This is a genomic window from Pseudomonas sp. GW821-FHT04C07 (assembly GCF_059420325.1).
Genome location: NZ_JBWKTM010000016.1, coordinates 1 through 55929, shown reverse-complemented (window position 1 = coordinate 55929; position 55929 = coordinate 1). Strand labels below are relative to the sequence as shown.

Annotated in this window: 60 protein-coding genes, 4 tRNA genes and 1 pseudogene; 10 read left to right on the top strand and 55 right to left on the bottom strand. The window is 56.7% G+C overall.

Going from position 1 to position 55929, the window contains the following annotated elements:
- Positions 1-82 precede the first annotated feature (82 nt).
- The 5 genes from AC07UI_RS24940 to AC07UI_RS24920 all read left to right on the top strand — a co-directional run bounded on the left by AC07UI_RS24940 (position 83) and on the right by AC07UI_RS24920 (position 4221).
- Positions 83-694: a DUF2796 domain-containing protein gene (locus tag AC07UI_RS24940; protein WP_494994986.1), complete on the top strand. Its 612-nt coding sequence runs from the start codon at positions 83-85 to the stop codon at positions 692-694.
- Between the two features lie 132 nt (positions 695-826).
- Positions 827-1537: an ABC transporter ATP-binding protein gene (locus AC07UI_RS24935; protein ID WP_494994985.1), complete on the top strand. Its 711-nt coding sequence runs from the start codon at positions 827-829 to the stop codon at positions 1535-1537.
- Position 1538: 1 nt separating this feature from the next.
- Entirely contained in the window at positions 1539-2804 is a 1266-nt protein-coding gene (locus AC07UI_RS24930; RefSeq protein WP_494994984.1) for an ABC transporter permease, read from the top strand.
- A 41-nt stretch (positions 2805-2845) separates the two neighbouring features.
- The gene (locus AC07UI_RS24925; RefSeq protein ID WP_494994983.1) at positions 2846-3364 is read left to right on the top strand and encodes a DUF3299 domain-containing protein; all 519 of its coding nucleotides are present in this window, start codon (positions 2846-2848) and stop codon (positions 3362-3364) included.
- Positions 3365-3537: 173 nt separating this feature from the next.
- A complete protein-coding gene (locus AC07UI_RS24920) occupies positions 3538-4221 on the top strand; it encodes an OmpW/AlkL family protein (protein ID WP_494994982.1) in 684 nt (227 codons plus the stop codon).
- A gap of 158 nt (positions 4222-4379) precedes the next feature.
- Here the strand turns inward: AC07UI_RS24920 and AC07UI_RS24915 are convergent, their stop codons facing one another.
- Positions 4380-5309: an NAD-dependent epimerase/dehydratase family protein gene (locus AC07UI_RS24915; RefSeq protein WP_494994981.1), complete on the bottom strand. Its 930-nt coding sequence runs from the start codon at positions 5307-5309 to the stop codon at positions 4380-4382.
- Entirely contained in the window at positions 5302-6186 is an 885-nt protein-coding gene (locus AC07UI_RS24910) for a sugar nucleotide-binding protein (protein ID WP_494994980.1), read from the bottom strand. Before AC07UI_RS24910 ends, AC07UI_RS24915 begins: the two co-directional genes overlap by 8 nt.
- Before the next feature lie 211 nt (positions 6187-6397).
- Here AC07UI_RS24910 and AC07UI_RS24905 point away from each other — a divergent pair, with 211 nt between their 5' ends.
- Both AC07UI_RS24905 and AC07UI_RS24900 read left to right on the top strand, forming a co-directional pair.
- Entirely contained in the window at positions 6398-10720 is a 4323-nt protein-coding gene (locus AC07UI_RS24905) for a DEAD/DEAH box helicase (protein WP_494994979.1), read from the top strand.
- Positions 10721-10956: 236 nt separating this feature from the next.
- Positions 10957-12168 (top strand): MFS transporter, encoded by a 1212-nt coding sequence (locus AC07UI_RS24900; RefSeq protein WP_494994978.1) that lies wholly within the window; start codon positions 10957-10959, stop codon positions 12166-12168.
- Positions 12169-12210: 42 nt separating this feature from the next.
- Here the strand turns inward: AC07UI_RS24900 and AC07UI_RS24895 are convergent, their stop codons facing one another.
- Positions 12211-13200 carry a GlxA family transcriptional regulator gene (locus tag AC07UI_RS24895; RefSeq protein ID WP_494994977.1) on the bottom strand — a complete coding sequence of 330 codons (990 nt, stop codon included), beginning with the start codon at positions 13198-13200 and terminating at the stop codon, positions 12211-12213.
- 98 nt (positions 13201-13298) lie between these two features.
- Between AC07UI_RS24895 and AC07UI_RS24890 the strand changes: the two genes are divergently transcribed.
- Positions 13299-13853: a cysteine hydrolase family protein gene (locus AC07UI_RS24890; protein ID WP_494994976.1), complete on the top strand. Its 555-nt coding sequence runs from the start codon at positions 13299-13301 to the stop codon at positions 13851-13853.
- A gap of 71 nt (positions 13854-13924) precedes the next feature.
- A pseudogene (locus tag AC07UI_RS24885) lies at positions 13925-14086 on the top strand (alpha/beta fold hydrolase); the annotation flags it as partial.
- Positions 14087-14163: 77 nt separating this feature from the next.
- Here the strand turns inward: AC07UI_RS24885 and AC07UI_RS24880 are convergent.
- Both AC07UI_RS24880 and AC07UI_RS24875 read right to left on the bottom strand, forming a co-directional pair.
- Positions 14164-14688, bottom strand: coding sequence for a single-stranded DNA-binding protein (locus tag AC07UI_RS24880; RefSeq protein WP_419116578.1), 525 nt, complete (start codon positions 14686-14688; stop codon positions 14164-14166).
- A 9-nt stretch (positions 14689-14697) separates the two neighbouring features.
- Positions 14698-16095: an MFS transporter gene (locus AC07UI_RS24875; RefSeq protein ID WP_494994975.1), complete on the bottom strand. Its 1398-nt coding sequence runs from the start codon at positions 16093-16095 to the stop codon at positions 14698-14700.
- 203 nt (positions 16096-16298) lie between these two features.
- Between AC07UI_RS24875 and uvrA the strand changes: the two genes are divergently transcribed.
- Positions 16299-19133 (top strand): excinuclease ABC subunit UvrA, encoded by a 2835-nt coding sequence (gene uvrA, locus AC07UI_RS24870; protein WP_494994974.1) that lies wholly within the window; start codon positions 16299-16301, stop codon positions 19131-19133.
- Positions 19134-19223: 90 nt separating this feature from the next.
- Here uvrA and bfr read toward each other — a convergent pair whose 3' ends face one another.
- The 50 genes from bfr to birA form a co-directional block, all read right to left on the bottom strand.
- The gene (gene bfr / locus AC07UI_RS24865) at positions 19224-19688 is read right to left on the bottom strand and encodes a bacterioferritin (RefSeq protein WP_494994973.1); all 465 of its coding nucleotides are present in this window, start codon (positions 19686-19688) and stop codon (positions 19224-19226) included.
- A gap of 155 nt (positions 19689-19843) precedes the next feature.
- Entirely contained in the window at positions 19844-21292 is a 1449-nt protein-coding gene (locus AC07UI_RS24860) for a catalase (protein ID WP_494994972.1), read from the bottom strand.
- A gap of 174 nt (positions 21293-21466) precedes the next feature.
- The gene (gene rplQ / locus AC07UI_RS24855; RefSeq protein ID WP_007924175.1) at positions 21467-21853 is read right to left on the bottom strand and encodes a 50S ribosomal protein L17; all 387 of its coding nucleotides are present in this window, start codon (positions 21851-21853) and stop codon (positions 21467-21469) included.
- Positions 21854-21894: 41 nt separating this feature from the next.
- Complete coding sequence (locus tag AC07UI_RS24850; RefSeq protein WP_003176403.1) at positions 21895-22896, bottom strand: DNA-directed RNA polymerase subunit alpha; 1002 nt, start codon at positions 22894-22896, stop codon at positions 21895-21897.
- 22 nt (positions 22897-22918) lie between these two features.
- Complete coding sequence (gene rpsD, locus AC07UI_RS24845; protein WP_003210056.1) at positions 22919-23539, bottom strand: 30S ribosomal protein S4; 621 nt, start codon at positions 23537-23539, stop codon at positions 22919-22921.
- An 18-nt stretch (positions 23540-23557) separates the two neighbouring features.
- Entirely contained in the window at positions 23558-23947 is a 390-nt protein-coding gene (rpsK, locus tag AC07UI_RS24840; RefSeq protein ID WP_002555466.1) for a 30S ribosomal protein S11, read from the bottom strand.
- Between the two features lie 30 nt (positions 23948-23977).
- Complete coding sequence (gene rpsM, locus AC07UI_RS24835; protein WP_003186020.1) at positions 23978-24334, bottom strand: 30S ribosomal protein S13; 357 nt, start codon at positions 24332-24334, stop codon at positions 23978-23980.
- A gap of 129 nt (positions 24335-24463) precedes the next feature.
- On the bottom strand, positions 24464-24580 hold the full coding sequence (gene rpmJ, locus AC07UI_RS24830; RefSeq protein ID WP_002555468.1) for a 50S ribosomal protein L36: 117 nt from the start codon (positions 24578-24580) through the stop codon (positions 24464-24466).
- 27 nt (positions 24581-24607) lie between these two features.
- Positions 24608-25936, bottom strand: coding sequence for a preprotein translocase subunit SecY (gene secY, locus AC07UI_RS24825; protein ID WP_494994971.1), 1329 nt, complete (start codon positions 25934-25936; stop codon positions 24608-24610).
- Positions 25937-26371 carry a 50S ribosomal protein L15 gene (gene rplO / locus AC07UI_RS24820; RefSeq protein ID WP_002555470.1) on the bottom strand — a complete coding sequence of 145 codons (435 nt, stop codon included), beginning with the start codon at positions 26369-26371 and terminating at the stop codon, positions 25937-25939.
- A gap of 3 nt (positions 26372-26374) precedes the next feature.
- A complete protein-coding gene (gene rpmD, locus AC07UI_RS24815) occupies positions 26375-26551 on the bottom strand; it encodes a 50S ribosomal protein L30 (RefSeq protein WP_003186033.1) in 177 nt (58 codons plus the stop codon).
- Between the two features lie 2 nt (positions 26552-26553).
- Entirely contained in the window at positions 26554-27054 is a 501-nt protein-coding gene (gene rpsE / locus AC07UI_RS24810; protein WP_003186035.1) for a 30S ribosomal protein S5, read from the bottom strand.
- 3 nt (positions 27055-27057) lie between these two features.
- Complete coding sequence (gene rplR, locus AC07UI_RS24805; protein ID WP_003186037.1) at positions 27058-27408, bottom strand: 50S ribosomal protein L18; 351 nt, start codon at positions 27406-27408, stop codon at positions 27058-27060.
- Positions 27409-27418: 10 nt separating this feature from the next.
- On the bottom strand, positions 27419-27952 hold the full coding sequence (gene rplF, locus AC07UI_RS24800) for a 50S ribosomal protein L6 (RefSeq protein ID WP_007896774.1): 534 nt from the start codon (positions 27950-27952) through the stop codon (positions 27419-27421).
- A gap of 12 nt (positions 27953-27964) precedes the next feature.
- Positions 27965-28357 (bottom strand): 30S ribosomal protein S8, encoded by a 393-nt coding sequence (rpsH, locus tag AC07UI_RS24795; protein ID WP_017848802.1) that lies wholly within the window; start codon positions 28355-28357, stop codon positions 27965-27967.
- A gap of 209 nt (positions 28358-28566) precedes the next feature.
- Positions 28567-28872, bottom strand: coding sequence for a 30S ribosomal protein S14 (rpsN, locus tag AC07UI_RS24790; RefSeq protein ID WP_003176414.1), 306 nt, complete (start codon positions 28870-28872; stop codon positions 28567-28569).
- 13 nt (positions 28873-28885) lie between these two features.
- Positions 28886-29425: a 50S ribosomal protein L5 gene (rplE, locus tag AC07UI_RS24785; protein ID WP_003210069.1), complete on the bottom strand. Its 540-nt coding sequence runs from the start codon at positions 29423-29425 to the stop codon at positions 28886-28888.
- A 20-nt stretch (positions 29426-29445) separates the two neighbouring features.
- Positions 29446-29760, bottom strand: coding sequence for a 50S ribosomal protein L24 (rplX, locus tag AC07UI_RS24780; protein ID WP_007896770.1), 315 nt, complete (start codon positions 29758-29760; stop codon positions 29446-29448).
- An 11-nt stretch (positions 29761-29771) separates the two neighbouring features.
- Positions 29772-30140 carry a 50S ribosomal protein L14 gene (rplN, locus tag AC07UI_RS24775; RefSeq protein ID WP_002555479.1) on the bottom strand — a complete coding sequence of 123 codons (369 nt, stop codon included), beginning with the start codon at positions 30138-30140 and terminating at the stop codon, positions 29772-29774.
- A gap of 23 nt (positions 30141-30163) precedes the next feature.
- Positions 30164-30430 carry a 30S ribosomal protein S17 gene (rpsQ, locus tag AC07UI_RS24770; protein ID WP_096514759.1) on the bottom strand — a complete coding sequence of 89 codons (267 nt, stop codon included), beginning with the start codon at positions 30428-30430 and terminating at the stop codon, positions 30164-30166.
- Between the two features lie 2 nt (positions 30431-30432).
- Positions 30433-30624, bottom strand: a complete 192-nt coding sequence (rpmC, locus tag AC07UI_RS24765) for a 50S ribosomal protein L29 (protein WP_002555481.1) — start codon at positions 30622-30624, stop codon at positions 30433-30435.
- Positions 30624-31037, bottom strand: a complete 414-nt coding sequence (gene rplP, locus AC07UI_RS24760) for a 50S ribosomal protein L16 (RefSeq protein WP_095080428.1) — start codon at positions 31035-31037, stop codon at positions 30624-30626. Before rplP ends, rpmC begins: the two co-directional genes overlap by 1 nt.
- A 12-nt stretch (positions 31038-31049) precedes the next feature.
- Positions 31050-31736 carry a 30S ribosomal protein S3 gene (gene rpsC / locus AC07UI_RS24755; protein WP_003176422.1) on the bottom strand — a complete coding sequence of 229 codons (687 nt, stop codon included), beginning with the start codon at positions 31734-31736 and terminating at the stop codon, positions 31050-31052.
- A gap of 13 nt (positions 31737-31749) precedes the next feature.
- Positions 31750-32082, bottom strand: a complete 333-nt coding sequence (gene rplV, locus AC07UI_RS24750; RefSeq protein WP_419116571.1) for a 50S ribosomal protein L22 — start codon at positions 32080-32082, stop codon at positions 31750-31752.
- A gap of 13 nt (positions 32083-32095) precedes the next feature.
- Positions 32096-32371, bottom strand: coding sequence for a 30S ribosomal protein S19 (rpsS, locus tag AC07UI_RS24745; protein ID WP_002555486.1), 276 nt, complete (start codon positions 32369-32371; stop codon positions 32096-32098).
- 16 nt (positions 32372-32387) lie between these two features.
- Entirely contained in the window at positions 32388-33212 is an 825-nt protein-coding gene (gene rplB, locus AC07UI_RS24740) for a 50S ribosomal protein L2 (RefSeq protein ID WP_003186055.1), read from the bottom strand.
- A 14-nt stretch (positions 33213-33226) separates the two neighbouring features.
- Positions 33227-33526 carry a 50S ribosomal protein L23 gene (rplW, locus tag AC07UI_RS24735; protein ID WP_002555488.1) on the bottom strand — a complete coding sequence of 100 codons (300 nt, stop codon included), beginning with the start codon at positions 33524-33526 and terminating at the stop codon, positions 33227-33229.
- The gene (gene rplD, locus AC07UI_RS24730; protein ID WP_494994970.1) at positions 33523-34125 is read right to left on the bottom strand and encodes a 50S ribosomal protein L4; all 603 of its coding nucleotides are present in this window, start codon (positions 34123-34125) and stop codon (positions 33523-33525) included. Before rplD ends, rplW begins: the two co-directional genes overlap by 4 nt.
- Before the next feature lie 12 nt (positions 34126-34137).
- Positions 34138-34773 carry a 50S ribosomal protein L3 gene (gene rplC, locus AC07UI_RS24725; protein WP_003186059.1) on the bottom strand — a complete coding sequence of 212 codons (636 nt, stop codon included), beginning with the start codon at positions 34771-34773 and terminating at the stop codon, positions 34138-34140.
- A gap of 80 nt (positions 34774-34853) precedes the next feature.
- Complete coding sequence (gene rpsJ / locus AC07UI_RS24720) at positions 34854-35165, bottom strand: 30S ribosomal protein S10 (RefSeq protein WP_003186070.1); 312 nt, start codon at positions 35163-35165, stop codon at positions 34854-34856.
- Positions 35166-35307: 142 nt separating this feature from the next.
- A complete protein-coding gene (gene tuf, locus AC07UI_RS24715; RefSeq protein ID WP_494994969.1) occupies positions 35308-36501 on the bottom strand; it encodes an elongation factor Tu in 1194 nt (397 codons plus the stop codon).
- Between the two features lie 30 nt (positions 36502-36531).
- Complete coding sequence (gene fusA / locus AC07UI_RS24710) at positions 36532-38634, bottom strand: elongation factor G (RefSeq protein ID WP_494994968.1); 2103 nt, start codon at positions 38632-38634, stop codon at positions 36532-36534.
- A 30-nt stretch (positions 38635-38664) separates the two neighbouring features.
- A complete protein-coding gene (gene rpsG, locus AC07UI_RS24705; RefSeq protein WP_002555493.1) occupies positions 38665-39135 on the bottom strand; it encodes a 30S ribosomal protein S7 in 471 nt (156 codons plus the stop codon).
- Positions 39136-39254: 119 nt separating this feature from the next.
- Positions 39255-39626, bottom strand: a complete 372-nt coding sequence (gene rpsL / locus AC07UI_RS24700; RefSeq protein WP_002555494.1) for a 30S ribosomal protein S12 — start codon at positions 39624-39626, stop codon at positions 39255-39257.
- Positions 39627-39842: 216 nt separating this feature from the next.
- A complete protein-coding gene (rpoC, locus tag AC07UI_RS24695; RefSeq protein WP_494994967.1) occupies positions 39843-44042 on the bottom strand; it encodes a DNA-directed RNA polymerase subunit beta' in 4200 nt (1399 codons plus the stop codon).
- Positions 44043-44106: 64 nt separating this feature from the next.
- Positions 44107-48180, bottom strand: a complete 4074-nt coding sequence (rpoB, locus tag AC07UI_RS24690) for a DNA-directed RNA polymerase subunit beta (protein WP_494994966.1) — start codon at positions 48178-48180, stop codon at positions 44107-44109.
- Between the two features lie 220 nt (positions 48181-48400).
- Entirely contained in the window at positions 48401-48766 is a 366-nt protein-coding gene (gene rplL / locus AC07UI_RS24685; RefSeq protein ID WP_494994965.1) for a 50S ribosomal protein L7/L12, read from the bottom strand.
- Between the two features lie 77 nt (positions 48767-48843).
- Entirely contained in the window at positions 48844-49344 is a 501-nt protein-coding gene (gene rplJ / locus AC07UI_RS24680; protein ID WP_095147408.1) for a 50S ribosomal protein L10, read from the bottom strand.
- A 198-nt stretch (positions 49345-49542) separates the two neighbouring features.
- Positions 49543-50238, bottom strand: a complete 696-nt coding sequence (gene rplA, locus AC07UI_RS24675) for a 50S ribosomal protein L1 (RefSeq protein WP_003232403.1) — start codon at positions 50236-50238, stop codon at positions 49543-49545.
- Positions 50238-50669, bottom strand: a complete 432-nt coding sequence (gene rplK / locus AC07UI_RS24670; RefSeq protein WP_007933726.1) for a 50S ribosomal protein L11 — start codon at positions 50667-50669, stop codon at positions 50238-50240. Before rplK ends, rplA begins: the two co-directional genes overlap by 1 nt.
- Before the next feature lie 119 nt (positions 50670-50788).
- The gene (nusG, locus tag AC07UI_RS24665; RefSeq protein ID WP_123573478.1) at positions 50789-51322 is read right to left on the bottom strand and encodes a transcription termination/antitermination protein NusG; all 534 of its coding nucleotides are present in this window, start codon (positions 51320-51322) and stop codon (positions 50789-50791) included.
- A 9-nt stretch (positions 51323-51331) separates the two neighbouring features.
- Positions 51332-51700 (bottom strand): preprotein translocase subunit SecE, encoded by a 369-nt coding sequence (gene secE, locus AC07UI_RS24660; protein ID WP_494994964.1) that lies wholly within the window; start codon positions 51698-51700, stop codon positions 51332-51334.
- Positions 51701-51745: 45 nt separating this feature from the next.
- Positions 51746-51821: transfer RNA gene (locus AC07UI_RS24655), tRNA-Trp, on the bottom strand.
- A gap of 54 nt (positions 51822-51875) precedes the next feature.
- Positions 51876-53069 carry an elongation factor Tu gene (tuf, locus tag AC07UI_RS24650; protein WP_150804250.1) on the bottom strand — a complete coding sequence of 398 codons (1194 nt, stop codon included), beginning with the start codon at positions 53067-53069 and terminating at the stop codon, positions 51876-51878.
- 84 nt (positions 53070-53153) lie between these two features.
- Positions 53154-53229: transfer RNA gene (locus tag AC07UI_RS24645), tRNA-Thr, on the bottom strand.
- Positions 53230-53255: 26 nt separating this feature from the next.
- Positions 53256-53329, bottom strand: a tRNA-Gly gene (locus AC07UI_RS24640).
- Positions 53330-53355: 26 nt separating this feature from the next.
- A tRNA-Tyr gene (locus tag AC07UI_RS24635) sits at positions 53356-53440 on the bottom strand.
- A 143-nt stretch (positions 53441-53583) separates the two neighbouring features.
- Positions 53584-54030, bottom strand: a complete 447-nt coding sequence (locus AC07UI_RS24630; protein WP_494994963.1) for a hypothetical protein — start codon at positions 54028-54030, stop codon at positions 53584-53586.
- 7 nt (positions 54031-54037) lie between these two features.
- On the bottom strand, positions 54038-54790 hold the full coding sequence (locus AC07UI_RS24625) for a pantothenate kinase (RefSeq protein ID WP_494994962.1): 753 nt from the start codon (positions 54788-54790) through the stop codon (positions 54038-54040).
- Entirely contained in the window at positions 54780-55739 is a 960-nt protein-coding gene (birA, locus tag AC07UI_RS24620) for a bifunctional biotin--[acetyl-CoA-carboxylase] ligase/biotin operon repressor BirA (protein ID WP_494994961.1), read from the bottom strand. The genes AC07UI_RS24625 and birA overlap by 11 nt, the downstream gene beginning before the upstream one ends.
- Between the last annotated feature and the right edge of the window lie 190 nt (positions 55740-55929).

The window sequence follows — 55929 nt, the reverse complement described above, 5'->3', positions numbered from 1 at the left end:
GCCAAGCAGACGGTCAAACTCCCGCCACTATTGTTATAAGATCACATAACAAAACATTCATCTTCTTTCCCGGAGACTTGCTATGCGCCGTCTGCTTCTCGCCTTGCCGTTTACCCTGCTGCCGCTGGCCATCGCTCATGCCGCCGAGGTCCATGATCATGAGCATGAACACGGCAGCCTCGGCGCCCACGAACATGGCGTCGGGCGCTTGAACGCGGCGCTGGACGGTCAGAGTCTGGAGCTGGAACTGGAAAGTCCGGCGATGAACCTGGTGGGTTTCGAACACGTCGCCAGCACTGATGAGGACAAAGCCAAAGTCACCGCTGTGCGTGCCCAGCTTGAGAAACCATTGGTACTGTTCAGCCTGCCAAAAGCCGCCGGCTGCGTGGTTGCCAAGCAGGAACTGGAAAGCCCGCTGTTCGGCGACAAGCCGGATGCCGATGATCACGATGAAGATGAAGACCATGATGCAGACGCCAAAGACGCCGACGGTCATGAGCATCACCATGAACACAGCGAGATCCACGCCCACTACCAATTCACCTGCGCCACGCCGACCGCGCTGAAGAGTCTGGAGCTGACACAAATCTTCAAGACCTTCCCCGCCACCCAGAAAATTCAGGTACAACTCATCAGCCCAAGTGGCCAGCAAGGTGTTGAAGCAACAGCGAAGGCTGCAATCCTGAAGTTTTGAATTCACACCGACCTCGTAGGAGCGAGGCTTGCCCGCGATGAACGATGACGCGGCTTGTCTGATTGACTGCAGCGCCTGAATCGCGGGCAAGCCTCGCTCCTACAAGTACTCAACACACATGAAATCGGCTCAATGACCCAAGCACTTATCGAACTGTCCGACCTGGGCTTCAGTTGGCCCGGTCATCCGCAGTTGCTGGACATCCCGGCGTTCCGCCTCGAGCCCGGCGAAACGCTGTTCCTCAAAGGCCCCAGCGGCAGTGGCAAGACCACCCTGCTGGGCTTGCTCGGCGGGGTGCAGAAGCCCAATCGCGGCAGCATTCGCCTGCTCGGCCAGGAACTGACCGAGCTCTCGGCCGGCGCCCGTGACCGCTTCCGGGTCGACCACACCGGCTACATTTTCCAGCAGTTCAACTTGCTACCGTTTCTCTCGGTGCGGGAGAACGTCGAACTGCCCTGTCACTTTTCCAAATTGCGCGCCAACCGGGCAATCCAGCGTCACGGCAGTGTCGATCAGGCGGCCGCGACGTTGCTGGCCCACTTGGGTTTGAAAGATCCAAGCCTGCTCAGCCGTCGCGCCGACTCACTGTCCATTGGCCAGCAACAACGGGTCGCCGCCGCCCGGGCGTTGATCGGCCAACCCGAACTGGTGATCGCCGACGAGCCGACTTCGGCCCTGGACTATGACGCCCGCGAGGCGTTTATCCGGTTGTTGTTCGCCGAGTGCCGTGAGGCCGGGGCCAGCCTGCTGTTTGTCAGCCATGACCAAAGCCTGGCGCCGCTGTTTGATCGCAACCTGTCGCTGGCCGAACTCAATCGCGCCGCAGTGCCCGCAGAGGTTTGAGATGTATTTGTTTCGTCTAGCCATGGCCAGCCTGGCTAACCGCCGCTTTACCGCGATCCTCACCGCCTTCGCCATCGCGCTGTCGGTTTGCCTGTTGCTGGCCGTTGAGCGCGTGCGCACCGAAGCCCGCGCCAGCTTCGCCAGCACCATCAGCGGCACCGACCTGATCGTCGGCGCCCGTTCCGGCTCGGTCAATCTGCTGCTGTACTCGGTATTTCGTATCGGCAACGCCACCAACAACATTCGTTGGGACAGCTTCGAGCACTTCGCAAACAGCCCGAAAGTGAAGTGGGCGATTCCGATTTCCCTCGGTGATTCCCATCGCGGTTATCGAGTAATGGGCACCACTGACGCCTACTTCCAGCACTACCAATACGGTCGCCAACAAAGCCTGCAACTGGCCAGCGGCCGCGCCTTCGCCACCGATCCGTTTGAAGTGGTACTCGGTGCCGAAGTCGCCGATGCCCTGCATTACAAACTCGGCGACAAACTGGTACTGGCCCACGGTGTGGCGGTAATCAGCCTGGTCAAACACGACGACAAACCGTTCACCGTGGTTGGCATTTTGCAGCGCACCGGCACCCCGGTGGACCGCACGCTGCACATCAGCCTCGGCGGCATGGAAGCGATCCACATCGATTGGCACAACGGTGCTCCGGCCCAGGGCAATGGCCGCATCAGCGCCGATCAGGCACGCAACATGGACCTCACTCCGCAAGCCATCACCGCCTTCATGCTGGGCCTCAACAGCAAGATCGCGACCTTCGCCATGCAACGCGAGATCAACGAGTTTCGTGGCGAGCCGATGCTGGCGATTCTGCCGGGCGTAGCCTTGCAGGAGCTCTGGAGCATGATGGGCACGGCTGAAAAAGCCCTGTTTGTGATTTCGTTATTCGTGGTGCTGACCGGATTGATCGGCATGCTCACCGCCATTCTCACCAGCCTCAACGAACGCCGTCGGGAGATGGCTATCCTGCGGTCGGTCGGCGCGCGGCCCTGGCATATCGCGACCTTACTGGTGCTCGAAGCCTTCGCCCTGGCGTTGTCCGGAGTGATTGCCGGGTTGGGGCTGTTGTACCTGAGCATCGCCCTGGCGCAAGGCTATGTGCAGTCGACTTATGGTTTGTACCTGCCGCTGGCCTGGCCAAGCGAGTATGAGTGGACGCTGCTCGGCGGTATCCTGCTTGCCGCATTGCTGATGGGCAGCGTGCCGGCCTGGCGCGCCTACCGACAATCGTTGGCCGATGGCCTGTCCATTCGTTTATGAAGTATCTGTTTATGACCATCCCGTTTATGAGGAGCCACGTCATGCCCCGCGCCCTGCTTGCGCTGTTGTTGCTGGTCGCCATGCCGTTGTGGGCCGCCCAACCGAAAGACCTGACCTGGTTGGAAATGATCCCGCCGGACGCCGCGCCGCAAGTCCCGAACATGACGCCGCTGCACGATCTGTCGAAGATGGGCGACGCCCTGTCCGCCGAAGCGGCACCGGCGGCCACGCAAGACCTGCCCAACGCACCGGTAGTCAAGAGCCTCGACGGGCAGCGGATCCGCTTGCCGGGTTATATCGTGCCACTGGAAGTCAGCGAAGAAGGCCGCACCACCGAGTTTTTGCTGGTGCCGTATTTCGGCGCCTGCATCCACGTACCGCCACCGCCGTCGAATCAGATCGTCCATGTCAAAAGCGAGGCGGGGGTGAAGCTCGATGAGCTGTATCAGCCGTACTGGATCGAGGGCGCGATGCAGGTCAAAGCGTCCACCAGCGAGCTGGCCGATGCGGGTTACCAAATGGATGCCGAGAAGATCTACGTTTACGAATTGCCGGAGTAGGAACGACTCTCCCTGTAGCTGGTGTAGCCTGCTGCTACAGGGATTGGCACCGCCCCCCTGAAGGCTCTGCGCTTTTATCCCCTGTCACCATTCCATTGAGCTGAGTCAAAGGCTCGTTCTTGACGCTCCTTAACATTGGACATAGCCAACTTGAATCGTCCTTTGGAGCCTCCATGCACAAGTCTTTGCTTCGCGCTTCGCTGTTCGCCCTCGCGCTTGCAGCCCCACTCGCTCACGCCCACCAGGTCGGTGATTTCATCGTCCGTGCCGGTGCTGCCAGCACCGCGCCCAACGAAGACAGCGGCGAGCTGAAACTCGACGGTAGGAAAATCTCCGGTACCAAAGCGACTCTGGACAGCGACACGCAACTGGGTCTGGCGTTCGCCTACATGTTCACCGACCACATCGGCCTCGAACTGCTGGCTGCCACACCGTTCAAGCACCAAGTCGGTGTAAAAGGTCTTGGTCCGGCGCTGGACGGCAAGCTCGCCGACATCAAGCAACTGCCACCGACCCTGTCGCTGCAGTACTACCCGCTGGACGCTTCATCCAGGTTCCAGCCATATGCCGGTGTCGGTATCAACTACACCATGTTCTTTGGCGAAGACCTGACCAGTCAGCGTAAAAGCGAAGGTTTCAGCAACCTGAAACTCAAGGACTCGGTGGGTATCGCCGGGCAACTGGGCTTTGACTACATGATCACCGACCACATGCTGTTCAACGCCTCGGTCTGGTACGTCGATATCGACACCCAAGCCACCGTCGATGGCCCGACTGCACTGGGTGTCGGCCAGACCAAAGTCGACGTGGATGTCTCCCCATGGGTGTACATGGTGGGTGTTGGTTACAAGTTCTGATTCAACCTCTATCGCGGGCAAGCCTCGCTCCTACAAGAGCACCGCGCCATCTGTAGGAACAGGCTTGCCCACGAAGTCGTCGGACCGCCCCCCAGGACCTGAAGTCCGACGACAATAAAAAGGCGCCTCGAAAGGCGCCATTTTCATTCAATAAAACACTATCGCCCCAGCAACCGCGCCAGACCAACGCTCATCGGCGTCTGCTCAGGAAATTTGAAACGCTGCAACAGCCGTTGATTATTCGCCCGGGAATGACGGATATCGCCCGAGCGTGCCGGGCCGTAGCTCACCGGCGGCAACTGCCCCACTACCTCAGCCAATGCCTCGAGCATCTGCTTGAGTGTGGTCGCCTGATTCAGTCCGACGTTGACTGCGCCCTCTTCGACCTGCGGCGCTTCGATGGCCTGAATCAGCACGTCCACCAGGTCTTCAACGTAAACGAAGTCACGGGTTTGCTCACCGTCACCGAACACGGTGATCGGCAGGCCTTTCTGTGCCCGCTCACTGAAAATGCTGATCACCCCGGAGTACGGCGACGACGGATCCTGGCGTGGACCGAAGATGTTGAAGAAGCGGAACACCACCGGCTCCAGAGCGTGCTGGCGACGGTAGAAGTCGAAGTAGTACTCGCTCGCCAGTTTGTCCGACGCGTAAGGCGTCAACGGCGCCTTGGGCGTGTCTTCGTCGATCGACTCACCTTCGCCATTGTTGCCATAGACCGCCGCGCTTGAGGCGAACAGCACGCGCTTGACGCCAGCCTGACGCATGGCTTCACAAACGTTCAGCGTGCCAATGAAGTTGCTCTGGTGGGTGCGCACCGGATCATCCACCGAAGCCTGCACCGAAGCCACAGCCGCGAGATGGGCGACAGCCTGGCAACCCACCATCGCCCGCGCCACTAGCGCAGCATCGGCGACGTCGCCTTCAATCAGTTCGACCCGAGCATTATCCAATGGCAAGTTGCTGCGTTTGCCGCTGGACAAGTCATCGAGAATCCGCACCGCGTAACCCTTGGCGAGCAAGGCATCGACCAGGTGCGAACCAATAAACCCGGCGCCGCCGGTGATTAAAACAGGGCCGTCAGCCATGGCGATAAAACCTATCCAGTAAGCCCGGGAGTGCCGCACGCCAGGCGCGGGGTTTGATCCCGAAGGTATGCAGAATTTTCTTGCAGGCCAGGACCGCATGTTGCGGCTCTTCAGCAGCATCAGGGCGCGCAGCATGGGCTTGCGCAGTCGGCGCCTCGATGGCCAGCGGATGCAACTGCCGGGCCTCGGCGAGAATCGCCTGACCCAATGCCAGCGGCGTGGTCGCTTCATGCCCGGCGTAGTGGTAAGTGCCCCACAGCGGCGCCGAGCAATCGAGCTGTTTGAGTACCGAAATAATCACTCGCGCCGCGTCATCCACCGGGGTCGGATTACCGCGACGGTCGTCGGCCATCAGCAACTCTTCGGGTCGCTCGGCCCGGGCCAGGAAGCGCCCGAGCGTGCCGTCGGCACTGTCATCGAGCAGCCAGCCAAAGCGCAACAAAACATGCTGTGGACAGGTTGCGCGCACACTCTGCTCGATCCGCCACAAGGCCTGGCCACGCAGACCCAGCGGCACCGGTTCGTCTTTTTCGCTGTAGGCAGTCGCTCGCGAGCCATCGAAGACTCGATAGCTGGAGGGCTGCACCAGGATGATATTGTGATGTTGGCACAGCTCGGCAAGCCGCTCGATCGCCCGCTCCTGCCCGGCCAGACGCGTCTCGCCGACCGTCTCCGCCTGAAACCAGTCGAAGTAATAGGCAAGGTTGATCAAGGCATCCGGACGGGTGTCATCGAGCAGTTGCGTCAGGCTCGCGGCATCCCAGCCGTCTTGCGGCGGACGGGGGGCGAGGAAACCAATATCTTCCTCCGCACCGAGGCGAATCAGCGCTTGCCCAAGGGCATTTCCGCCGCCCAGTAACATAAGGCGCATTCGCATAGAGTCAGCAGGCCCAGTCTGTTTAGAACGATGGTTTATATCGGACAAGCCATATAGCCTTGCCGTTGGCATTTGCCAGAATCGTTGCATTTTGCGGGTTTCCAGCGCAGCCGTCACCCGCAAAGTGTAGAACGGCCAGATCAGGGCCCGACAATACGGCCTTTGTGGCGAGGGGTTGCAAGTTCTGCCTGTCAGTCGCATAAATCTGCTCATGAATCTTCCCGAATCAGCGGACAACGCCCTGACCGGCTTCCACCCTGCCGTCAGAGCCTGGTTCAACGCGACGTTCCCCTCGGTCACCGCCGCCCAGGCTCAGGCGTGGCCGTTGATCCGCCAGCGCCGCTCGACGTTGATTGCCGCGCCCACAGGCTCCGGAAAAACCCTCACCGCGTTTCTCGCGGTGATCGATGACCTGGTCCATCAAGGACTGGAGCAAAACGGCGAACTGCCGAACGAGACGCTGGTGGTCTACGTCTCGCCGCTCAAGGCGCTGTCCAACGACATTCAGATCAACCTGCAAAACCCGCTTGCCGGGATTACCGAACAATTGCGCTGCATGGGCTTGCCTCAACTGAAGATCAACACCTCTGTGCGAACCGGCGACACCACCCAAAAAGACCGCACGGCGATGCGCAAAAGCGCACCGCATATTCTGGTGACCACCCCGGAGTCGCTTTACGTATTACTCGGTTCGGACTCCGGCCGACGCATGCTCGCCAGCACCCGCACAGTGATCGTCGACGAGATCCACGCCATTGCCTCCAGCAAGCGCGGCAGTCATTTAACCCTGAGCCTGGAGCGTCTACAGGCGCTGTGCCCGGATCCGTTGATGCGCATCGGCTTATCGGCCACGCAAAAACCCATCGAAGCGGTGTCACGCTTTCTGGTGGGCCGCGACCACGCCTGCGAGATTGTCGACATTGGCCACGCCCGTCCACGGGACTTAAGCATCGAAGTGCCGCCGGTACCGTTGTCAGCGGTGATGGCCAATGACGTCTGGGAACTGGTCTACGACCGGCTCGCCGTGCTCGCCCGCGAGCACAAAACCACGCTGGTTTTCGTCAACACCCGGCGCCTGGCAGAGCGTTTGAGCCGGCATTTGAGCGAACGTCTTGGCAAAGAGGCGGTGGCCGCCCACCACGGCAGCCTGGCCAAAGAGTTCCGACTGGACGCCGAGCAACGGCTCAAGCGTGGCGACCTGCAAGTGCTGATCGCCACCGCGTCACTGGAGCTGGGCATCGATATCGGCGATGTCGATCTGGTCTGCCAGATAGGCTCGCCGCGTTCAATTGCGGCATTTCTACAACGGGTTGGCCGCTCCGGACACCAGGTCGGCGGCACACCCAAGGGGCGTCTGTTCGCCACCACACGGGACGACCTGATCGAATGCGCGGCCCTGCTCGACTGCGTGCGTCGCGGTGAACTCGACACCTTGCTGATTCCCGTGGCGCCGCTTGACGTGCTGGCCCAGCAGATCGTCGCCGAGGTCAGTTGCCAGCAATGGCAGGAGCAAGCGCTACTGGAAATGCTCCGCCGTGCGTCACCCTATAGCGATCTCGATGAAGCACATTTTCAGGCGTTATTGCAGATGCTCGCCGAGGGCTACAACAGCCGTCAGGGAATCCGCAGCGCTTATCTGCATCGCGATGCCGTGACACGAACCCTGCGAGGCCGTCGCGGCAGCAAACTCACCGCTGTAACCAGCGGCGGGACGATCCCGGACAACGCCGACTACAGCGTATTGCTGGAGCCACAGAGCCTGAACATCGGCAGTGTCAACGAGGACTTTGCCGTCGAAAGCATCGCCGGCGACATCTTCCAGTTGGGCAATACCTCGTACCGGATCCTGCGCATCGAAACCGGCAAAGTACGGGTCGAAGATGCTCAAGGCCAACCGCCGACCATTCCGTTCTGGCTCGGTGAAGCGCCCGGTCGCAGCGCAGAACTGTCGTTCGCCGTGGCGCGCCTGCACGCGCAACTCGATGAACTGCTCAGCGCCAGCCCCGGCGACTTGCAACCGAGCCTCGACTGGTTGACCGACACCCTGGGCCTGAGCATCTCCAGCGCCGAGCAGCTGGTGGAGTATCTGGCGCGCGCACGTTTGACGCTGGGTGCATTACCGTCCCGGGACACGCTGATCATGGAGCGTTTTTTCGATGAGTCCGGCGGCACCCAACTGATCATCCATACGCCGTTTGGCAGCCGCATCAATCGCGCTTGGGGCCTGGCGCTGCGCAAGCGTTTTTGCCGTACTTTCAATTTCGAATTGCAGGCCGCTGCCAGCGAAGACGCCATCGTGCTCTCGCTGTCCACCAGTCACAGCTTTGAGCTGGACGACGTCTGGCGTTACCTGCACAGCAACAGCGCTGAGCACATCCTGATCCAGGCTGTATTGGAGGCCCCGTTGTTCGGCGTGCGCTGGCGCTGGAATGCTGGCGTCGCCCTGGCCCTGCCGCGTTATTCCGGCGGGCGCAAAGTCCCGCCGCAGATCCAGCGGATGAAAAGCGAAGACCTGATCGCCAGTGTGTTTCCCGATCAGATCGCTTGCCTGGAAAACCTCGCCGGCGAGCGGGAAATTCCCGAGCATCCGCTGGTGGAGCAAACCCTCGATGACTGCCTTCATGACGCCATGGACAGCGAAGGCTGGCTGGCACTGCTGCGGCGTATGGAGAACGGCGAAGTGCGGTTGATCAGCCGCGATCTGCCGGCGCCGTCGCCCTTGGCCGCCGAAATTCTGAGCGCCCGGCCCTACACCTTTCTCGATGACGCACCACTGGAAGAACGTCGCACCCAAGCCGTGCTCAACCGCCGCTGGAGCGACCCGCAATCGACCGATGATCTGGGCGCGCTGGATAGCGAGGCGATTCAGGCCGTGCGCGACGAAGCCTGGCCCGCGCCCACGGGCGTCGACGAAATGCACGAAGCGCTGATGAGTCTGGCGTGCATCAGCGATGCTGAGGCGCAGACCAATGAGCACTGGCTGACCTGGCTGCACGCCTTGGCCGACAGTGGTCGGGCCTGCCGTCTGCAGCTCAATGCCGAGCAGTCGTTATGGTTGGCACTGGAGCGGCTGACGTGTTTGCGGGCGCTGTATCCCGACGCTGCGTTGCAGCCTGGGTTGCAGGCTTTGCCCGGATTCGATGAACCCTGGGATGTCGATGAGGCGCTGGTGGAAGTGATCCGCGCCCGTCTCAGTGGTTTCGGGCCTCTGCCTTTGAACCAGATCGCCGAACCACTGGCGCTGCCGATGGCCAGCGTCACTCAGGCCTTGGCGCAACTGGAACGTGAAGGTTACGTGCTGCGCGGACGCTTCAGCCCGGGCGCCAGCGACGATCAATGGTGCGAACGGCATTTGCTGGCGCGTATTCATCGCTACACGGTCAGACGACTGCGCCGGGAAATCGAGCCGGTAGCGTTGCAGGACTTCATGCGATTCCTGTTTGACTGGCAGCATCTGTCTACGACAACTCAAGGCCAGGGCAGCGCCGTTTTGCCAGAGATCGTCAACCAGTTTGAAGGCTACCCAGCCGCCGCCGCGGCCTGGGACAGCGATATTTTGCCGGCGCGGCTCAAGGGTTATTCAGTCAGTTGGCTGGATGACCTGTGCCGCAGCGGCAAACTGGTCTGGACCCGGTTGACCGCGCGCAACAAGCCCGCGAGTGCCGCGCTTCGCAGTACCCCAATCGTGTTGTTGCCACGCAACCAGGTTGCGCTCTGGAGCGGCTTGACCGAGCAGACCGACAGCAGCGAGTTATCGCCAAAAACCCGGAAAGTCCACCAGGCCCTGACCCAACATGGCGCCTTGTTCTTCGACGAACTGCTGCATGAAGCGCATCTGCTGCGCAGCGAACTGGAAAGCGCATTGCAGGAGCTGGTTGGTGCGGGACTGGTGAATGCCGACAGTTTTGCCGGGCTGCGGGCGCTGATCACCCCCGCCAGCAAACGCCAGGCCCGCAGCAGTCGCCGTGGCCGCGGGGCGTTTATCGGCGGGATGGACGATGCCGGACGTTGGGCCTTGTTGCGACGCCCCGCTGCAGCAGTGGCAAGCGAAATCACTCGTCCCGGGCAAACCCCGACGGCGACACTGGAGCATGTCGCGAAGACTCTGCTTCGGCGTTATGGCGTGGTCTTCTGGCGTTTGCTTGAGCGCGAGGCTGATTGGCTGCCAGTCTGGCGCGAACTGCTGCGCACGTTCCATCGCCTCGAGGCCCGAGGCGAAATTCGCGGTGGGCGATTTGTCAGCGGCCTGGCGGGCGAGCAGTTCGCGTTGCCGGAGGCGATTCCTCTACTGCGGGAAGTACGTCGACGCCCCCATGACGGCAGCCTGATTGGTGTCTGCGGCGTCGACCCGTTGAACCTGGCCGGTACGCTGCTGCCGGGCAGCAAAGTCCCTGCGCTGGCCAGCAATCGGTTGGTGTACCGCGACGGCTTGCCTGCCGCCGCCGAAATCGCCGGCAAGCAGCATTTCTGGCTGGAACTGGATCAGCAGGCCAGTGCCGAGGTGCGCAACAAACTGGTGCAACACCGCTCTTGAGTAAGTGATCGTTCCCACGCTCTGCGTGGTAACGCCTCACTGGACGCTCCGCGTCCGCTCTTACTGTGACGCGGAGCGTCACCGGCTGCATTCCCACGCGCGAGCGTGGGAACGGTCAACACACAAGACCGTATATTTGACTTGCGATCAAATATCTTGTGCCGATACCGCTATTTTTCCACACGAGTCAAACACCGACACTGCGCTCCTGATTTAAACCCACCGGAGTTGCAGCCATGCCCATTGCCTTGCTCGCGCTAACCCTAAGCGCATTTGCCATCGGGACGACCGAGTTCGTCATCGTTGGCCTGTTACCCACTATCGGTGCCGACCTTGGCGTCAGCCTGCCGTCCGCCGGTCTTTTGGTCAGCCTTTACGCGCTGGGCGTGGCCATTGGCGCACCGGTACTCACCGCATTGACCGGCAAAGTGCCGCGTAAACTCTTGCTGTTGTCGTTGATGGTGCTGTTCACCCTCGGCAACCTGTTGGCCTGGAAAGCACCCAGCTACGAATCGCTGGTCATTGCACGGATCGTTACCGGGCTCGCCCACGGGGTGTTCTTCTCCATCGGCTCGACCATTGCCACCAGCCTGGTGCCCAAGGAAAAGGCCGCCAGCGCGATTGCGATCATGTTTACCGGTCTGACCGTAGCCTTGGTCACTGGCGTGCCACTGGGCACCTTCATTGGCCAGCACTTCGGTTGGCGCGAAACCTTCCTCGCCGTTTCGGCCCTGGGGGTGATCGCCTTTATTGGCAGCCTGATTTACGTGCCGAAAAACATTGCCCACAGCAAACCTGCTTCGCTGCTACAGCAACTTCAAGTTCTGAAACAGCCACGGTTGTTGCTGGTGTTCGCCATGACTGCGGTCGGCTACGGCGGATCGTTCATTGCGTTCACCTTCCTGGCGCCAATTCTTCAGGACATCTCCGGCTTCAGCGCCAGCACCGTTAGCCTGGTGCTGCTGGTCTACGGCATCTCGGTGGCCATCGGTAACATCTGGGGCGGCAAACTGGCCGATAAACGCGGCCCGATCAGCGCCTTGAAGCTCATCTTCGCCCTGCTCGCCGCTGTGCTCTTTGTGCTGACCTTGACCGCTGGTAATCCTTGGCTGGCATTGGCCACCGTACTGGTCTGGGGCGCGGTCGCTTTCGGCAACGTACCGGGCCTGCAAGTGTATGTAGTGCGCCAGGCCGAACATCACACCCCGAATGCGGTGGACGTGGCTTCGGGTCTGAACATCGCTGCTTTCAACCTTGGCATCGCCGGCGGCGCTTGGGGTGGCGGTCTGATCGTCGCCCACATGGGCCTGATTCATACCGCATGGATCGGCGGTCTGGTGGTGCTGGTCGCCCTTGCATTGACCGCCTGGAGTGGTCGTCTCGATCGTCTCGGCCCGGTGTATCCAGAGCCGGCGCAGGGTTCGGCGCAGATTGTCGCCGGGCATTAAAAGATCGCAGCCTTCGGGCTGCGTTTTTTTGTACGCCCCCACTTATACCCGCGCGGGTGCCGTCACTCCAAACCGTGCGCGGTAATCACTTGGGGCAAGGCCGGTGATTTTTTTGAACGTGGCGCGAAAAGCACTTGGGTCCTGATAGCCGACGGTCCAGGCAATGTGGTCGATGGTCCCGTTGGTGAATTCGAGCATCTCCCGGGCCTTGCCGACCCGCAGATGCTGACAGTATTCGGTGGGTTTCAGACCGGTTGCCGAGCGAAAGCGCCGCAGGAAGGTGCGTTCCTCCAGACCGGCCTGCTGGGCCATCGCCGTCAGCGAGACCTCCACCGCACCGTTACCTTGCAGCCAATGCTGGACCTTGAGGATCGCCGGGTCGCCATGGCCGAGTAGTGGCGCAAAGTTACTGCCGCACCGGCTCGCGCTGTCGCTGTGCTCGATCACCAGAAACCGCGCAGTGCCGGTCGCGATGCTCGGCCCGAGCAGACGGTCCACCAGACGCAATCCCAACTCGGACCAGGCCATTAGCCCGGCGGTGGTGATCAGGTCGCCGTCGTCGACAATAGGTTTGTCGGCATTGAGTTTGACCCCCGGGTAACGCTCGGCGAACTGTTTCGCCGAGGTCCAGTGAGTGGTCGCGCTGCGGCCATCCAGCAAACCGCTTTGCGCCATCAGAATAGAACCCACGCACACGCCGCCGAGAGTCGCACCGCTGGCGTGTTGCTGGCGAAGCCAATGGGTCAACGCTGACGGAGCCTGAGCGTCAGAAAACCCGGCGATCGAAGGCGGGATCAACACCGCCATCAACGCCTGGTCGGGCCCCGGATGACTGTCGAAGACCCGCACCGGCGCCTCAAAGGCATCGGTACGCCAGTGGCTGACCCGCAGCAGCGGCAGCTGCGTAGCCTGATATTCGGCCGCAATGCGGTTTGCTACACCAAACAGATCGGTCAAGCCATGTACCGCCGCCATCTGCGCGCCGGGATAGATCAGCACGCCCAATTCGGCGACTGCGCTTTCTACGCCCATTGTCAGTTTTCCCCCTTCTATTGTCGGTGCAGCCAATCCTCGAACGGCCGGCTAACCCCAATACTTCACGCCACACAAACACATCCGAGGAAACACCCATGGCCAAGCAAGCACTCATCGTAGTCGATATCCAGAACGACTACTTCCCCCACGGCAAATGGCCGTTGGTGGGCGTCGAAGCCGCCGCCGACAACGCCGCACGGCTGATTCAGGCATTTCGCGATACCGGTGACACGGTGGTGCACATCCGCCACGAATTCACCTCCGACACGGCGCCGTTCTTCACCCCTGGCTCTGAAGGCGCACGCCTGCACCCTAAAGTCATCAACCGCGCCAACGAGCCGGTGGTGCTCAAGCACTTCGTCAACTCGTTCCGCGAAACCGAACTACAGTCAATCCTCGACCAGCAGGGCATCGAGAGCCTGGTGATCGTCGGCAGCATGAGCCACATGTGCATCGACGGCGTCACTCGAGCCGCAGCCGACCTTGGCTACACCGTCACGGTAATCCATGACGCCTGCGCCACCCGCGATCTTGAGTTCAACGGCCTGACTGTTCCGGCCGCCCACGTGCATGCCGCCTTCATGTCGGCATTGGGCTTTGCCTATGCAACTGTGGTGTCCACCGACGATTTCCTGGCTGCCGGCCGCTAGCCACACAGGCCACTAGGCCTCCCCATCGCAAACTCATTGGAGACTATCGACCCCCCCGCCCCTGATCATCCGGCGACGATGACCAGATCGTGCCCATCCAGGCCGCCGGACTGGAAAGCGCCAGGCTGATCGAATACGCCAAACTGATCGTCTATCCCGGCGCGCCCCATGGCCCGACTGACACCCACAAGGAAAAGGTCAACGCTGACATGCTGGCGTTTGCCAGGAGCTGATCAACGCGCCAAAAAACAAAAGGCCCGTAGCGGTTGAAAGCTACGGGCCTTTTGTCTGCCGTTAGAGAAATTTATCTCTAGAACGGAATATCGTCATCAAAGCTGTCGAAATCCGGAGCCGGTTGCGGTGCGGCCTGTTGTGGCGCTGGACGCGACTCACGTTGTGGCTGCTGCGATGGCTGAGATTGCTGCGGACGCGACTGCTGAGGACGCGGCGCCGAGTTGGACATGCCACCCTGGCCTTGTTGGTCGCCCTGTGGACGGCCGCCCAGCAGTTGCATGGTGCCTTGCATGTCGACCACGATTTCGGTGGTGTAACGCTTGATACCGTCTTTTTCCCACTCGCGGGTTTGCAGTTTGCCTTCGATGTAGACCTGCGAACCTTTACGCAGGTACTCGCCAGCGATTTCCGCAACCTTGCCGAACATCGACACACGGTGCCATTCGGTCTTCTCGACCTTCTGACCGGTTTGCTTGTCGGTCCACTGTTCGCTGGTCGCCAGACTCAGGTTGGTCACGGCGTTACCGTTAGGCAAGTAGCGAACTTCGGGATCCTGGCCGCAAGTGCCGACCAATATGACTTTGTTAACCCCACGGGCCATAACGTTCTCCTAGGCTTCGCACATCGTCGGCGCCGGGTTGTTGACCAGGCGCTCAAGGGTCGTGCGATCCAATAGTTCGGTGTCCAATTTGATGTAAATGGCCGCTTCATCAGCAACCACCACTGCATCTGTTACCCCAACGACGGCCAGCAGGCGCTCGACCAGACCAGCTTCGCGGATCGCTTCAGGCGATAACGGCAAGCGCAGGCTCGTCACATATGGGGGTTCACGCATGGTAACAGCAAAGGCCAACCAAAGTGCAGCCAGGCCCGCGCATCCAAGGAACACAACCGACAGACCGCCATGCTGGAACAGCCAGCCGCCGAGAATCCCGCCCGCCGCCGACCCAAGAAACTGGCTGGTGGAATAAACCCCCATCGCCGTGCCTTTGCCACCCGCCGGTGAAACCTTGCTGATCAATGACGGCAGCGAGGCTTCCAGCAGATTGAACGCAGTGAAAAACACCACAGTACCAATCACCAGGGCCCGCAAGCTATCGCCAAACTGCCAGAAGAATAGCTCAGTGAGCATCAGCGTACTGACCGCACCGAGTAAAACTCGTTTCATTTTGCGTTTCTTCTCGCCGTAGATAATGAACGGGATCATGGCGAAGAATGAAATCAACAAGGCTGTCAGATAGACCCACCAATGCTGCTCTTTAGGCAATCCGGCTCTTTCCACCAGTGCCAGAGGCAAGGCAACGAAGCTGGACATCAGCATCGCATGTAACACAAAAATCCCGAGATCCAGGCGCAGCAAATCGGGATGCCGCAAGGTCGGCCCCAAGGCCTGACGCGCCACGCCCGATTCGCGATGCTGCAACGGTCCGGTGGAACGCGGCACCATGAACATCACGATCACGATGCCGAACAGCGCCATGCCACCAGTGGCGAGGAACAGCCCGGACAATCCGAACGCACGGGTCAGCAATGGGCCGACAACCATGGCGACCGCGAAGGACAGGCCAATGGTCATGCCGATCATGGCCATGGCCTTGGTGCGGTGCTGTTCGCGGGTCAGGTCTGACAACAAGGCCATGACCGCAGCGGAAATCGCCCCGGCGCCTTGCAGGATTCGTCCGGCGATCACACCCCAGATCGAATCGGCATTGGCCGCCAGCACACTGCCAAGCGCAAACACGATCAGCCCCAGGTAAATCACCGGACGCCGACCAATGCGGTCGGAAATGAACCCGAACGGGATCTGGAAGATTGCCTGGGTCAAGCCGTAAGCGCCTATCGCCAGCCCGATAAGGGCCGGGGTCGCTCCTGCGAGATCCATTCCATAGGTCGCCAGGACCGGCAATACCATAAACATGCCAAGCATACGGAATGCGAACACCAGGGCCAGACCGCTTGCTGCGCGGGTCTCGCTGCCACTCATGCGTTCGCTGTGGGGATCGTGCATGGATAAACCTCATGTGAACCGGCGGAGATTCTACCAGTCCCATCGATTGAGGGGGTATAGGGCGACGCTTTGTCGCGAGCTTGCTCTGCGCACTTGTGCCGCGCCCTGTCATGGGTAGCTCAAATACTCTAATTTGATAGTGTGCATCCATCCAGTATTTGGCCTTATACTCCTACGTTTACGCCCGCCGAGCGAGGCCACTTTTGGACAAGATCCTGATTCGTGGGGCCCGAACCCACAACCTGAAGAACATCGACCTGACCCTTCCACGGGACAAACTGATCGTCATCACCGGACTGTCCGGATCGGGCAAATCATCCCTGGCTTTCGACACGCTGTACGCCGAAGGACAACGCCGCTATGTCGAGTCGCTGTCGGCTTATGCCCGGCAGTTTCTGTCGATGATGGAAAAGCCTGACGTCGACACCATCGAAGGCCTGTCGCCGGCGATCTCCATCGAACAAAAGTCGACCTCGCACAACCCGCGTTCGACCGTCGGTACCATCACCGAAATCTACGACTACCTGCGTCTGCTTTACGCTCGCGTCGGTATTCCACGCTGCCCGGACCACGACATCCCGCTGGAGGCGCAGACCGTCAGCCAGATGGTCGATCTGGTCCTGGCACAGCCCGAAGGCAGCAAGCTGATGCTGCTGGCTCCGGTAATTCGCGAACGCAAAGGCGAACACCTTTCGGTGTTCGAAGAGTTGCGTGCCCAAGGCTTCGTACGCGCCCGGGTCAATGGCAAGCTCCATGAACTGGATGAGCTGCCCAAGCTCGACAAACAGAAGAAGCACTCGATCGACGTAGTGGTCGACCGCTTCAAGGTTCGCGCTGATCTGCAGCAACGACTGGCCGAGTCATTCGAAACCGCCTTGAAGCTCGCCGACGGTATTGCGCTGGTCGCACCGATGGACGAAGAGCCCGGCGAAGAAATCATCTTTTCTGCGCGCTTCGCCTGCCCGATCTGTGGCCACGCCATCAGCGAGCTGGAGCCCAAGCTGTTCTCCTTCAACAATCCAGCGGGCGCTTGCCCGACCTGTGATGGTCTGGGGGTCAAACAGTTCTTCGACATCAAGCGTTTAGTCAATGGTGAGCTGACACTGGCCGAGGGAGCGATTCGCGGCTGGGACCGGCGCAACGTTTATTACTTCCAGATGCTCGGCTCCCTGGCCTCCCATTACGGTTTCAGCCTGGAGGTGCCGTTCAATGAACTACCGGCGGATCAACAAAAAGTCATCCTGCATGGCAGCGGTTCGCAGAACGTCGACTTCAAATACCTGAACGATCGTGGCGATATCGTCAAACGCTCGCACCCGTTCGAAGGCATCGTGCCGAACCTGGAGCGTCGCTACCGCGAAACCGAGTCGGCCTCCGTACGTGAAGAGCTGGCCAAGTTCCTCAGCACCCAACCCTGCCCGGATTGCCGCGGCACCCGTCTGCGTCGGGAGGCACGTCACGTGTGGGTTGGTGAGAAGACGCTACCGGCGGTCACCAACCTGCCCATTGGCGACGCGTGTGAGTATTTCGGCGTCCTGAAACTGACCGGCCGACGTGGCGAAATTGCCGACAAGATTCTCAAGGAAATCCGCGAGCGCTTGCAGTTTCTGGTCAACGTCGGCCTCGACTACCTGTCCCTTGATCGAAGTGCCGATACCTTGTCCGGTGGCGAGGCTCAGCGTATTCGTCTGGCCAGTCAGATCGGTGCAGGCCTGGTCGGAGTTCTGTACATCCTCGATGAACCGTCGATTGGTTTGCATCAGCGCGATAACGATCGACTGCTCGGTACGCTGAAGCATCTGCGGGATATCGGTAATACCGTGATCGTGGTCGAACACGACGAAGACGCGATTCGTCTGGCCGACTATGTAGTGGATATCGGTCCAGGCGCTGGCGTGCATGGCGGCCATATCGTCGCCGAAGGTACGCCGGCTGAAGTCATGGCTCACCCTGACTCACTGACCGGCAAGTACCTGTCCGGCCGGGTGAAGATTGAAGTGCCAGCCAAACGTACGCCCCGTAACAAAAAGCTCTCGCTGTCGCTCAAGGGCGCCCGTGGCAACAACCTGCGCGAAGTCGACCTGGATATCCCGATCGGCCTTCTGACGTGTGTCACCGGCGTGTCCGGCTCGGGCAAGTCGACGTTGATCAACAACACCCTGTTCCCCCTCAGCGCTACGGCACTGAACGGGGCGACCACCCTTGAGGCGTCGGGTCACGACAGCATCAACGGCTTGCAGCATCTGGACAAAGTGGTGGATATCGACCAGAGCCCGATCGGTCGTACGCCGCGTTCCAACCCGGCGACTTACACCGGGCTCTTCACGCCGATTCGCGAGCTGTTCGCCGGCGTACCGGAATCGCGCTCCCGTGGCTACGGTCCGGGACGTTTCTCGTTCAACGTGAAGGGCGGGCGCTGCGAGGCGTGTCAGGGCGACGGTCTGATCAAGGTGGAGATGCACTTTCTGCCGGACATTTACGTGCCGTGCGACGTCTGCAAGAGCAAGCGCTACAACCGCGAAACTCTGGAGATCAAGTACAAGGGCAAGAGCATCCACGAGACGCTGGAAATGACCATCGAAGAAGCACGAGTGTTCTTCGACGCGGTTCCGGCCCTGGCGCGCAAACTGCAAACGCTGATGGACGTTGGTCTGTCGTACATCAAGCTGGGGCAGTCGGCAACTACCCTGTCCGGTGGTGAGGCGCAGCGGGTCAAGCTATCCCGCGAACTGTCCAAGCGCGATACCGGCAAGACCCTGTACATCCTCGACGAGCCGACCACCGGCCTGCACTTCGCCGATATCCAGCAACTGCTCGATGTACTCCATCGCCTGCGCGATCACGGCAACACTGTGGTCGTGATTGAACACAACCTGGACGTGATCAAGACCGCCGACTGGCTGGTGGACCTGGGGCCTGAAGGTGGCTCAAAGGGCGGACAGATCATTGCTGTCGGCACACCTGAAGAAGTGGCAGAGATGCCACAGTCCTACACCGGCTACTACTTGAAGCCGCTGCTGGAACGCGACAGGGCCTGAAGCCAATGAAAAAGCCCCTGTCACTTCGTCAGTGACAGGGGCTTTTTTGTATCTGTTAGACCGCTATCGCGAGCAAAGCACCGGCGGGATTCAGAACTGCGATTGCAGATAGTTCTCCAGGCCGACCAATTTGATCAGACCCAGCTGCTTCTCAAGCCAATAGGTGTGATCTTCTTCGGTGTCGGCCAACTGGACACGCAGGATCTCGCGGCTGACATAGTCCTTGTGCAACTCACAAAGCTCAATGCCCTTGCAGAGTGCGGCACGGACCTTGTATTCCAGGCGCAGGTCACTGGCGAGCATCTCAGGCACCGTGGTACCGGTGTCCAGGTCATCCGGACGCATACGCGGCGTACCCTCAAGCATCAGGATCCGACGCATCAAGGCGTCAGCGTGTTGCGCTTCTTCTTCCATCTCGTGATTGATGCGCTCGTAGAGCTCGCTGAAGCCCCAGTCCTCATACATCCGCGAATGGATGAAATATTGATCACGTGCCGCCAGTTCGCCCGTCAGCAACGTGTTGAGGTAATCAATTACATCCGGGTGGCCTTGCATCGCTCTGCATCTCCCTGCTTGAAAGTTTGTAGTTTGAACCAAGCTGACTTACAGGTCACTTCAAAAAAGCCTGAAAGGTACGAAATTGTCGAGAAAAAACGGCGAACTGAAACGAAAACCACCCAAATGAGGGCGGTTTCGTTTATCACTTAGACTTAGTTAAGCTGTACACCCAACGCCTTGGCGATACCTTCCCCGTAAGCGGCATCGGCCTTGGAGAAGTGCTGCAGTTGACGCTGAACGACATCGGCCGAAACTCCGCTCATGGTCCCCGCGATGTTGTTGATCAGCAGCGCCTTCTGCTCATCGTTCATCAAGCGGAACAGCGCACCGGCGTGACTGTAATAGTCGGTATCTTCGCGATGATCGTACCGATCTGCGGCACCACTCAAAGCCAGCGCTGGCTCTGCGTACTGCGGCGCTTGTTTCGGTGCGTCAGCGTAGCTGTTCGGCTCGTAGTTCGGAGTAGCACCTGCGTTGCTGCCAAACGCCATGGAGCCATCACGCTGGTAGCTGTTGACCGGACTCTTCGGCGCATTCACCGGCAAATGCTGGTGATTGGTGCCAATACGATAGCGGTGCGCATCGGCATAGGCGAACACGCGGCCTTGCAGCATGCGATCTGGCGACAGCCCAACACCTGGCACCATGTTGCTTGGAGCAAAAGCCGCCTGCTCGACTTCAGCGAAGTAATTCTGCGGATTACGGTTGAGCTCAAGTTCACCCACTTCGATCAGCGGGAACTCCTTCTGCGACCAGGTCTTGGTCACATCAAACGGGTTCTCGTAGTGCACCGCGGCTTGGGCCTCGGTCATGATCTGAATGCACACGCGCCATTTCGGGAAGTCACCACGCTCGATTGCCCCAAACAGGTCACGCTGGGCATAGTCTGGATCAGTACCGGCCAGCCGTGCGGCTTCCGCCGGATCCAGATTCTTGATTCCCTGCCTGGTTTTGTAATGCCATTTCACCCAGTGCCGCTCGCCCTTGGCATTGATCAGGCTGTAGGTGTGACTACCAAAGCCGTGCATGTGGCGATAGCCGTCAGGGATCCCGCGATCCGAGAACAGGATGGTGATCTGATGCAACGCTTCAGGCGAATGCGACCAGAAGTCCCACATCATCTGCGCGCTCTTCAGGTTGCTTTGCGGCAGGCGTTTTTGGGTGTGGATAAAGTCCGGGAATTTCAGTGGATCACGGATAAAGAACACTGGAGTGTTGTTGCCAACAATGTCCCAGTTGCCTTCTTCGGTATAGAACTTCAAAGCGAAGCCACGTGGATCACGCTCGGTATCAGCCGAGCCGCGCTCACCACCTACAGTAGAGAAGCGTAAGAAGGTTGGGGTTTGCTTGCCGACGAACTCGAACAGCTTGGCACTCGTGTATTGGGTGATATCACGGGAAACGGTGAATGTACCGTAAGCACCCGAACCTTTGGCGTGGACACGGCGCTCGGGGATGTTTTCACGGTTGAAGTGGGCAAGCTTCTCGATCAGGTGAAAGTCGTCGAGCAGCAGCGGGCCACGTGGGCCGGCGGAACGAGAATTCTGGTTATCAGCTACAGGGGCACCACTGGCGGTAGTAAGCGTTTTTTTCTGGCTCATGCTCAAACTTCCTCTGTCAGTCTTTGAACTGCCGGCTAATCGGCTGAGCGGGAGTATTGACCGTCGAGATGACACCATCAAATTCATTAAGTCATTGCTATCGATAGAAATTTACTAATATGGCGAACACAAAAAACCGGGCACTAGGCCCGGTTCTTTGTTCAGTCTGACGTCTTACTCAGCGGATACAGCTTCACCGCCGACAGCACGATCAACCAACTCGACGTACGCCATAGGCGCGTTGTCGCCAGCGCGGAAACCGCACTTGAGGATGCGCAGGTAGCCACCCTCACGGGTAGCGTAACGCTTGCCCAGGTCGTTGAAGAGCTTACCAACGATGGCTTTCGAACGAGTACGGTCGAAGGCCAGACGGCGGTTAGCCAGGCTGTCTGTCTTGGCCAAAGTGATCAGCGGCTCAGCAACGCGACGCAGTTCTTTGGCTTTCGGCAGTGTAGTTTTGATCAGCTCGTGCTCGAACAGCGACACCGCCATGTTTTGAAACATGGCCTTGCGGTGCGAGCTGGTACGGCTCAGGTGACGACCACTTTTACGATGACGCATGGTTCATTCCTTACCAAACTCACGTTCGGTGATTACGACGATCAGGCAGTCGCCTTGTCGTCCTTCTTAAGACTTGCAGGCGGCCAGTTGTCGAGGCGCATGCCGAGGGACAGACCGCGGGAGGCCAGAACGTCCTTGATTTCAGTCAAGGATTTCTTGCCCAGGTTCGGAGTCTTCAACAGTTCTACTTCGGTACGCTGAATCAGGTCGCCGATGTAGTAAATGTTTTCCGCCTTAAGGCAGTTAGCCGAACGTACAGTCAGTTCCAGATCGTCAACCGGGCGAAGCAGGATCGGATCGATCTCGTCTTCCTGCTCGATTACCACTGGCTCACTGTCACCTTTGAGGTCGACGAACGCAGCCAACTGCTGTTGCAGAATGGTTGCAGCACGACGGATAGCCTCTTCAGGATCCAGAGTACCGTTGGTTTCCAGATCAATAACCAGCTTGTCCAGGTTAGTACGCTGCTCGACACGGGCGTTTTCCACCACGTATGCGATACGGCGAACCGGGCTGAACGAAGAGTCAAGCTGCAAGCGACCGATGCTGCGGCTTTCGTCTTCATCGCTCTGACGCGAGTCGGCCGGTTCATAACCACGACCACGAGCTACAGTGAGCTTCATGTTCAGGGCGCCGTTAGACGCCAGGTTAGCGATTACGTGATCGGGATTAACGATCTCGACATCATGATCCAGCTGAATATCGGCAGCGGTAACCACCCCCGAACCCTTCTTCGACAAGGTCAGCGTAACTTCGTCACGGCCATGCAGCTTGATAGCCAGACCTTTAAGGTTCAACAGGATTTCAATTACGTCTTCCTGTACACCTTCGATGGCGCTGTACTCGTGGAGCACACCGTCAATCTCGGCCTCGACTACTGCACAGCCGGGCATTGAGGACAACAGGATGCGGCGCAGCGCGTTGCCCAGGGTGTGGCCGAAACCACGCTCGAGAGGCTCGAGAGTGATCTTGGCGCGGGTTGGACTGACAACCTGCACATCAATATGGCGGGGTGTCAGGAACTCATTTACCGAAATCTGCATGGATGCACCTATTTTCTAGCCCTTACTTGGAGTAGAGCTCGACAATCAGGCTTTCGTTGATGTCGGCGGACAGATCACTGCGAGCAGGAACGTTCTTGAAAACGCCCGACTTCTTCTCAGTGTCTACTTCTACCCATTCTACGCGGCCACGTTGGGCACACAGATCGAGAGCTTGGACAATGCGAAGTTGGTTCTTTGCTTTCTCGCGAATCGCGACCACGTCACCAGCACGAACCTGGTAAGACGGCACGTTTACGGTCTGACCGTTAACGCTGACGGATTTGTGCGATACCAGCTGACGGGATTCGGCACGAGTAGAGCCAAAACCCATACGGTATACAACGTTGTCCAGACGGCATTCGAGCAGTTGCAACAGGTTCTCACCAGTAGCGCCTTTCTTGCCGGCAGCTTCTTTGTAGTAACCGCTGAACTGACGCTCGAGAACGCCATAAATACGACGGACCTTCTGCTTTTCACGCAGTTGGGTGCCGTAATCGGACTGGCGACCGCGGCGTTGGCCGTGGATACCAGGTGCTGCTTCAATGTTGCACTTCGATTCGATCGCGCGCACGCCGCTCTTCAGGAAGAGATCGGTGCCTTCGCGACGAGCGAGTTTGCATTTTGGACCAATGTAACGAGCCATTCTTTACAATCTCCTGGATTACACGCGGCGCTTCTTCGGCGGACGGCACCCGTTGTGCGGGATTGGCGTCACGTCGGTGATGCTGGCGATCTTATAGCCACAGCCGTTCAATGCACGGACAGCGGACTCACGACCTGGACCTGGACCTTTGACGTTAACGTCGAGGTTTTTCAGGCCATATTCCAGCGCAGCTTGACCAGCACGTTCAGCAGCTACTTGAGCAGCGAACGGAGTGGACTTGCGAGAACCGCGGAAACCCGAACCACCGGAGGTAGCCCAAGAAAGCGCATTACCTTGACGGTCGGTGATGGTCACGATGGTGTTGTTAAAAGACGCGTGGATGTGGGCGATGCCATCAACCACTGTCTTTTTGACTTTTTTACGAGGACGAGCAGCAGGTTTTGCCATGATTAAATTCCTGTCGATTCGCTGGGGCGATTACTTGCGGATCGGCTTACGCGGACCTTTACGGGTACGCGCGTTAGTCTTGGTACGCTGACCGCGTACTGGAAGACCACGACGATGACGCAGACCGCGATAGCAACCGAGGTCCATCAAACGCTTGATTTTCATGTTGATTTCGCGACGCAGGTCACCTTCAGTGGTGAACTTCGCCACTTCGCCACGCAGCTGTTCAATCTGCTCGTCGCTCAGATCCTTGATCTTTGCGGCTGGGTTGACCCCAGTCACTGCACAAATTTTCTGTGCAGTAGTGCGACCAACACCATAGATGTAGGTCAGCGAGATAACAGTGTGCTTGTTATCTGGAATGTTAACGCCTGCAATACGGGCCATTCAGTGGGACTCCAATTGACAGCTACCTACGCCCCGGAAGCCAAGAAATAGGGCGCGAGATAATATCGCTGTAATAACAAATAATCAACCCAGCAGCGCACTAGCTGCTGGGCTTCAAGCGGATCACACTCAGCCTTGGCGCTGTTTGTGACGCGGTTCCGCGCTGCAAATTACTCGAACAACACCTTCGCGGCGAATAATTTTGCAGTTACGGCACAGCTTTTTCACCGATGCACGAACTTTCATCACCAACTCCTCGAACCTTATGGGTACTCAGCGCAACATGCCGCTGCCGTAACCCTTCAGGTTGGCTTTCTTCATCAGGGATTCGTACTGGTGCGAAACGAGGTGCGATTGTACTTGGGACATAAAGTCCATAACAACCACGACCACGATCAGCAACGAGGTCCCGCCAAGGTAGAACGGAACGTTTGCTGCAACCACCAGGAACTGGGGCAACAGGCACACGGCCGTCATATATAGAGCACCGAACATGGTCAAGCGGGTCAGAACGCCATCAATATAGCGTGCAGACTGCTCACCTGGACGGATACCCGGAATAAAGGCACCGGACTTCTTCAGGTTTTCCGCTACGTCTTTCGGATTGAACATCAACGCCGTATAGAAGAAGCAGAAGAAAATAATCCCTGCACTAAACAGCAGAATATTCAACGGCTGACCAGGAGCGATCGACTGCGAGATGTCCTGCAACCAGCCCATACCTTCAGACTGACCGAACCAGGCACCCAACGAAGCCGGGAACAGCAAAATGCTGCTCGCGAAAATAGCAGGAATAACACCGGCCATATTCACTTTCAGCGGCAAGTGGCTAGTCTGCGCAGCAAACACCTTACGGCCCTGCTGACGCTTGGCGTAATGAACGGCGATACGCCGCTGACCACGCTCAATGAACACCACGAAACCGATAATCGCTACTGCCAGCAAACCGATGGCAACCAGGGCGAAGATATTGATATCACCCTGACGCGCAGACTCGAAAGACTGCCCGATCGCTCTCGGAAGACCGGCGACGATACCCGAAAAAATCAACATCGAGATACCGTTACCAACACCACGCTCAGTAATCTGCTCACCCAGCCACATCATGAACATCGCACCAGCCACAAACGTGGATACCGCGACGAAATGGAAGCCAAAGTCACCAGTGAACGCAACGCCCTGCCCCGCCAGCCCAACGGACATGCCGATAGCCTGAACAAGAGCAAGGGCGACGGTGCCATAGCGGGTGTATTGACTGATCTTACGACGACCAGCCTCACCTTCCTTCTTCAACTGCTCCAGCTGCGGGCTGACGGCGGTCATCAATTGCATGATGATCGATGCCGAAATGTACGGCATGATCCCCAGTGCAAAGATGCTCATCCGTTCCAGCGCGCCGCCGGAAAACATGTTGAACAAGCTAAGAATGGTCCCCTCATTCTGTCGAAACAGGTCCGCCAGCCGGTCCGGGTTGATACCTGGAACTGGGATGTGTGCGCCTATCCGGTAGACGATAATCGCCAGGAATAGAAAACGCAGTCGAGCCCAGAGCTCGGATAACCCGCCTTTGCTGAGCGCTGAGAGAGCACCTTGCTTAGCCATTTATTCCTCGAACTTGCCGCCAGCTGCTTCGATAGCCGCACGCGCACCTTTGGTGGCGGCGATACCCTTGATGGTGACTGCGCGAGTAACTTCACCGGACAGCATGATTTTCACACGCTGTACGTTTTGGTTAATCACGTTGGCATCCTTCAGGGACTGCACGGTGACGATATCGCCTTCCACTTTAGCCAGTTCGGACAGACGCACTTCTGCGCGATCCATGGCCTTCAGGGAAACGAAACCGAACTTCGGCAGACGACGATGCAGCGGCTGTTGACCGCCTTCAAAGCCTGGAGCAATGGTGCCACCGGAGCGGGAGGACTGACCTTTGTGACCACGGCCACCAGTCTTACCCAAACCACTACCGATACCACGGCCCGGACGATGCTTCTCGCGACGGGAACCCGGCGCAGGACTCAGATCATTGAGTTTCATCGATTAACCCTCGACTCGCAGCATGTAGTAAGCCTTGTTGATCATCCCGCGATTCTCGGGAGTATCAAGTACTTCTACAGTGTGACCGATGCGACGCAGACCCAGACCCTTAACGCACAATTTGTGGTTAGGGATACGGCCGGTCATGCTTTTGATCAGCGTTACTTTAACGGTAGCCATGATCAGAAGATCTCCTTGACGCTTTTGCCACGCTTGGCGGCAATGGACTCAGGAGACTGCATTGCTTTCAAACCCTTGAAAGTGGCGTGAACCACGTTTACCGGGTTAGTCGAGCCGTAGCACTTGGCCAGAACGTTCTGAACGCCAGCAACCTCGAGGACAGCACGCATAGCGCCGCCAGCGATGATACCGGTACCTTCAGAAGCAGGCTGCATGTACACCTTGGAAGCGCCATGGGCGGATTTCATTGCGTACTGCAAAGTGGTGCCGTTAAGGTCCACTTGAATCATGTTGCGACGAGCAGCTTCCATTGCTTTCTGGATCGCAGCAGGCACTTCACGTGACTTGCCACGGCCGAAGCCAACGCGACCTTTACCATCACCAACCACGGTCAACGCGGTGAAAGTGAAGATACGGCCGCCTTTAACGGTTTTGGCTACGCGGTTAACTTGAACCAGCTTCTCGATGTAGCCTTCGTCGCGCTTTTGGTCGTTATTTGACATAACTTAGAACTCCAGCCCAGCTTCACGAGCAGCATCAGCCAGCGCCTTGACGCGGCCGTGGTACTTGAAGCCAGAGCGGTCGAAAGCCACCTGCGAGACGCCGGCGGCTTTAGCACGCGTAGCGACCAGCTGGCCAACCTTAGTGGCCGCGTCGATGTTGCCAGTGGCACCATCACGCAGTTCTTTGTCCAAAGTCGAGGCGCTTGCCAGGACTTTGTTGCCGTCGGCCGAAATGACCTGGGCGTAGATGTGCTGCGAAGAGCGGAACACGCAGAGACGCACGACTTCGAGTTCGTGCATTTTCAGGCGTGCTTTGCGAGCGCGACGCAGTCGAGTAACTTTTTTGTCGGTCATTTGCTATGCCCTACTTCTTCTTGGCTTCTTTACGACGGACGACTTCGTCCGCGTAGCGCACACCTTTACCTTTGTAAGGCTCTGGTGGACGGAAGTCGCGGATCTCGGCGGCCACTTGACCTACCAGCTGCTTATCGATACCCCGGATCAGGATATCGGTCTGGCTAGGAGTCTCAGCGGTGATGCCTTCCGGCAGTTCGTAATCCACTGGGTGCGAGAAGCCGAGAGCCAGGTTCAGCACTGTGCCTTTTGCTTGCGCTTTGTAACCAACACCGACCAGCTGGAGCTTGCGCTCGAAGCCTTGGCTTACGCCCTGGACCATGTTGTTTACCAACGCACGAGTGGTACCGGCCATTGCGCGAGTCTGTTGATCGCCATTGCGAGCAGCAAAACGCAGCTCACCGGCTTCTTCAACGATCTCAACGGACGAATGGATGTTCAGTTCGAGAGTACCCTTGGCACCCTTCACCGAAAGCTGTTGGCCTGCGAATTTTACTTCGACACCAGCTGGCAGCTTAACGGGGTTCTTAGCGACGCGAGACATGCTTATCCCCCCTTAGAACACAGTGCAAAGAACTTCGCCGCCGACACCGGCAGCGCGCGCAGCACGATCCGTCATCACACCTTTGTTGGTGGAGACGATAGACACACCGAGACCGCCACGAACTTTTGGCAGATCCTCGACGGACTTGTACTGACGCAGGCCTGGACGGCTAACGCGCTTCACTTCCTCGATGACCGGACGGCCTTCGAAGTACTTCAGCTCGATGGACAGCAGTGGTTTGATTTCGCTGCTGATCTGATAACCCGCGATGTAACCTTCGTCCTTCAGGACTTTTGCTACAGCTACCTTCAACGTGGAAGATGGCATGCTTACGACGGACTTTTCAGCCATCTGGGCATTACGGATTCGAGTTAGCATGTCCGCTAACGGGTCCTGCATACTCATGGGCTAGACGCTCCTGATACAAAAAAAATAAGCCTTGCGGCTACAACCTTCGCCGAAAAACTCCGCACACAAAAGGCACGGGCTCAGGCGAGCCGGTCATTCTAGACACACCCCAGAAATGAATCAAGCCCCAAAAGGGGCTTGATTCAGATTCAAGGCCACCGACGGTCAGGATCTTGCGATCCCGAACATCGAGACTTTGACAGTACTTACCAGCTGGCTTTAACCAGACCCGGTACGTCGCCACGCATTGCTGCTTCACGCAACTTGTTACGGCCGAGGCCGAACTTGCGGTAAACGCCGTGCGGACGACCGGTCAGGCGGCAGCGGTTACGCATGCGCGAAGCGCTTGCGTCACGTGGCTGCTTCTGCAGAGCTACGGTAGCTTCCCAACGCGCTTCTGGACTTGCGTTCAGATCAACGATGATAGCTTTAAGCGCTGCACGCTTTTTGGCGTACTTGGCAACCGTGAGCTGACGCTTCAGCTCGCGGTTTTTCATGCTCATCTTGGCCATTTTCCTACTCCAATCAGTTGCGGAACGGGAATTTGAAAGCGCGCAGCAGAGCGCGACCTTCATCATCGTTCTTGGCAGTGGTGGTCAGGGTAATGTCCAGACCGCGGAGAGCATCGATCTTGTCGTAGTCGATTTCCGGGAAGATGATCTGCTCTTTAACGCCCATGCTGTAGTTACCACGACCATCGAAGGACTTGGCATTCAGGCCGCGGAAGTCGCGAACCCGAGGCAGGGAGATCGACAGCAGACGATCCAGGAACTCGTACATACGCTCACGGCGCAGAGTCACTTTGACGCCGATCGGCCAACCTTCACGGACTTTAAAGCCAGCGATGGATTTCCGAGCGTAAGTCACAACGACTTTTTGACCGGTGATCTTTTCCAGGTCAGCAACAGCGTGCTCGATGACTTTTTTGTCGCCGATCGCTTCGCCCAGACCCATGTTCAGGGTGATTTTGGTAACGCGCGGAACTTCCATCACGTTCGAAAGCTTAAGTTCTTCCTTAAGTTTCGGTGCGATTTCCTTCCGGTAAATCTCTTTTAGTCGTGCCATGGTCTTCTACCTAGCAGTGTTCAAGCATCAACCGCTTTTTGGGTCGACTTGAAGACACGAATTTTCTTGCCGTCTTCTACTTTGAAACCAACGCGGTCAGCCTTGTTGGTTTCGCCGTTGAAAATGGCGACGTTGGAAGCGTGCAGTGGCGCTTCTTTCTCGACGATACCGCCTTGTACGCCCGACATCGGGTTAGGCTTGGTATGACGCTTAACCAGGTTCAGACCACCAACAACCAGACGGTCGTCAGCGAGAACCTTAAGCACCTTACCGCGCTTACCTTTGTCTTTGCCGGCGATCACGATGATCTCGTCGTCACGACGAATCTTTTGCATGTCGGATCTCCTTACAGCACTTCTGGGGCGAGCGAGACGATCTTCATGAACTTCTCGGTACGAAGTTCACGGGTCACTGGCCCAAAGATACGGGTGCCGATCGGCTCTTGCTTGTTGTTCAACAGAACAGCAGCGTTGCCATCAAAGCGGATGATGGAGCCGTCAGCACGACGGACACCATGGCGAGTGCGGACTACAACAGCAGTCATCACTTGGCCTTTTTTCACCTTACCGCGAGGAATTGCTTCCTTCACGGTAACTTTGATGATGTCACCGATACCAGCGTAACGACGATGGGAGCCACCCAGCACCTTGATGCACATAACGCGGCGAGCGCCGCTGTTATCGGCCACATCGAGCATGGATTGAGTCTGAATCATATAATTTCTCCGACCCCTAGTCCTTAGACTTCCACAGCGCGTTCGAGAACTTCAACCAATGCCCAAGACTTGGTCTTGGCCAGCGGACGAGTTTCACGAATAGTGACTTTGTCGCCGATGTGGCACTGATTGGTTTCGTCGTGCGCGTGCAGCTTAGTCGAACGCTTAACGTATTTACCGTAGATCGGGTGCTTAACGCGACGCTCGATCAGAACGGTGATGGTCTTGTCCATCTTGTCGCTGACAACACGGCCAGTCAGCGTACGGACGGTTTTTTCGGCTTCAGCCATGATTACTTACCTGCCTGCTGGTTGAGCACAGTCTTCACGCGAGCGATGTCACGCTTAACTTGCGAGAGCAGGTGAGACTGCCCCAACTGGCCAGTTGCTTTCTGCATACGCAGATTGAACTGGTCGCGCAGCAGGCCGAGCAGTTGCTCGTTCAGCTGCTGTGCTGATTTTTCACGAAGTTCATTCGCTTTCATCACATCACCGTCCGTTTAACAAAGGAGGTGGCGAGCGGCAGCTTTGCAGCAGCCAGGGCGAAAGCCTCACGCGCCAGCTCTTCAGTAACACCCTCGATTTCATACAGGACTTTGCCTGGCTGAATCTGGGCAACCCAATATTCCACGTTACCCTTACCTTTACCCATCCGAACTTCGAGTGGCTTTTTGGTAACAGGCTTGTCCGGGAATACACGGATCCAGATCTTGCCGCCACGTTTTACGTGACGGGTCAGAGCACGACGCGCTGACTCGATCTGACGAGCGGTGAGACGACCACGAGCAACAGACTTCAGCGCATATTCGCCGAAGCTGACTTTGCTACCGCGCTGAGCCAAGCCACGGTTGTGGCCTGTCATCTGCTTGCGGAACTTCGTACGCTTTGGTTGCAACATTTGGCGTACCCCTTACTTAGCAGCTTTTTTACGAGGCGCTGGTGCTTGTGGTTTCAGCTCTTCTTGGCGACCACCAATTACTTCGCCTTTGAAGATCCAAACCTTTACACCGATCACACCATAAGTGGTGTGAGCTTCGTAGTTGGCATAGTCGATGTCGGCACGCAGGGTGTGCAGTGGCACACGACCTTCGCGATACCATTCAGTACGTGCGATTTCAGCACCGCCGAGACGACCGCTCACTTGGATTTTGATGCCTTTGGCACCAATGCGCATGGCGTTCTGTACTGCGCGCTTCATAGCGCGACGGAACATTACGCGACGCTCCAGCTGCTGAGCTACGCTCTGCGCAACCAGCATACCGTCGAGTTCCGGCTTGCGGATCTCTTCGATATTGATGTGCACAGGCACACCCATTTGCTTGGTCAGGTCCTGACGCAGTTTCTCAACATCTTCACCTTTCTTCCCGATAACGATACCTGGACGAGCGGTGTGGATGGTGATACGTGCAGTTTGAGCCGGACGATGGATATCGATACGGCTTACGGACGCGCTTTTTAGTTTGTCTTGGAGATATTCACGCACCTTCAGATCAGCGAACAAATAGTCCGCATAAGTCCGACCGTCTGCGTACCAGACAGAGGTGTGCTCCTTGACGATTCCCAGGCGAATGCCAATGGGATGTACTTTCTGACCCATCTCTTCGACTCCGTTACTTGTCAGCAACCTTGACAGTGATATGGCAAGACCGCTTGACGATGCGATCAGCACGGCCTTTGGCACGCGGCATGATGCGCTTCAGCGAACGCCCTTCGTTGACGAAAACGGTGGCGACTTTAAGGTCGTCAACGTCTGCGCCTTCGTTATGCTCGGCGTTGGCTACGGCCGACTCCAGCACTTTCTTGATGATCTCGGCGGCTTTCTTACTGCTGAAAGCCAACAGGTTGAGCGCTTCGCCCACCTTCTTCCCGCGGATCTGGTCGGCGACCAAGCGGGCTTTCTGGGCGGAGATTCGAGCGCCCGACAACTTAGCGGCTACTTCCATCGTTCCTTACCCCTTAACGCTTGGCTTTCTTGTCTGCCACGTGCCCACGATATGTGCGGGTACCGGCAAACTCGCCTAGTTTGTGGCCGACCATGTCTTCGTTCACGAGAACTGGAACATGCTGACGACCGTTATGCACAGCAATGGTCAAACCGACCATTTGTGGCAGGATCATGGAACGGCGCGACCAGGTCTTAACTGGTTTGCGATCGTTCTTTTCCGCCGCCACTTCGATCTTCTTCAGTAGGTGAAGATCAATAAAAGGACCTTTTTTCAGAGAACGTGGCACTGTCGTATCCCTCTATTTACTTGCGACGACGGACGATCATTTTGTCGGTACGCTTATTACCACGAGTCTTCGCGCCCTTAGTCGGGAAGCCCCATGGCGATACCGGATGACGACCACCAGAGGTACGACCTTCACCACCACCATGTGGGTGGTCAACCGGGTTCATGGCAACACCACGAACGGTTGGGCGAACGCCACGCCAGCGTTTGGCACCAGCTTTACCCAGCGAACGCAGGCTGTGCTCGGAGTTCGAGACTTCGCCAAGCGTTGCACGGCATTCAGCCAATACTTTACGCATTTCACCAGAGCGCAGACGCAGGGTCACGTAGACACCTTCACGAGCGATCAGCTGAGCCGAAGCACCAGCGGAACGAGCGATTTGCGCGCCTTTACCCGGCTTCAATTCGATGCCGTGTACGGTGCTACCAACTGGAATGTTACGCAGTTGCAGAGCGTTGCCCGGCTTGATCGGCGCCAAAGCACCTGCGATCAGCTGGTCGCCAGCGCTCACGCCTTTAGGGGCGATGATGTAGCGACGCTCGCCATCTGCGTACAGCAGCAGAGCGATGTGAGCAGTACGGTTTGGATCGTATTCGATACGCTCGACAGTGGCAGCGATGCCATCTTTGTCGTTGCGACGGAAGTCGACCAGACGATAATGCTGCTTATGACCACCACCAATGTGACGAGTGGTAATACGGCCATTGTTGTTACGACCACCAGACTTCGATTTCTTCTCGAGCAGCGGTGCGTGAGGAGCGCCTTTATGCAGCTCCTGGTTGACCACCTTGACCACAAAACGGCGGCCAGGGGAAGTCGGTTTGCATTTAACGATTGCCATGATGCACCCCTTCCTTACTCAGCACTGCTGCTGAAATCGAGATCTTGGCCTGGCTGAAGGGAGATAACTGCCTTCTTCCAGTCATTACGCTTGCCCAGACCGCGAGCAGTGCGCTTGCTCTTACCCAGAACGTTCAGGGTAGTAACACGCTCTACTTTCACGCTGAACAGGCTTTCGACGGCCTTCTTGATTTCCAGCTTGGTTGCATCAGTAGCAACCTTGAAAACGAACTGGCCTTTCTTGTCTGCCAGAACCGTAGCCTTCTCGGAAACGTGCGGGCCAAGCAGAACTTTAAATACGCGTTCCTGGTTCATCCCAGCAGCTCCTCGAATTTCTTCACGGCCGACACGGTGATCAACACCTTGTCGTATGCGATCAGACTAACTGGATCGGAACCTTGCACGTCACGTACATCAACGTGTGGCAGGTTACGAGCAGCCAGGTACAGGTTCTGATCAACAACTTCAGACACGATCAGGACATCAGTCAGACCCATGCCATTCAGTTTGCTCAGCAGATCTTTGGTTTTCGGCGCTTCAACAGCGAAGTCCTGAACCACGACCAGACGATCAGTACGCACCAGTTCAGCAAGGATGGAGCGCAGAGCAGCGCGATACATCTTCTTGTTGAGCTTCTGGGAGTGATCCTGTGGACGAGCTGCGAAAGTGGTACCACCGCCACGCCAGATTGGGCTACGAATAGTACCGGCACGAGCACGGCCAGTACCTTTCTGACGCCAAGGGCGCTTGCCGCCACCAGAAACGTCGGAACGGGTCTTTTGCTGCTTGCTACCTTGACGGCCGCCAGCCATATAGGCCACGACTGCTTGGTGAACCAGCGTCTCGTTGAAATCGCCGCCAAATGTCAGTTCGGAAACTTCGATCGCTTGAGCGTCATTTACATTTAATTGCATGTCAGCTTCCCCTTAACCGCGAGCCTTGGCCGCTGGACGTACAACCAGGTTGCCGCCAGTAGCGCCAGGAACAGCACCCTTGACCAACAACAGATTGCGTTCAGCGTCGACGCGCACTACTTCGAGGGACTGCACGGTCACGCGCTCAGCGCCCATATGACCGGACATTTTCTTGCCCTTGAATACACGACCAGGAGTCTGGCACTGGCCAATAGAGCCCGGGACGCGGTGGGAAACGGAGTTACCGTGAGTGTTGTCTTGGCCACGGAAATTCCAACGCTTGATCGTACCCTGGAAGCCTTTACCTTTGGACTGACCGGTTACATCAACCAGTTGACCAGCAGCGAAGATTTCAGCGTTGATCAGATCGCCGGCCTGGTACTCGCCTTCTTCAAGACGGAATTCCATTACGGTACGACCAGCTGCAACGTTTGCTTTAGCGAAGTGACCTGCTTGAGCAGCAGTCACACGCGAAGCACGACGCTCGCCGACAGTGACTTGCACTGCACGATAGCCATCGGTTTCTTCAGTTTTGAACTGGGTGACGCGATTCGGCTCGATCTCAATGACCGTGACCGGAATGGAGACACCTTCTTCGGTGAAAATACGGGTCATACCGCATTTACGACCGACTACACCAATAGTCATGTTGTAAACCTCATGAGTGTACGGGGCTTTCACCCGCTATGGCCGCCCATTTCAGAGCGTTACACGACTAAGACCGAGTCTTAGCCGAGGCTGATCTGCACTTCCACACCGGCCGCAAGATCAAGCTTCATAAGTGCATCAACGGTTTTATCCGTTGGCTGGACGATATCCAGTACGCGCTTATGAGTACGGATCTCGTACTGGTCGCGCGCGTCTTTGTTGACGTGCGGGGAGACCAGAACGGTGAACCGCTCTTTACGGGTAGGCAGTGGAATTGGACCACGCACTTGAGCACCAGTACGTTTCGCGGTTTCCACGATTTCCTGGGTGGATTGGTCGATCAGGCGATGGTCAAAAGCCTTCAACCTGATACGGATTTGCTGATTTTGCATTGGATTTCAGACTCCAGGCTGCTATTCCCACCGAGCGCAATACGCCCGTTAAAAGGAGGCGCAATTCTATAGACGGGCCAACATAGTGTCAACCCAATAAAAAAGCCCCCGCTAGGCGGGGGCTTTTTTCAACTCATCGATATTACTCGATGATTTTAGCTACGACGCCAGCGCCGACGGTACGACCGCCTTCACGGATAGCGAAACGCAGGCCATCTTCCATTGCAATGGTCTTGATCAGGGTAACAGTCATTTGAATGTTATCGCCTGGCATTACCATTTCAACGCCTTCCGGCAGCTCGCAGTTACCGGTCACGTCAGTGGTCCGGAAGTAGAACTGTGGACGGTAGCCTTTGAAGAACGGAGTGTGACGACCGCCTTCTTCTTTGCTCAGAACATAAACTTCTGCGGTGAACTTGGTGTGCGGCTTAACCGAACCTGGCTTGACCAGAACCTGACCACGCTCAACGTCGTCACGCTTGGTGCCACGCAGCAGAACACCGCAGTTCTCGCCAGCACGACCTTCGTCGAGCAGCTTGCGGAACATTTCAACACCAGTGCAGGTGGTGGTGGTGGTGTCACGCAGACCAACGATTTCCAGAGCGTCTTGAACGCGAACGATACCGCGCTCGATACGACCAGTCACAACAGTACCACGACCCGAGATCGAGAATACGTCTTCGATTGGCATCAGGAATGGCTTGTCGATAGCACGCTCAGGCTCAGGAATGTAGGAGTCCAGAGTCTCAACCAGCTTACGAACGGCAGTGGTGCCCATTTCGTTATCGTCCAGACCTTCCAGAGCCATACGGGCAGAGCCGATGATGATTGGAGTGTCGTCGCCTGGGAAGTCGTAAGTGCTCAACAGATCGCGCACTTCCATCTCAACCAGTTCCAGCAGCTCAGCGTCGTCTACCAGGTCAGCCTTGTTCAGGAAGACCACGATGTACGGAACACCTACCTGACGGGACAACAGGATGTGCTCACGAGTTTGCGGCATCGGACCATCAGCAGCCGAGCAAACCAGGATCGCGCCGTCCATCTGGGCAGCACCGGTGATCATGTTCTTCACATAGTCAGCGTGACCTGGGCAGTCAACGTGAGCGTAGTGACGAATCTTCGAGTTGTACTCAACGTGAGCGGTGTTGATGGTGATACCGCGAGCTTTCTCTTCTGGTGCGCTGTCGATCTTGTCGAAGTCAACACGAGCCGAACCGAAAACTTCGGAGCAGACGCGAGTCAGAGCAGCAGTCAGAGTGGTTTTACCATGGTCAACGTGACCGATGGTGCCAACGTTGACGTGCGGTAGGGAACGATCAAATTTTTCTTTAGCCACGACAATTAACTCCTTGCCTAAAGGGCTGAATCAGCCTTGTTTTTTAGTGACAGCTTCTGCGACATGCGCCGGAGCCGTATCATATTTTTTGAATTCCATAGAGTAGCTTGCGCGACCCTGAGACATGGAACGGACGTCGGTCGCATAACCGAACATCTCACCCAGCGGAACCTCGGCACGAATCACTTTGCCGGAAACCGTGTCTTCCATACCCAAGATCATGCCGCGACGACGGTTCAGGTCACCCATCACGTCACCCATATAGTCCTCAGGTGTAACAACCTCTACAGCCATGATCGGTTCAAGCAGCTCACCACCACCTTTGGTAGCCAGTTGCTTGGTTGCCATGGAAGCAGCCACCTTGAACGCCATCTCGTTGGAGTCGACGTCGTGGTAAGAACCATCAAAAACGGTAGCCTTCAGGCCGATCAGCGGATAACCGGCAACAACGCCGTTCTTCATCTGCTCTTCGATACCCTTCTGGATAGCCGGGATGTATTCCTTAGGAACCACACCACCCACCACTTCGTTCACGAATTGCAGACCTTCCTGACCTTCATCAGCAGGAGCAAAACGAATCCAGCAATGGCCGAACTGACCACGACCACCGGACTGACGAACGAACTTGCCTTCGATTTCGCAGTTCTTCGTGATGCGCTCACGATAGGAAACCTGCGGCTTACCGATGTTGGCTTCGACGTTGAACTCACGGCGCATCCGGTCAACCAGGATGTCCAGGTGCAACTCGCCCATGCCGGAGATGATCGTTTGACCAGTCTCTTCATCAGTCTTGACGCGGAAAGACGGGTCTTCCTGAGCAAGTTTGCCCAGAGCGATACCCATTTTTTCCTGGTCGTCCTTGGTCTTAGGCTCTACGGCAACCGAAATAACCGGCTCCGGGAAGTCCATGCGAACCAGGATGATTGGCTTGTCAGCGGAGCAGAGGGTGTCACCAGTGGTAACGTCCTTCATGCCGATCAGGGCCGCGATGTCGCCAGCGCGTACTTCCTTGATCTCTTCGCGGGTGTTTGCGTGCATTTGCACCATACGACCCACGCGCTCTTTCTTGCCTTTAACCGAGTTGATCACGCCGTCGCCGGAACTCAACACGCCCGAGTAAACGCGAGCAAAGGTCAAAGTACCCACGAATGGGTCAGTAGCGATCTTGAACGCCAGAGCCGAGAACGGCTCGCTGTCGTCCGCATGACGCTCCATTTCAACAGTCTCGTCATCCGGGTCGGTACCCTTGATGGCAGGAATGTCGACTGGCGCCGGCAGGAAGTCGATAACGGCGTCGAGAACCAGGGGAACACCCTTGTTCTTGAAGGAAGAACCGCAAACAGCCAAGACGATCTCACCAGCGATAGTACGCTGACGCAGAGCAGCCTTGATTTCCTCGATGGTGAGTTCTTCACCTTCGAGATACTTGTTCATCAGCTCTTCGCTGGCTTCGGCAGCAGCCTCAACCATGTTGCTGCGCCACTCTTCAGCCAGTTCCTGCATATCTGCCGGAATAGCCTCGCGACGAGGAGCCATGCCCTTGTCGGCATCATCCCAGTAGACCGCTTCCATATTGATCAGATCAACCTGACCCTGGAAGTTGTCTTCCGAACCAATGGCCAACTGGATTGGCACCGGAGTGTGACCCAGACGCTTTTTGATCTGATCGATCACGCGCAGGAAGTTCGCACCAGCACGGTCCATCTTGTTTACATAAACAAGACGTGGGACGCCGTATTTGTTGGCTTGACGCCATACGGTTTCCGACTGAGGCTCAACACCCGAAGTACCGCAGAACACAACGACCGCGCCATCGAGCACGCGCAACGAGCGCTCCACTTCAATGGTGAAGTCAACGTGGCCCGGGGTATCGATGATGTTGAAGCGATACTTGTCGAACTGTTTGACAGAACCCGACCAGAAGGCCGTGGTTGCAGCGGAGGTGATAGTAATACCACGCTCCTGCTCCTGCACCATCCAGTCCATGGTCGCGGCGCCGTCGTGCACCTCGCCCATCTTGTGGTTTACGCCAGTGTAAAAAAGGACGCGCTCGGTGGTGGTGGTTTTACCAGCATCCACGTGAGCAACGATACCGATGTTACGGTAGCGGTTAATCGGAGTAGTACGAGCCATAAAGCCCTCGCAAAATTAGTGACGCTAAAATTAGAAGCGGTAGTGCGAGAAAGCCTTGTTAGCTTCAGCCATACGGTGCACGTCTTCACGCTTCTTAACTGCAGCACCTTTACCTTCAGCAGCGTCCAACAGTTCGCCAGCCAAACGCAGAGCCATAGACTTCTCGCCACGCTTACGGGCGAAGTCTACCAACCAGCGCATTGCCAGAGCGTTACGACGGGACGGACGAACTTCGACCGGAACCTGGTAAGTAGCACCGCCTACACGGCGCGACTTCACTTCGACCAGCGGAGCGATGGCGTCGAGAGCTTTCTCGAAGATTTCCAGGGGGTCGCTGTTCTTGCGTTCTTTAACCTTCTCCAGCGCGCCATAAACGATACGCTCGGCAACGGCTTTCTTGCCGCTTTCCATTACGTGGTTCATGAACTTGGCCAGGATTTGGCTTCCGTATTTTGGATCGTCAAGCACTTCGCGCTTGGCTGCTACGCGTCTTCTTGGCATGGATAAGCCCTCAAACGGTCTTCAGGTTCGCTCGGAATCGGTGCCCTTTCGGGACGCCTCCGACCTTACTCTTATCGACTCAGAAAAATAGATAATTCAGTTTTTACAAAAAGCCGCTACTACTTAGGCTTCTTGGTACCGTACTTCGAACGACCTTGGTTACGACCTTTAACGCCGGAAGTATCCAAAGAGCCGCGAACGGTGTGATAACGAACACCTGGCAAGTCTTTTACACGACCGCCGCGGATCAGTACCACGCTGTGCTCTTGCAGGTTGTGGCCTTCACCGCCGATGTACGAGGAAACCTCGAAACCGTTGGTCAGACGCACACGGCATACTTTACGCAGTGCCGAGTTAGGTTTTTTCGGCGTAGTGGTATACACGCGAGTGCACACGCCACGACGTTGCGGGCAGTTCTGCAGCGCAGGCACGTCGGATTTCTCGACGATACGCTTACGCGGCTGACGTACCAGCTGGTTGATAGTTGCCATCTACTAGCTCCACTGTTGTCTTGCGACGCTATTGTCTTGCAAGAAAAGCAAAAATGGCAGGAACGAATTCCCGCCAAATTTAGGGGTACAAGAGTCTAAAGAGGATCTTGTCCCCAGTCAAGGCAAGGCCCCGACCTCCCCGCTCAACGAACCTCGACAAATGCATCGATCCGCTGAACGGGGCTGTCAGGGCCCGGCGCCTATTTATCGCAGAACTCAGTTACCGCTCGAGTTCAGCGCTTCGGTCAGTGCAGCTTCCACTTCACTGGCGCTAACGCGCAACGGTTTGTCAGCTTCACGGCGACGCTTACGCTCGCTGTGATAAGCCAAACCGGTACCGGCCGGGATCAAACGACCCACAACCACGTTTTCTTTCAGGCCGCGCAGGTAATCGCGCTTGCCGGTTACCGCCGCTTCGGTCAGTACGCGGGTAGTCTCTTGGAAAGAGGCTGCCGAGATGAACGATTCGGTGGACAACGACGCCTTGGTGATACCCAGCAACACTCGAGTGAACTTGGAAACGAATTTCTCGTCCGCGCTCAAACGCTCGTTCTCGACCAAAACGTGAGTCAGCTCCATCTGGTCGCCCTTGATGAAAGTGGAATCGCCAGATTCAGCGATTTCAACTTTACGCAGCATCTGACGCAGGATGGTCTCGATGTGCTTATCGTTGATCTTCACGCCTTGCAGACGATAAACGTCCTGGATCTCGTTGACGATGTACTTGGCCAGCGCACTCACACCCAGCAGACGCAGGATGTCGTGTGGATCGCTCGGACCGTCGGAGATAACTTCGCCGCGGTTTACCTGTTCGCCTTCGAAGACGTTCAGGTGACGCCACTTCGGAATCAGCTCTTCGTACGGATCGCTACCGTCGTTCGGGGTAATGACCAGACGGCGCTTGCCTTTGGTCTCTTTACCGAACGCGATGGTGCCGCTGACTTCAGCCAGAATCGAGGCTTCTTTCGGACGACGAGCTTCGAACAAGTCGGCAACACGCGGCAGACCACCGGTGATGTCACGGGTTTTCGAAGTTTCTTGCGGGATACGAGCGATAACATCACCGATCGCGATCTGCGCACCATCCGCAACGCCGACCAGGGCGTTGGCTGGCAGGAAGTACTGAGCCGGTACGTCGGTACCTGGCAACAGCAGATCCTTGCCATCCATGCCTACCATCTTCACGGCAGGACGGATGTCTTTGCCGGCAGCTGGACGGTCTTTGGCGTCGAGTACTTCAATGTTGGTCATACCGGTCAATTCGTCAGTCTGACGCTTGATCGTGATGCCTTCTTCCATGCCCACGTAGGTCACGGTACCTTTCATTTCGGTAACGATTGGGTGAGTGTGCGGATCCCACTTGGCCACGATTGCGCCAGCGTCGACCTTGTCACCCTCTTTCACCGAAATCACAGCACCGTACGGCAGCTTGTAACGCTCACGCTCACGACCGAAGTCATCCGCGATTGCCAGCTCACCGGAACGGGACACAGCCACCAGGTGACCATCCACCCGCTCAACGTGCTTCAGGTTGTGCAGACGGACAGTACCGCCATTCTTCACCTGAACGCTGTCAGCAGCAGAGGTCCGGCTCGCCGCACCACCAATGTGGAACGTACGCATCGTCAGCTGTGTACCTGGCTCACCGATCGACTGAGCAGCGATAACGCCGACAGCTTCACCAATGTTCACCTGGTGACCACGAGCCAAGTCACGGCCGTAGCACTTGGCGCAGATGCCGTAGCGGGTTTCGCAGCTGATCGGCGAACGAACGATTACTTCGTCGATGCTGTTCAGCTCGATGAACTCGACCCACTTCTCATCGACCAGAGTGCCGGCAGGAACGATAACGTCCTCAGTACCTGGCTTGAATACGTCGCGAGCAATTACACGACCCAACACGCGCTCACCCAACGGCTCTACAACGTCGCCGCCTTCGATGTGCGGAGTCATCACCAGACCGTGTTCGGTGCCGCAGTCGATCTCGGTAACAACCAGATCCTGCGCCACGTCTACCAGACGACGAGTCAGGTAACCGGAGTTCGCAGTTTTCAACGCGGTATCCGCCAGACCTTTACGAGCACCGTGAGTAGAGATGAAGTACTGAAGTACGCTCAAACCTTCACGGAAGTTCGCAGTAATCGGCGTTTCAATGATGGAACCGTCCGGCTTGGCCATCAGACCACGCATACCGGCGAGCTGACGGATCTGCGCGGCAGAACCCCGTGCGCCCGAGTCGGCCATCATGTACATCGAGTTGAAGGACTCTTGGTCGACTTCGACGCCGTGACGGTCGATAACCTTCTCTTTCGAGAGGTTCGACATCATCGCCTTGGAAACTTCGTCGTTCGCCTTGGACCAAAGGTCGATCACTTTGTTGTACTTCTCGCCCTGGGTTACCAGGCCGGAGGCGTACTGACTTTCGATCTCTTTCACTTCGTCGGTAGCAGCACCGATGATGGCCGCTTTTTCATCAGGGATAACGAAGTCGTTAACACCAATGGAAACGCCGGAAATGGTCGAATAGGCAAAACCGGTGTACATCAACTGGTCAGCGAAGATCACGGTCTCTTTCAAACCAACCACGCGATAGCACTGGTTGATCAGTTTGGAGATCGCCTTTTTCTTCATCGGCAGGTTGACGACGTCGAAGGACAGGCCTTTTGGCACAACCTGGAACAACAGCGCACGGCCGACAGTGGTGTCGACGATACGGGTGTTGGTCACGCTGCCACCGTCACGATCGTTTACGGTTTCGTTGATCCGAACTTTGACTTTGGCATGCAGCGCGGCTTCGCCGGCGCGGAATACACGGTCAACTTCTTGCAGATCCGCGAACACACGACCTTCGCCTTTGGCGTTGATCGCTTCACGAGTCATGTAGTACAGACCCAATACAACGTCCTGCGACGGCACGATGATTGGCTCACCGTTGGCTGGCGACAAAATGTTGTTGGTCGACATCATCAACGCACGCGCTTCCAACTGGGCTTCCAGTGTCAGCGGTACGTGCACGGCCATTTGGTCGCCGTCGAAGTCGGCGTTGTACGCAGCACAGACCAGTGGGTGCAGCTGGATCGCCTTACCTTCGATCAGTACTGGCTCAAACGCCTGGATACCCAGACGGTGAAGGGTCGGAGCACGGTTGAGGAGTACCGGGTGTTCGCGAATTACTTCAGCAAGAACGTCCCAAACCTCTGGCAGCTCGCGCTCAACCATTTTCTTCGCGGCTTTGATGGTGGTGGCCAGGCCACGCATTTCCAACTTGCCGAAAATGAACGGTTTGAACAGCTCGAGAGCCATTTTCTTCGGCAGACCGCACTGGTGCAGACGCAGGGTCGGACCTACGGTAATTACCGAACGACCGGAGTAGTCAACACGCTTACCGAGCAGGTTCTGACGGAAACGACCTTGCTTACCCTTGATCATGTCAGCCAGGGATTTCAGAGGACGCTTGTTGGAACCAGTGATAGCGCGGCCACGACGACCGTTGTCGAGCAGGGCGTCGACGGCTTCCTGCAACATACGCTTTTCGTTGCGCACGATGATGTCCGGAGCGGACAGATCAAGCAGGCGCTTCAAGCGGTTGTTACGGTTGATCACTCGACGATACAGATCGTTGAGGTCGGAAGTCGCGAAACGACCGCCATCCAGCGGGACCAGTGGACGCAGATCTGGCGGCAGAACCGGCAGAACGGTCAGCACCATCCACTCTGGCAGGTTGCCGGAACCCTGGAAGGCTTCCATCAACTTCAGACGCTTGGACAGCTTCTTGATTTTGGTTTCGGAGTTGGTTTGCGGAATCTCTTCACGCAGACGGCCAATCTCGTGCTCCAGATCGATAGCGTGCAGCAGCTCACGGACAGCCTCGGCACCCATGCGGGCGTCGAAATCATCACCGAACTCTTCCAGCGCTTCGAAGTACTGCTCGTCGTTCAGCAGCTGACCTTTTTCAAGGGTGGTCATGCCTGGATCGATAACGACATAGCTCTCGAAGTAGAGAACGCGTTCGATATCACGCAGGGTCATGTCCATCAGCAAACCGATACGGGACGGCAGCGATTTCAGGAACCAGATGTGGGCGACAGGCGATGCCAGTTCGATGTGCGCCATGCGCTCACGACGAACCTTGGCCAGCGCAACTTCAACGCCGCACTTCTCGCAGATCACACCACGATGCTTCAAGCGCTTGTACTTACCGCACAGGCACTCGTAATCCTTTACCGGGCCAAAGATCTTGGCGCAGAACAGGCCGTCACGCTCAGGCTTGAACGTACGGTAGTTGATGGTTTCCGGCTTTTTAACTTCACCGAAGGACCACGAACGGATCATCTCAGGCGATGCCAATCCGATACGGATGGCGTCGAACTCTTCGACTTGACCCTGGTTTTTCAGCAAATTCAGTAGGTCTTTCAAGGCCTTTCCTCCTGGCGGAGCAGAGAGCGGGCAATCCTGCCCCGCTCTCGATTCGCGTCACGTGTTATTCGGTTTCCAGATCGATATCGATGCCGAGGGAACGAATTTCCTTGATCAACACGTTGAAGGACTCGGGCATGCCCGGCTCCATACGGTGATCGCCGTCCACGATGTTTTTGTACATCTTGGTCCGACCGTTCACATCGTCCGACTTCACTGTGAGCATTTCTTGCAGAGTGTATGCCGCGCCGTATGCTTCCAGCGCCCAGACCTCCATCTCCCCGAAACGCTGACCACCGAACTGTGCCTTACCACCCAGCGGTTGCTGGGTAACCAGGCTGTAAGAACCAGTAGAACGAGCGTGCATCTTGTCGTCTACCAAGTGGTTCAGCTTCAGCATGTACATGTAGCCAACGGTAACCGGACGCTCGAACTTGTTGCCGGTACGGCCGTCAGTCAGCTGCATCTGGCCGCTTTCTGGCAAGTCAGCCAGTTTCAGCATGGCCTTGATTTCGCTTTCCTTGGCACCGTCGAACACTGGAGTGGCCATCGGAACGCCGCCGCGCAGGTTCTTAGCCAGGTCCATGATCTCCTGGTCGGAGAAGGTGTCCAGCTCTTCGTTGCGACCGCCGATCTCGTTATAGATCTCGTGCAGGAACTTGCGCAGATCAGCGATCTTGCGTTGCTCTTCGATCATGCGGTTGATCTTCTCGCCCAGACCTTTGGCTGCGAGGCCCAGGTGGGTTTCAAGGATCTGACCGACGTTCATACGCGAAGGTACGCCCAACGGGTTGAGGACGACGTCGACCGGGGTGCCATTGGCATCGTGCGGCATGTCTTCAACCGGCATGATCACGGAGACCACACCCTTGTTACCGTGACGACCGGCCATCTTGTCGCCCGGCTGGATGCGACGACGGATTGCCAGGTAAACCTTGACGATTTTCAGCACACCTGGAGCAAGGTCATCGCCCTGCTGCAGTTTGCGCTTCTTGTCTTCGAACTTGTCGTCCAGCAGACGGCGGCGATCAACGATGTAGGCCTGGGCCTTCTCAAGCTGCTCGTTCAGAGCATCTTCAGCCATGCGCAGTTTGAACCACTGGCCATGCTCAAGACCGTCGAGAACTTCGTCGGTGATTTCCTGACCTTTCTTCAGACCGGCGCCGCCTTCGGCTTTGTGGCCGACCAGAGCGGAACGCAGACGTTCGAAAGTAGCGCCTTCAACGATACGGAACTCTTCGTTCAGGTCCTTGCGGATCTCGTCGAGCTGGGTCTTCTCGATCGACAGAGCACGAGCATCACGCTCGACACCGTCACGAGTGAAGACCTGTACGTCGATAACAGTACCTTTGGTGCCGGTAGGCACACGCAGGGAGGTGTCTTTAACGTCGCTGGCTTTTTCACCGAAGATGGCACGCAGCAGTTTTTCTTCCGGGGTCAGCTGAGTCTCGCCTTTCGGAGTGACCTTACCTACCAGAATGTCGCCTGCGCCAACTTCAGCACCTACGTAAACGATACCGGCTTCGTCCAGTTTGTTCAGTGCAGCTTCACCCACGTTCGGGATGTCTGCAGTGATTTCCTCTGGCCCAAGCTTGGTGTCACGCGCCACACAGGTCAGTTCCTGGATGTGGATCGTGGTGAAACGGTCTTCCTGAACCACACGCTCGGACAGGCAGATGGAGTCTTCGAAGTTGAAGCCGTTCCATGCCATGAACGCGATGCGCATGTTCTGACCCAGAGCCAGCTCACCCATATCGGTGGACGGGCCGTCGGCCATGATGTCGCTGCGCTGAACCCGATCACCCTTGCTCACCAGTGGACGCTGGTTGATGCAGGTGTTCTGGTTGGAACGGGTGTACTTGGTCAGGTTGTAGATGTCGACACCAGCTTCGCCGGTTTCAACTTCGTCATCAGCAACACGAACCACGATACGGCTAGCATCGACCGAGTCAATCACGCCGCCACGACGAGCCACGACGCAAACGCCGGAGTCACGAGCAACGTTGCGCTCCATGCCGGTACCGACCAACGGCTTGTCGGCACGCAGGGTCGGTACAGCCTGACGCTGCATGTTCGAACCCATCAACGCACGGTTGGCGTCATCGTGCTCGAGAAACGGGATCAGCGACGCAGCAACCGAAACTACCTGCTTCGGCGAAACGTCCATCAAGGTGACATCTTCCGGCGCCTTGACGGTGAACTCGTTCAAGTGACGAACAGCTACCAGCTCGTCGATCAGGACTTTCTTATCGTTCATCGTGGCCGAAGCCTGAGCGATCACGTGATCAGCTTCTTCGATGGCGGACAGGAACACGATCTCGTCAGTGACCAGAGCGTCCTTCACCACACGGTACGGACTCTCGAGGAAGCCGTACTGGTTGGTGCGCGCATAAGCGGCCAGGGAGTTGATCAGGCCGATGTTCGGACCTTCCGGCGTTTCAATCGGGCATACACGACCATAGTGAGTCGGGTGTACGTCACGAACTTCAAAGCCGGCACGCTCACGAGTCAAACCGCCAGGGCCGAGTGCAGAGACACGACGCTTGTGGGTAATCTCGGACAGCGGGTTGTTCTGGTCCATGAACTGGGACAGCTGGCTGGAACCGAAGAACTCTTTCACCGCCGCAGCCACTGGCTTGGCGTTGATCAGGTCTTGCGGCATCAGGCCTTCGCTTTCAGCCATCGACAGACGCTCTTTGACCGCACGCTCAACACGCACCAGGCCAACGCGGAACTGGTTTTCAGCCATTTCGCCTACGCAGCGAACACGGCGGTTACCCAGGTGGTCGATGTCATCGACGATGCCTTTGCCGTTACGGATATCAACCAGAGTCTTGAGGACTGCGACGATATCTTCTTTGCACAACACGCCCGAACCTTCGATCTCGGTACGACCGATACGACGGTTGAACTTCATCCGGCCGACCGCAGACAGGTCATAGCGCTCAGGGCTGAAGAACAGGTTGTTGAACAGGGTCTCGGCAGCATCTTTGGTTGGCGGCTCGCCAGGACGCATCATGCGATAGATCTCGACCAGCGCTTCCAATTGGTTGCTGGTGGAGTCGATCTTCAGAGTGTCGGAGACGAACGGACCACAGTCGATATCGTTGGTGTACAGCGTCTCGATGCGAACGACCTGGGCCTTGGCAATTTTCGCCAGGATCTCGGTGTTCAGCTCGGTGTTGCACTCAGCCAGGATTTCGCCGGTTGCCGGATGCACGATGACCTTGGCGGTAGTGCGACCCAGGACATAGTCCAGAGGCACTTGCAGCTCTTTGATCCCGGCTTTTTCCAGCTGATTGATGTGACGAGCGGTGATACGACGACCCTGCTCGACAATAACCTTGCCTTTGTCATCCTGAATATCGAGAACAGCAATTTCACCACGCAGGCGCTGAGGCACCAGCTCCAGATTGAGGCTTTCACCCTGCACATGGAATACGTTGGTGGTGTAGAACGCGTCGAGCACTTGTTCAGTGGTATAGCCAAGCGCACGCAGCAGTACCGATGCAGGCAGCTTGCGACGACGGTCGATACGCACGAACACGCAGTCTTTCGGGTCGAACTCGAAGTCCAGCCACGAACCGCGGTAAGGAATGATCCGCGCGGAGTACAGCAGTTTACCGGAGCTGTGCGTCTTGCCGCGGTCGTGGTCGAAGAACACGCCCGGGGAACGGTGCAACTGGGAAACGATTACGCGCTCGGTACCGTTGATTACGAAGGTACCGTTCTCAGTCATCAGGGGGATTTCACCCATGTAGACTTCTTGCTCTTTGATGTCCTTGATCGCTTTGTTCGACGATTCTTTGTCGAAAATGATCAGACGAACTTTTACCCGCAAAGGTACGGCGTACGTGACACCGCGCAGCACGCATTCTTTGACATCAAATGCCGGTTCGCCCAAGCGATAACCGACGTACTCCAGCGCAGCATTGCCGGAGTAGCTGATGATCGGGAAAACGGATTTGAAGGCCGCATGCAGGCCCACGTCGCGGAACTGATCTTTAGTCGCTCCCGCTTGCAAGAATTCACGATACGAATCCAGCTGGATGGCCAGGAGGTACGGCACATCCATGACGTCCGGCAACTTGCTAAAGTCCTTGCGGATACGTTTTTTCTCAGTATATGAGTAAGCCATCAGCGTTCCCCAGCTTGGTCACCTGCTTGTTTGGCCCCTCCCGACGGGAGCAGCCAGAAAATCTTGCAAACCCCATGGTTTGCGCCACCGCATCGGGTGGTTACAGCACGTTAGTGGCGACGACCGAGTCGATTGCCAATAACGGAAAAAGGCCGGTGGCAAGAGCCACCAGCCATCAGCCTTCCGCTTAACGCTTGGGCTGGAGACGCAAAGTCGATGCTTACTTCAGCTCGACTTTAGCGCCTGCTTCTTCCAAGGTAGCCTTGGCTTTGTCAGCAGCGTCTTTAGCTACAGCTTCCAGAACCATGCCTGGAGCGCCGTCAACTACAGCCTTGGCTTCTTTCAAGCCCAGACCGGTCAGCTCACGTACAGCCTTGATCACGTTAACTTTCTTCTCGCCAGCTTCAAGCAGCATGACGTTGAATTCGGTTTGCTCTTCAGCAACGGCAGCAGCAACAGCTGGGCCAGCGGAAGCAGCAGCAGCGGTAACGCCGAATTTTTCTTCGAAAGCTTTGATCAGCTCAACAACCTGAATAACGGACATTTCAGCTACGGCGTTGAGGATATCGTCTTGAGAGATAGACATGACTCTAATTCCTGATTTGGGGACGGCCTACGCGACCATCGAAATAAACAAAAAAGCGCGAAAGGAAGTGCTCAGCCTTAGGCTGCAACAGCTTCTTTTTGGTCGCGAATAGCCGCCAGAGTACGAGCCAACTTGCTGGTAGCGCCTTGAATCACGCTCATCAGCTGGGAAATTGCTTCGTCACGGGTCGGCAGAGTTGCCAGTACGTCGATCTGATTAGCTGCGAGGAACTTGCCCTCGAACGCAGCTGCCTTGATCTCGAACTTGTCCTGACCTTTGGCGAATTCCTTGAACAAACGGGCAGCAGCGCCAGGATGTTGGTTGGAGAACGCGATCAAGGTCGGGCCAGTGAACACGTCGTTGAGAACACTGTATTCAGTGTCAGCAACAGCGCGCTTGAGCAGGGTGTTACGTACAACACGTACGTAAACGCCAGCTTCACGAGCCTCTTTACGGAGTCCGGTCATCGCGCCTACTGTTACGCCACGGGCATCAGCCACGACAGCGGACAGAGCGACTTTGGCAGCCTCGTTGACTTCAGCGACGATGGCCTTCTTGTCTTCGAGTTTAATTGCCACGGGTTTAACTCCTGCTTGTTACCGTTTCATCCAGTCGAGACCGGATGTCGTTTTGGTGTCTGATTCGGTAAGGAACCGGGAGCACCATCTGCGTAGGCTTGAGGTTTAAGACTTGCGTCGCCTACGGTCTTGGATAGCCCCCGCCAGGCAGGGACCCCAATCTTTCAATTGGCGCGATCTCTCACGCCAATTTGTGTCTTATACGTCCAGCGAACCTTGGTCGATGACCAAACCTGGGCCCATAGTGGTGCTCAGGGTAACGCGCTTGACGTAGATGCCTTTCGAGGAGGCCGGCTTGATACGTTTCAGATCAGCGATCAGGGCTTCAACGTTTTCCTTCAGCTTGACGGCGTCGAAACCGACCTTGCCAACGGAAGTGTGAATGATGCCGTTTTTGTCGGTGCGATAACGAACCTGACCAGCCTTCGCGTTTTTAACCGCGGTAGCGACGTCTGGAGTAACAGTACCGACTTTAGGGTTAGGCATCAGGCCACGTGGACCGAGGATCTGACCCAGCTGACCAACAACGCGCATTGCATCCGGGGAAGCAATAACGACGTCATAGTTCAGGTCGCCACCCTTCATTTCAGCAGCCAGATCGTCCATACCTACGCGATCAGCGCCGGCAGCCAGAGCAGCTTCAGCGGCTGGGCCCTGGGTGAAAACAGCAACGCGAACGGTCTTGCCAGTGCCGTGCGGCAGCACAGTAGCGCTACGAACAACCTGGTCGGATTTACGCGGGTCAACACCCAGGTTTACAGCGACGTCAACCGACTCGCTGAACTTGACAGTCGACAGCTCGGTCAGCAGAGCAGCGGCATCTACAAAGTTGTAGGCCTTGCCTGCTTCGATTTTGCCGGCGATAGCCTTTTGACGCTTGGTCAACTTAGCCATTACACACCCTCCACGTTAAGGCCCATGCTACGAGCAGAACCGGCGATAGTACGCACGGCTGCTTCCATATCAGCTGCAGTCAGATCCGCGTTTTTGGTTTTCGCGATTTCTTCCAGCTGAGCACGAGTCACGGTGCCAACCTTAACGGTGTTCGGACGAGCGGAACCGCTAGTCAGACCAGCAGCCTTCTTCAGCAGAACCGAAGCTGGGGTGCTTTTAGTTTCGAAAGTGAAGCTGCGGTCACTGTAAACAGTGATGATCACAGGAGTCGGCAGACCTGGCTCAAGACCCTGAGTACGGGCGTTGAATGCCTTGCAGAATTCCATGATGTTCACGCCGTGCTGACCCAGAGCCGGGCCGACGGGTGGACTTGGGTTGGCCTGTGCGGCCTTCACTTGCAGCTTGATGTAAGCAGTAATCTTCTTAGCCATGAGGCACTCCAATTACGGGTTCAAACGCCTGAAAAGGCTCCCCGGTTACTTGCGCGTTTATCCCAGTGACGACAAAACCCCACAGCCTAGGGCTGCGGGGGTATGGGATGCTTGTTCAGTTATGCCTTTTCGACCTGACTGAACTCTAACTCTACCGGAGTAGAGCGACCGAAAATGAGCACTGCCACTTGGATCCGGCTCTTTTCGTAGTTAACTTCTTCGACAGTACCGTTGAAATCAGCAAACGGACCATCTGTGACGCGCACCACTTCACCCGGCTCGAACAACGTCTTCGGCTTCGGCTTGTCGCTACCATCAGCAACACGACGCAGAATGGCTTCAGCCTCTTTGTCGGTGATCGGCGCGGGCTTGTCGGCGGTTCCGCCGATGAAACCCATCACACGAGGAGTATCCTTGACCAAGTGCCAAGTACCCTCATTCATATCCATCTGAACCAGCACATAGCCTGGAAAGAACTTGCGCTCGCTTTTGCGTTTCTGGCCATTACGCATTTCAACCACTTCTTCAGTGGGAACCAGAATTTCGCCAAAGCCTTCTTCCATGCCAGCCAGCTTCACACGCTCGATCAACGAGCGCATGACATGCTTCTCGTAACCCGAGTAAGCATGCACAACGTACCAACGCTTAGCCACGGGACACCCTTAGCCAACAATCAAGGAAACAAGCCAGCCGAGCAGGGAGTCAAGCCCCCACAACAGCAACGCCATAACCAGAACAACAGCCACAACAATCAACGTGGTCTGCGTGGTTTCTTGGCGAGTTGGCCATACGACTTTACGAATTTCGGTGCGAGCTTCCTTAACCAGTACAAAGAAAGACTTGCCCTTGACAGTCTGCAGGCCTACAAAGGCAGCTACAGCAGCAATGACGAGCAACACGAGTACGCGGTACAGGATCGGCGAACCGGAGTAATACTGATTACCCACAACACCGACAACCACCAAAGCGACTACTACAAGCCACTTAAGCAGATCGAAGCGAGAACCTTGAGCTTCAGCCTTGGGTGTCATCTAAGAAAATCCTGTGAAAAGAAAGCCAGACACACCGAGTGAATCTGGCAGGTCAGGAGGGAATCGAACCCCCAACCTACGGTTTTGGAGACCGTCGCTCTGCCAATTGAGCTACTGACCTAAAAACAAAATCAGGCCGACCATTATGTCGGCCCGACAAAGATACTTCAACAACTTACTCGATGACTTTTGCCACGACACCGGCGCCGACGGTACGACCGCCCTCACGAATGGCGAAACGCAAACCATCTTCCATTGCAATGGTCTTGATCAGGGTAACGGTCATCTGAACGTTATCACCCGGCATCACCATCTCAACGCCTTCCGGCAATTCGCAATTACCGGTCACATCAGTCGTACGGAAGTAGAACTGCGGACGGTAACCCTTGAAGAATGGGGTATGACGACCACCCTCCTCCTTGCTCAGAACGTAAACCTCAGCAACAAACTTGGTGTGAGGCTTCACGCTACCTGGCTTGACCAAAACCTGACCACGTTCAACGTCGTCACGCTTGGTACCACGCAGCAGAACACCACAGTTCTCGCCAGCACGACCTTCGTCGAGCAACTTGCGGAACATCTCAACACCCGTACAAGTAGTCTTGATAGTATCACGCAGACCAACAATCTCGATCTCTTCCTGAATCTTGACGATTCCGCGCTCGATACGCCCAGTCACAACAGTACCGCGACCAGAAATAGAGAACACATCCTCGATCGGCATCAGGAACGGCTTGTCAATTGCACGAACCGGCTCAGGAATATAGCTATCCAGAGTCTCAACGAGCTTACGAACCGCAGTGGTACCCATCTCGTTGTCATCTTGGCCGTTCAGAGCCATCAAAGCGGAACCGATGATAATCGGAGTGTCGTCGCCTGGGAAATCGTAAGTGCTCAGCAGATCACGCACTTCCATCTCAACCAGCTCCAGCAGCTCAGCATCGTCAACCATGTCAGCCTTATTCAGGAAGACAACGATGTACGGAACGCCAACCTGACGAGACAACAGGATGTGCTCACGAGTCTGCGGCATAGGACCATCAGCAGCCGAGCAAACCAGGATCGCACCATCCATCTGGGCAGCGCCGGTGATCATGTTTTTTACGTAGTCAGCGTGACCCGGGCAGTCAACGTGTGCGTAGTGACGCACAGCCGAGTCATATTCAACGTGAGCGGTATTGATGGTGATACCGCGAGCTTTTTCTTCCGGGGCGCTATCGATCTTGTCGAAGTCAACTTTTGCCGAACCGAAAACCTCGGAGCAGACACGAGTCAGCGCAGCGGTCAGCGTGGTCTTACCGTGGTCGACGTGACCAATGGTACCTACGTTGACGTGCGGCTTATTACGTTCGAACTTTTCCTTAGCCATCGAAATCACCCTCAGGAGAAGAATTGAGCTAGCTACATCAACCATTAAAACAAAGGCAGATATTTTCATATCTGCCTTGTTATATGGAGCTCTTGAGCGGATTTGAACCGCTGACCTCACCCTTACCAAGGGTGTGCTCTACCAACTGAGCTACAAGAGCGAAACACTGTGCACAAACAGCAAACTTGGAGCGGGTAGCGGGAATCGAACCCGCATCATCAGCTTGGAAGGCTGAGGTTCTACCACTAAACTATACCCGCGGAGCTTGCAGCTCACGCTTAAAATATGGTGGAGGGGGAAGGATTCGAACCTTCGAAGTCGTAGACGTCAGATTTACAGTCTGATCCCTTTGGCCGCTCGGGAACCCCTCCTAAGCGAGGCAGCATTCTATACTATGCTGCCCTTCTGTCAAGCATTTTCTCATTAAAAACCTGAGGTTAGCTGCATGACCTTCTGCTTCGCCGCTAACACCTCAAGAGGTGTTCACTGCGGAGCGGGCGCCATTCTATGCAAACTATTCGACAGTTGCAATGCCTTCGCACGGCATTATTTTATGTTTTAACTCATTGAATTCTTTGGAAAGGTTTTGCAGAAGCATATCGTCCGCCAGATGCCGGCTTTCTGGCTCCACACGCAGCCAATAACCGGCGGAATCAGCAAGGTTGAGTAACTGCGGCCGGACCTTGATATCCATACCACTCAACCGCTGCTCGAGTGCCTGAGCAGCTTCCTGACGAGCAAAGCCCCCCACATAAAGGCAATTGCTATCCATATCAGCCGACCGCCCCTTGTCGCGCCTCGCCACCGCATCAGCCGACTCGCTCAGCAAACGGATATCCTGCTGCGAACCACGATACAAGGTAAGCGGCATCACCTCTTTTGCCCGCAAAGGTGCCTCCTGCTGATGCCAGACGTAATAGAACCCATTGAGAACCAGCAACAACAGAAACAACCAACGCATAAAAACCTCAGGACAAGGGACACGCCATAGCCAAGCCTACAAATACAAGATCCGGGACAACCCTGGCCCCCGGCACAACCTCTGAAACCAGCCCCGCATCACCACCCGTGAGGAACACCGTGAAATTATTCTGCCCCCAATAGTTGCGCGCCAGCTCCAGCTGAGTCAGGACGAAGCCTCTCAACATCAATGAGCAACCGCGCTCAACCGCTTCGACCGTTGTAATACCCGGCACCAGCTTTTCCAATGCCCGCTCAGCTGCAAGGTCGTCATAACGGATTCGCCGTGTATGGGTGCGCAACTGGTTACGCATCAACGGCATTCCTGGACAGATGAATCCGCCCAGGTGCTCGCCATCCGCTGCAATGAAGTCAGCTGTCACTGCAGTGCCAAAATCGAGCACCAGACAAGCTCCAGACGCGAGATGGAACCCACCGAGCATCGCAAGCCACCGATCGAGACCTAACCTCTCGTACTCCTTATAACCGTTTCGAACCCCCGACATCTCACGAGCCGGCGCCGCACAGGCAACAGATACCCCGAACGAGTCAACCAATGAAGAGATAAGCGCGCGAGTCTCTTCATTGGTCCGGACACTGACTAACCGACAGCGCGTCAGGAGCAACCCGTCACACTTATGCAAGCTGTCCAGCAGAGCGAGATCCGAATCAACCACACCCTCGGCAAATACACGAGCCGCATCAGCAAGAAGCACACGCCACTTGATGAAGCTATTACCGCAGTCGAGCTCAAGAATCATTGCGCAACCTCAAGCTGAGCTCACCGCCACTGAATACTTTTTCCACGCCACCCACCTTCAAACGTAACCCGCCCTGCCGATCGATGCCCATTACAATTCCATCGATCTGGTTAACTCCAGCGATCAACGAAACTGCGCGTCCTTGCCATAGATGGTTCTGCTCCCATTCCGCCTGGATAGCGGCAAAGCCCGAATCCTGATGGAGACTCAAATACTTCTGAAGCATCCCCCCTAGGCTAGCAACCAGGTGATTGCGATCGAAAGCCTTGCCCGCCTCGAGGCGCATCGAGGTCCATTGCTGATCGACCTCCTCAGTCATCTGCATGTTCACGTTAATCCCTACACCCAAGACGACGTGGCACACATCAGCAGGATCGCCAACCAACTCCAATAGTATCCCGGCAATCTTTTTCTGACCGACTAGAACGTCATTTGGCCACTTCAGACCCGCCTCCAGCACTCCCAACTCACGCAAGGTCTGCATTACAGCCAAACCGACGACGAGACTGAGCCCCTCAAGTTGTCGCATACCGCCATCTATACGCAGTACCAGACTGTAATAAATGTTTTCTGCGAAAGGACTTGCCCACTTTCGACCCCGCCGCCCCCTACCAGCAGTCTGTCTCTCTGCAAGCACAACAAACGGCGCAGGCAGCCCCCTCTCGATAGAGCGCAGGGCCTCTGCGTTAGTGGAGTCAATAGAGTCGAAAATCATCACCGGCCACGCACAATCCGGCGCTTGTCCGGCGATCTCGGCAGGATTTAGAAGCGTCAGCGGTGTAGCCAATTGATAGCCACGACCACGCACCTTGTGAATGGATAGATTCAGGTCGGCCTCTAAATGCTGAAGCTGCTTCCACACAGCACTGCGACTAATGCCCAAAGCAGCACCAAGCGCTTGTCCAGAGTGAAATCGACCGTCCTTCAGAAGCTTTAACAACGTCAGCATGCGCATCCCGCCTCACAATGAGGCACGCATGATATCCATGCCTAGAGCCGTTGCATAGAAAACGCAAGACTGTGAGCTTCTTGCGCGCAAAAACAAAACCCCTACCTGCAGACGCAGATAGGGGTTTCGGAAGTTAATCTTGACGATGACCTACTCTCACATGGGGAAACCCCACACTACCATCGGCGAT

Bases quoted from the DNA above. Each gene is read 5' to 3' on its own strand.
- AC07UI_RS24940 (WP_494994986.1), top strand. From the start codon at position 83: ATGCGCCGTCTGCTTCTCGCCTTGCCGTTTACCCTGCTGCCGCTGGCC.
- AC07UI_RS24935 (WP_494994985.1), top strand. From the start codon at position 827: ATGACCCAAGCACTTATCGAACTGTCCGACCTGGGCTTCAGTTGGCCC.
- AC07UI_RS24930 (WP_494994984.1), top strand. From the start codon at position 1,539: ATGTATTTGTTTCGTCTAGCCATGGCCAGCCTGGCTAACCGCCGCTTT.
- AC07UI_RS24925 (WP_494994983.1), top strand. From the start codon at position 2,846: ATGCCCCGCGCCCTGCTTGCGCTGTTGTTGCTGGTCGCCATGCCGTTG.
- AC07UI_RS24920 (WP_494994982.1), top strand. From the start codon at position 3,538: ATGCACAAGTCTTTGCTTCGCGCTTCGCTGTTCGCCCTCGCGCTTGCA.
- AC07UI_RS24915 (WP_494994981.1), bottom strand. From the start codon at position 5,309: ATGGCTGACGGCCCTGTTTTAATCACCGGCGGCGCCGGGTTTATTGGT.
- AC07UI_RS24910 (WP_494994980.1), bottom strand. From the start codon at position 6,186: ATGCGAATGCGCCTTATGTTACTGGGCGGCGGAAATGCCCTTGGGCAA.
- AC07UI_RS24905 (WP_494994979.1), top strand. From the start codon at position 6,398: ATGAATCTTCCCGAATCAGCGGACAACGCCCTGACCGGCTTCCACCCT.
- AC07UI_RS24900 (WP_494994978.1), top strand. From the start codon at position 10,957: ATGCCCATTGCCTTGCTCGCGCTAACCCTAAGCGCATTTGCCATCGGG.
- AC07UI_RS24895 (WP_494994977.1), bottom strand. From the start codon at position 13,200: ATGGGCGTAGAAAGCGCAGTCGCCGAATTGGGCGTGCTGATCTATCCC.
- AC07UI_RS24890 (WP_494994976.1), top strand. From the start codon at position 13,299: ATGGCCAAGCAAGCACTCATCGTAGTCGATATCCAGAACGACTACTTC.
- AC07UI_RS24880 (WP_419116578.1), bottom strand. From the start codon at position 14,688: ATGGCCCGTGGGGTTAACAAAGTCATATTGGTCGGCACTTGCGGCCAG.
- AC07UI_RS24875 (WP_494994975.1), bottom strand. From the start codon at position 16,095: ATGCACGATCCCCACAGCGAACGCATGAGTGGCAGCGAGACCCGCGCA.
- bfr (WP_494994973.1), bottom strand. From the start codon at position 19,688: ATGCAAGGCCACCCGGATGTAATTGATTACCTCAACACGTTGCTGACG.
- AC07UI_RS24860 (WP_494994972.1), bottom strand. From the start codon at position 21,292: ATGAGCCAGAAAAAAACGCTTACTACCGCCAGTGGTGCCCCTGTAGCT.
- rplQ (WP_007924175.1), bottom strand. From the start codon at position 21,853: ATGCGTCATCGTAAAAGTGGTCGTCACCTGAGCCGTACCAGCTCGCAC.
- AC07UI_RS24850 (WP_003176403.1), bottom strand. From the start codon at position 22,896: ATGCAGATTTCGGTAAATGAGTTCCTGACACCCCGCCATATTGATGTG.
- rpsD (WP_003210056.1), bottom strand. From the start codon at position 23,539: ATGGCTCGTTACATTGGTCCAAAATGCAAACTCGCTCGTCGCGAAGGC.
- rpsK (WP_002555466.1), bottom strand. From the start codon at position 23,947: ATGGCAAAACCTGCTGCTCGTCCTCGTAAAAAAGTCAAAAAGACAGTG.
- rpsM (WP_003186020.1), bottom strand. From the start codon at position 24,334: ATGGCCCGTATTGCAGGCGTTAACATTCCAGATAACAAGCACACTGTT.
- rpmJ (WP_002555468.1), bottom strand. From the start codon at position 24,580: ATGAAAGTTCGTGCATCGGTGAAAAAGCTGTGCCGTAACTGCAAAATT.
- secY (WP_494994971.1), bottom strand. From the start codon at position 25,936: ATGGCTAAGCAAGGTGCTCTCTCAGCGCTCAGCAAAGGCGGGTTATCC.
- rplO (WP_002555470.1), bottom strand. From the start codon at position 26,371: ATGAAACTCAATGATCTGAGTCCTGCGCCGGGTTCCCGTCGCGAGAAG.
- rpmD (WP_003186033.1), bottom strand. From the start codon at position 26,551: ATGGCTACCGTTAAAGTAACGCTGATCAAAAGCATGACCGGCCGTATC.
- rpsE (WP_003186035.1), bottom strand. From the start codon at position 27,054: ATGTCAAATAACGACCAAAAGCGCGACGAAGGCTACATCGAGAAGCTG.
- rplR (WP_003186037.1), bottom strand. From the start codon at position 27,408: ATGACCGACAAAAAAGTTACTCGACTGCGTCGCGCTCGCAAAGCACGC.
- rplF (WP_007896774.1), bottom strand. From the start codon at position 27,952: ATGTCTCGCGTCGCTAAGAACCCCGTTAAGCTGCCAGCTGGTGTCGAA.
- rpsH (WP_017848802.1), bottom strand. From the start codon at position 28,357: ATGAGTATGCAGGACCCGTTAGCGGACATGCTAACTCGAATCCGTAAT.
- rpsN (WP_003176414.1), bottom strand. From the start codon at position 28,872: ATGGCCAAGATGAGCATGAAAAACCGCGAGCTGAAGCGTCAGCTCACG.
- rplE (WP_003210069.1), bottom strand. From the start codon at position 29,425: ATGGCACGACTAAAAGAGATTTACCGGAAGGAAATCGCACCGAAACTT.
- rplX (WP_007896770.1), bottom strand. From the start codon at position 29,760: ATGCAAAAGATTCGTCGTGACGACGAGATCATCGTGATCGCCGGCAAA.
- rplN (WP_002555479.1), bottom strand. From the start codon at position 30,140: ATGATTCAGACTCAATCCATGCTCGATGTGGCCGATAACAGCGGCGCT.
- rpsQ (WP_096514759.1), bottom strand. From the start codon at position 30,430: ATGGCTGAAGCCGAAAAAACCGTCCGTACGCTGACTGGCCGTGTTGTC.
- rpmC (WP_002555481.1), bottom strand. From the start codon at position 30,624: ATGAAAGCGAATGAACTTCGTGAAAAATCAGCACAGCAGCTGAACGAG.
- rplP (WP_095080428.1), bottom strand. From the start codon at position 31,037: ATGTTGCAACCAAAGCGTACGAAGTTCCGCAAGCAGATGACAGGCCAC.
- rpsC (WP_003176422.1), bottom strand. From the start codon at position 31,736: ATGGGTCAGAAAGTACATCCCATTGGCATTCGCCTGGGAATCGTCAAG.
- rplV (WP_419116571.1), bottom strand. From the start codon at position 32,082: ATGGAAGTAGCCGCTAAGTTGTCGGGCGCTCGAATCTCCGCCCAGAAA.
- rplB (WP_003186055.1), bottom strand. From the start codon at position 33,212: ATGGCAATCGTTAAATGCAAACCGACTTCCCCTGGCCGCCGTTTTGTG.
- rplW (WP_002555488.1), bottom strand. From the start codon at position 33,526: ATGAACCAGGAACGCGTATTTAAAGTTCTGCTTGGCCCGCACGTTTCC.
- rplD (WP_494994970.1), bottom strand. From the start codon at position 34,125: ATGCAATTAAATGTAAATGACGCTCAAGCGATCGAAGTTTCCGAACTG.
- rplC (WP_003186059.1), bottom strand. From the start codon at position 34,773: ATGACTATTGGTGTAGTCGGTCGTAAATGCGGTATGACCCGTATTTTC.
- rpsJ (WP_003186070.1), bottom strand. From the start codon at position 35,165: ATGCAAAATCAGCAAATCCGTATCAGGTTGAAGGCTTTTGACCATCGC.
- fusA (WP_494994968.1), bottom strand. From the start codon at position 38,634: ATGGCTCGTACTACTCCGATTAACCGCTACCGTAACATCGGTATCGTT.
- rpsG (WP_002555493.1), bottom strand. From the start codon at position 39,135: ATGCCAAGAAGACGCGTAGCAGCCAAGCGCGAAGTGCTTGACGATCCA.
- rpsL (WP_002555494.1), bottom strand. From the start codon at position 39,626: ATGGCAACTATCAACCAGCTGGTACGTCAGCCGCGTAAGCGTATCGTC.
- rpoB (WP_494994966.1), bottom strand. From the start codon at position 48,180: ATGGCTTACTCATATACTGAGAAAAAACGTATCCGCAAGGACTTTAGC.
- rplL (WP_494994965.1), bottom strand. From the start codon at position 48,766: ATGTCTATCTCTCAAGACGATATCCTCAACGCCGTAGCTGAAATGTCC.
- rplA (WP_003232403.1), bottom strand. From the start codon at position 50,238: ATGGCTAAGTTGACCAAGCGTCAAAAGGCTATCGCCGGCAAAATCGAA.
- rplK (WP_007933726.1), bottom strand. From the start codon at position 50,669: ATGGCTAAGAAGATTACTGCTTACATCAAGCTGCAAGTGAAGGCCGCA.
- secE (WP_494994964.1), bottom strand. From the start codon at position 51,700: ATGACACCCAAGGCTGAAGCTCAAGGTTCTCGCTTCGATCTGCTTAAG.
- tuf (WP_150804250.1), bottom strand. From the start codon at position 53,069: ATGGCTAAGGAAAAGTTCGAACGTAATAAGCCGCACGTCAACGTAGGT.
- AC07UI_RS24630 (WP_494994963.1), bottom strand. From the start codon at position 54,030: ATGCGTTGGTTGTTTCTGTTGTTGCTGGTTCTCAATGGGTTCTATTAC.
- AC07UI_RS24625 (WP_494994962.1), bottom strand. From the start codon at position 54,790: ATGATTCTTGAGCTCGACTGCGGTAATAGCTTCATCAAGTGGCGTGTG.
- birA (WP_494994961.1), bottom strand. From the start codon at position 55,739: ATGCTGACGTTGTTAAAGCTTCTGAAGGACGGTCGATTTCACTCTGGA.